Source organism: Enterobacter sp. SES19, from assembly GCF_011765665.1.
In the GTDB taxonomy this organism is placed as follows: Bacteria; Pseudomonadota; Gammaproteobacteria; order Enterobacterales; family Enterobacteriaceae; genus Enterobacter; species Enterobacter pseudoroggenkampii.
The window spans coordinates 2,459,194-2,516,864 of sequence record NZ_CP050320.1 but is presented as its reverse complement, the minus strand read 5'-3'; the positions used below and the strand labels follow the sequence as shown (position 1 = coordinate 2,516,864).

The 57,671-nt window shown below is 58.1% G+C and carries 52 protein-coding genes (2 of these 52 only partly in view); 24 read left to right on the top strand and 28 right to left on the bottom strand.

What is annotated here, in order from left to right:
* Positions 1–487, bottom strand: the 5' portion of a protein-coding gene (locus GXP72_RS11935) for a branched-chain amino acid ABC transporter permease (protein WP_208762913.1). The gene continues 464 nt to the left of window position 1, outside the view; the window shows 487 of its 951 coding nt (coding positions 1–487); the start codon lies at positions 485–487; its stop codon lies beyond the left edge, outside the window.
* A 170-nt stretch (positions 488–657) separates the two neighbouring features.
* Here GXP72_RS11935 and GXP72_RS11930 point away from each other — a divergent pair, with 170 nt between their 5' ends.
* Positions 658–1,602: a LysR substrate-binding domain-containing protein gene (locus GXP72_RS11930; protein WP_208762912.1), complete on the top strand. Its 945-nt coding sequence runs from the start codon at positions 658–660 to the stop codon at positions 1,600–1,602.
* A 49-nt stretch (positions 1,603–1,651) separates the two neighbouring features.
* Here GXP72_RS11930 and GXP72_RS11925 read toward each other — a convergent pair whose 3' ends face one another.
* Positions 1,652–2,761, bottom strand: coding sequence for a porin OmpC (locus GXP72_RS11925; protein WP_024909569.1), 1,110 nt, complete (start codon positions 2,759–2,761; stop codon positions 1,652–1,654).
* 630 nt (positions 2,762–3,391) lie between these two features.
* Positions 3,392–4,270, bottom strand: coding sequence for an aromatic amino acid DMT transporter YddG (gene yddG, locus GXP72_RS11920; RefSeq protein WP_048989386.1), 879 nt, complete (start codon positions 4,268–4,270; stop codon positions 3,392–3,394).
* Between the two features lie 221 nt (positions 4,271–4,491).
* On the opposite strand from yddG, the gene fdnG reads away from it, so the two are divergent.
* From fdnG to fdnI, 3 genes are read left to right on the top strand one after another with little or no spacing between them, the layout of a single operon-like run.
* A complete protein-coding gene (gene fdnG, locus GXP72_RS11915) occupies positions 4,492–7,539 on the top strand; it encodes a formate dehydrogenase-N subunit alpha (protein WP_208762911.1) in 3,048 nt (1,015 codons plus the stop codon).
* Positions 7,540–7,550: 11 nt separating this feature from the next.
* Positions 7,551–8,435, top strand: coding sequence for a formate dehydrogenase subunit beta (fdxH, locus tag GXP72_RS11910; RefSeq protein ID WP_208762910.1), 885 nt, complete (start codon positions 7,551–7,553; stop codon positions 8,433–8,435).
* Entirely contained in the window at positions 8,428–9,084 is a 657-nt protein-coding gene (gene fdnI, locus GXP72_RS11905; RefSeq protein ID WP_136194917.1) for a formate dehydrogenase-N subunit gamma, read from the top strand. Before fdxH ends, fdnI begins: the two co-directional genes overlap by 8 nt.
* Before the next feature lie 58 nt (positions 9,085–9,142).
* On the opposite strand, the gene ppk2 is transcribed toward fdnI, so the two are convergent.
* Positions 9,143–9,985 (bottom strand): polyphosphate kinase 2, encoded by an 843-nt coding sequence (gene ppk2 / locus GXP72_RS11900; RefSeq protein WP_032647376.1) that lies wholly within the window; start codon positions 9,983–9,985, stop codon positions 9,143–9,145.
* Positions 9,986–10,152: 167 nt separating this feature from the next.
* Here ppk2 and GXP72_RS11895 point away from each other — a divergent pair, with 167 nt between their 5' ends.
* Together GXP72_RS11895 and araJ are read left to right on the top strand one after the other, a co-directional pair.
* Complete coding sequence (locus tag GXP72_RS11895; protein WP_208762909.1) at positions 10,153–10,797, top strand: Qnr family pentapeptide repeat protein; 645 nt, start codon at positions 10,153–10,155, stop codon at positions 10,795–10,797.
* A gap of 120 nt (positions 10,798–10,917) precedes the next feature.
* Positions 10,918–12,093, top strand: a complete 1,176-nt coding sequence (araJ, locus tag GXP72_RS11890) for an MFS transporter AraJ (protein ID WP_208762908.1) — start codon at positions 10,918–10,920, stop codon at positions 12,091–12,093.
* A gap of 6 nt (positions 12,094–12,099) precedes the next feature.
* Here the strand turns inward: araJ and GXP72_RS11885 are convergent, their stop codons facing one another.
* The 12 genes from GXP72_RS11885 to GXP72_RS11830 form a co-directional block, all read right to left on the bottom strand.
* Positions 12,100–13,191, bottom strand: a complete 1,092-nt coding sequence (locus GXP72_RS11885) for an alkylhydroperoxidase domain protein (protein WP_208762907.1) — start codon at positions 13,189–13,191, stop codon at positions 12,100–12,102.
* A gap of 10 nt (positions 13,192–13,201) precedes the next feature.
* Complete coding sequence (locus GXP72_RS11880; protein ID WP_208762906.1) at positions 13,202–14,191, bottom strand: putative FMN-dependent luciferase-like monooxygenase; 990 nt, start codon at positions 14,189–14,191, stop codon at positions 13,202–13,204.
* Positions 14,188–15,795, bottom strand: a complete 1,608-nt coding sequence (locus tag GXP72_RS11875; protein ID WP_208762905.1) for an ABC transporter ATP-binding protein — start codon at positions 15,793–15,795, stop codon at positions 14,188–14,190. The genes GXP72_RS11880 and GXP72_RS11875 overlap by 4 nt, the downstream gene beginning before the upstream one ends.
* Positions 15,795–16,643 (bottom strand): ABC transporter permease, encoded by an 849-nt coding sequence (locus GXP72_RS11870; RefSeq protein WP_208762904.1) that lies wholly within the window; start codon positions 16,641–16,643, stop codon positions 15,795–15,797. Before GXP72_RS11870 ends, GXP72_RS11875 begins: the two co-directional genes overlap by 1 nt.
* Complete coding sequence (locus GXP72_RS11865) at positions 16,640–17,584, bottom strand: ABC transporter permease (protein WP_208762903.1); 945 nt, start codon at positions 17,582–17,584, stop codon at positions 16,640–16,642. Before GXP72_RS11865 ends, GXP72_RS11870 begins: the two co-directional genes overlap by 4 nt.
* A 10-nt stretch (positions 17,585–17,594) precedes the next feature.
* Positions 17,595–19,214: a TIGR04028 family ABC transporter substrate-binding protein gene (locus GXP72_RS11860; RefSeq protein ID WP_208762902.1), complete on the bottom strand. Its 1,620-nt coding sequence runs from the start codon at positions 19,212–19,214 to the stop codon at positions 17,595–17,597.
* Positions 19,215–19,364: 150 nt separating this feature from the next.
* Positions 19,365–20,375 (bottom strand): alcohol dehydrogenase AdhP, encoded by a 1,011-nt coding sequence (gene adhP / locus GXP72_RS11855; protein WP_032647362.1) that lies wholly within the window; start codon positions 20,373–20,375, stop codon positions 19,365–19,367.
* A gap of 196 nt (positions 20,376–20,571) precedes the next feature.
* Positions 20,572–22,281, bottom strand: a complete 1,710-nt coding sequence (locus tag GXP72_RS11850; RefSeq protein WP_208762901.1) for an ATP-binding cassette domain-containing protein — start codon at positions 22,279–22,281, stop codon at positions 20,572–20,574.
* 382 nt (positions 22,282–22,663) lie between these two features.
* Positions 22,664–24,361 (bottom strand): NAD-dependent malic enzyme, encoded by a 1,698-nt coding sequence (locus GXP72_RS11845; protein ID WP_024909550.1) that lies wholly within the window; start codon positions 24,359–24,361, stop codon positions 22,664–22,666.
* Positions 24,362–24,537: 176 nt separating this feature from the next.
* The gene (sra, locus tag GXP72_RS11840; RefSeq protein ID WP_008501714.1) at positions 24,538–24,675 is read right to left on the bottom strand and encodes a stationary-phase-induced ribosome-associated protein; all 138 of its coding nucleotides are present in this window, start codon (positions 24,673–24,675) and stop codon (positions 24,538–24,540) included.
* 95 nt (positions 24,676–24,770) lie between these two features.
* Positions 24,771–24,986: a biofilm-dependent modulation protein gene (bdm, locus tag GXP72_RS11835; RefSeq protein WP_008501713.1), complete on the bottom strand. Its 216-nt coding sequence runs from the start codon at positions 24,984–24,986 to the stop codon at positions 24,771–24,773.
* A gap of 234 nt (positions 24,987–25,220) precedes the next feature.
* A complete protein-coding gene (locus GXP72_RS11830; RefSeq protein ID WP_061715075.1) occupies positions 25,221–26,072 on the bottom strand; it encodes a Vmh family MBL fold metallo-hydrolase in 852 nt (283 codons plus the stop codon).
* A 110-nt stretch (positions 26,073–26,182) separates the two neighbouring features.
* Between GXP72_RS11830 and GXP72_RS11825 the strand changes: the two genes are divergently transcribed.
* Entirely contained in the window at positions 26,183–27,064 is an 882-nt protein-coding gene (locus tag GXP72_RS11825; RefSeq protein WP_061715076.1) for a LysR family transcriptional regulator, read from the top strand.
* Positions 27,065–27,139: 75 nt separating this feature from the next.
* Positions 27,140–27,568 carry an OsmC family protein gene (locus GXP72_RS11820; protein WP_023311893.1) on the top strand — a complete coding sequence of 143 codons (429 nt, stop codon included), beginning with the start codon at positions 27,140–27,142 and terminating at the stop codon, positions 27,566–27,568.
* Positions 27,569–27,581: 13 nt separating this feature from the next.
* On the opposite strand, the gene GXP72_RS11815 is transcribed toward GXP72_RS11820, so the two are convergent.
* Positions 27,582–28,496, bottom strand: coding sequence for a LysR family transcriptional regulator (locus tag GXP72_RS11815; protein WP_061715077.1), 915 nt, complete (start codon positions 28,494–28,496; stop codon positions 27,582–27,584).
* A 115-nt stretch (positions 28,497–28,611) separates the two neighbouring features.
* On the opposite strand from GXP72_RS11815, the gene GXP72_RS11810 reads away from it, so the two are divergent.
* Positions 28,612–29,361 (top strand): SDR family oxidoreductase, encoded by a 750-nt coding sequence (locus tag GXP72_RS11810; RefSeq protein ID WP_008501706.1) that lies wholly within the window; start codon positions 28,612–28,614, stop codon positions 29,359–29,361.
* Here the strand turns inward: GXP72_RS11810 and GXP72_RS11805 are convergent.
* The 7 genes from GXP72_RS11805 to GXP72_RS11775 are packed head-to-tail and all read right to left on the bottom strand — an operon-like array spanning position 29,358 to position 36,192.
* The gene (locus GXP72_RS11805) at positions 29,358–30,287 is read right to left on the bottom strand and encodes an ABC transporter ATP-binding protein (protein WP_061715078.1); all 930 of its coding nucleotides are present in this window, start codon (positions 30,285–30,287) and stop codon (positions 29,358–29,360) included. The genes GXP72_RS11810 and GXP72_RS11805 overlap by 4 nt on opposite strands.
* Positions 30,280–31,266: an ABC transporter ATP-binding protein gene (locus GXP72_RS11800; protein ID WP_061715079.1), complete on the bottom strand. Its 987-nt coding sequence runs from the start codon at positions 31,264–31,266 to the stop codon at positions 30,280–30,282. Before GXP72_RS11800 ends, GXP72_RS11805 begins: the two co-directional genes overlap by 8 nt.
* Positions 31,266–32,159, bottom strand: a complete 894-nt coding sequence (gene ddpC, locus GXP72_RS11795; protein WP_061715080.1) for a D,D-dipeptide ABC transporter permease — start codon at positions 32,157–32,159, stop codon at positions 31,266–31,268. Before ddpC ends, GXP72_RS11800 begins: the two co-directional genes overlap by 1 nt.
* Positions 32,156–33,178: an ABC transporter permease gene (locus GXP72_RS11790; protein WP_024909542.1), complete on the bottom strand. Its 1,023-nt coding sequence runs from the start codon at positions 33,176–33,178 to the stop codon at positions 32,156–32,158. The genes ddpC and GXP72_RS11790 overlap by 4 nt, the downstream gene beginning before the upstream one ends.
* Positions 33,179–33,201: 23 nt before the next feature.
* Entirely contained in the window at positions 33,202–34,734 is a 1,533-nt protein-coding gene (locus GXP72_RS11785; protein WP_024909541.1) for an ABC transporter substrate-binding protein, read from the bottom strand.
* 15 nt (positions 34,735–34,749) lie between these two features.
* The gene (gene ddpX / locus GXP72_RS11780; RefSeq protein WP_024909540.1) at positions 34,750–35,325 is read right to left on the bottom strand and encodes a D-alanyl-D-alanine dipeptidase; all 576 of its coding nucleotides are present in this window, start codon (positions 35,323–35,325) and stop codon (positions 34,750–34,752) included.
* Between the two features lie 12 nt (positions 35,326–35,337).
* Complete coding sequence (locus tag GXP72_RS11775; protein ID WP_024909539.1) at positions 35,338–36,192, bottom strand: MurR/RpiR family transcriptional regulator; 855 nt, start codon at positions 36,190–36,192, stop codon at positions 35,338–35,340.
* A gap of 265 nt (positions 36,193–36,457) precedes the next feature.
* Here GXP72_RS11775 and GXP72_RS11770 point away from each other — a divergent pair, with 265 nt between their 5' ends.
* The 15 genes from GXP72_RS11770 (at position 36,458) to dsbG (ending at position 53,598) form a co-directional block, all read left to right on the top strand.
* On the top strand, positions 36,458–37,939 hold the full coding sequence (locus GXP72_RS11770; protein ID WP_090416853.1) for an alpha/beta hydrolase: 1,482 nt from the start codon (positions 36,458–36,460) through the stop codon (positions 37,937–37,939).
* A gap of 93 nt (positions 37,940–38,032) precedes the next feature.
* The gene (locus GXP72_RS11765) at positions 38,033–39,244 is read left to right on the top strand and encodes a diguanylate phosphodiesterase (protein WP_090416855.1); all 1,212 of its coding nucleotides are present in this window, start codon (positions 38,033–38,035) and stop codon (positions 39,242–39,244) included.
* Positions 39,245–39,332: 88 nt separating this feature from the next.
* Positions 39,333–40,223, top strand: coding sequence for an aminoimidazole riboside kinase (locus GXP72_RS11760; RefSeq protein WP_208762900.1), 891 nt, complete (start codon positions 39,333–39,335; stop codon positions 40,221–40,223).
* Between the two features lie 172 nt (positions 40,224–40,395).
* A complete protein-coding gene (locus tag GXP72_RS11755; RefSeq protein ID WP_208762899.1) occupies positions 40,396–41,913 on the top strand; it encodes a carbohydrate porin in 1,518 nt (505 codons plus the stop codon).
* A gap of 67 nt (positions 41,914–41,980) precedes the next feature.
* Positions 41,981–43,351, top strand: coding sequence for a sucrose-specific PTS transporter subunit IIBC (locus GXP72_RS11750; RefSeq protein WP_024909534.1), 1,371 nt, complete (start codon positions 41,981–41,983; stop codon positions 43,349–43,351).
* Positions 43,351–44,757: a sucrose-6-phosphate hydrolase gene (locus tag GXP72_RS11745; protein ID WP_208762898.1), complete on the top strand. Its 1,407-nt coding sequence runs from the start codon at positions 43,351–43,353 to the stop codon at positions 44,755–44,757. Before GXP72_RS11750 ends, GXP72_RS11745 begins: the two co-directional genes overlap by 1 nt.
* Before the next feature lie 28 nt (positions 44,758–44,785).
* Positions 44,786–45,793: a LacI family DNA-binding transcriptional regulator gene (locus GXP72_RS11740; protein WP_048992344.1), complete on the top strand. Its 1,008-nt coding sequence runs from the start codon at positions 44,786–44,788 to the stop codon at positions 45,791–45,793.
* Positions 45,794–45,891: 98 nt separating this feature from the next.
* Entirely contained in the window at positions 45,892–47,442 is a 1,551-nt protein-coding gene (locus tag GXP72_RS11735; RefSeq protein ID WP_024909531.1) for a methyl-accepting chemotaxis protein, read from the top strand.
* Between the two features lie 118 nt (positions 47,443–47,560).
* Positions 47,561–48,079, top strand: coding sequence for an AAA family ATPase (locus tag GXP72_RS11730; protein ID WP_061715086.1), 519 nt, complete (start codon positions 47,561–47,563; stop codon positions 48,077–48,079).
* A 582-nt stretch (positions 48,080–48,661) separates the two neighbouring features.
* On the top strand, positions 48,662–49,081 hold the full coding sequence (locus GXP72_RS11725; protein WP_061715087.1) for a hypothetical protein: 420 nt from the start codon (positions 48,662–48,664) through the stop codon (positions 49,079–49,081).
* Between the two features lie 5 nt (positions 49,082–49,086).
* Positions 49,087–49,647 carry an RNA polymerase sigma factor gene (locus GXP72_RS11720; protein WP_023327516.1) on the top strand — a complete coding sequence of 187 codons (561 nt, stop codon included), beginning with the start codon at positions 49,087–49,089 and terminating at the stop codon, positions 49,645–49,647.
* 87 nt (positions 49,648–49,734) lie between these two features.
* Positions 49,735–50,106, top strand: coding sequence for a hypothetical protein (locus tag GXP72_RS11715; RefSeq protein ID WP_048992352.1), 372 nt, complete (start codon positions 49,735–49,737; stop codon positions 50,104–50,106).
* Positions 50,107–50,154: 48 nt separating this feature from the next.
* Complete coding sequence (locus tag GXP72_RS11710) at positions 50,155–52,179, top strand: protein-disulfide reductase DsbD domain-containing protein (protein ID WP_208762897.1); 2,025 nt, start codon at positions 50,155–50,157, stop codon at positions 52,177–52,179.
* Positions 52,180–52,186: 7 nt separating this feature from the next.
* Positions 52,187–52,798: a DsbA family protein gene (locus GXP72_RS11705; protein WP_208763916.1), complete on the top strand. Its 612-nt coding sequence runs from the start codon at positions 52,187–52,189 to the stop codon at positions 52,796–52,798.
* A gap of 41 nt (positions 52,799–52,839) precedes the next feature.
* Complete coding sequence (dsbG, locus tag GXP72_RS11700; RefSeq protein WP_048992356.1) at positions 52,840–53,598, top strand: thiol:disulfide interchange protein DsbG; 759 nt, start codon at positions 52,840–52,842, stop codon at positions 53,596–53,598.
* A gap of 41 nt (positions 53,599–53,639) precedes the next feature.
* Here dsbG and GXP72_RS11695 read toward each other — a convergent pair whose 3' ends face one another.
* The 4 genes from GXP72_RS11695 to GXP72_RS11680 all read right to left on the bottom strand — a co-directional run.
* On the bottom strand, positions 53,640–54,932 hold the full coding sequence (locus tag GXP72_RS11695) for a glycoside hydrolase family 10 protein (protein WP_208762896.1): 1,293 nt from the start codon (positions 54,930–54,932) through the stop codon (positions 53,640–53,642).
* A 7-nt stretch (positions 54,933–54,939) separates the two neighbouring features.
* A complete protein-coding gene (locus GXP72_RS11690) occupies positions 54,940–55,227 on the bottom strand; it encodes a VF530 family protein (protein WP_024909521.1) in 288 nt (95 codons plus the stop codon).
* Positions 55,228–55,321: 94 nt separating this feature from the next.
* Positions 55,322–57,496 carry a glycoside hydrolase family 2 TIM barrel-domain containing protein gene (locus GXP72_RS11685; RefSeq protein ID WP_208762895.1) on the bottom strand — a complete coding sequence of 725 codons (2,175 nt, stop codon included), beginning with the start codon at positions 57,494–57,496 and terminating at the stop codon, positions 55,322–55,324.
* On the bottom strand, positions 57,493–57,671 hold the end of the coding sequence (locus GXP72_RS11680; protein ID WP_208762894.1) for a PAS domain-containing hybrid sensor histidine kinase/response regulator. The gene runs 2,488 nt beyond the window's last position; only the last 179 of its 2,667 coding nucleotides appear in the window; the start codon falls outside the window, past its right edge; its stop codon occupies positions 57,493–57,495. Before GXP72_RS11680 ends, GXP72_RS11685 begins: the two co-directional genes overlap by 4 nt.

Sequence of the window (57,671 nt, the reverse complement as noted above, 5' to 3'; positions counted from 1 at the left end):
GCGCCACGGTAACAATGCCGGTGACGGTCACAATCGCAGGGGGATGCAGTTCACTTCCTGCCGTCACGGCGATCGGATCCATGGGCAGGATCTGCGGGAACATCAGCGGGTTGCGCGTCCAGATAATCATCGCCACGGTTTGCAGCAGGACCGAGACGCCGATACCCGAGATCAGCGGAGCCAGGCGTGGGGCGTTACGCAGTCGACGGTAGGCAAACCGCTCCACGGCCATTGCCAGCAGGGCGCAAACGGCCATGGCAATCACCAGGGCAACACCAAGCTGCAGCAGCAGCGGCATGTGAGGAACGGTGGTATTCAGGGCGTTAATGGCGGAAAGCGTGGTGAGCGCACCGACCATCAGAATATCGCCGTGAGCAAAGTTAATAATGCGCAAGATGCCATACACCATGGTATAGCCCAGCGCGATCAGCGCGTAGATGCTTCCCAGCATCACACCGTTGATCAGTTGTTGTATGAGTGTATCCAACGTCTGTACCCGCAAAGTGCTGTTTCTGCGGCTACCATCCGATAATTGAATTAAATTGTAAAATACACATATATTATTTCTTATGATAAACCGGAATTGCTTTATCTTAATGATTTGTATAAAGATAATGTAATCGAGTTCCCGGCTAAAAAGCCTAAAGAAATCAACATATGAATAAAACAGAACAATCGGCAGATTTGTCCGCGTATGCAGACAGTCGCCTGGCAAACGATCCGCCGCTTCGGGCTGTCCGTGCCTTTGAGGCCATCGCCCGGCTGGGCAGCGTCACGCTGGCCGCGCAGGAGCTGGATATCTCACCGTCGGCGGTAAGCCATCAGCTCAAGGTGCTTGAAGGGTATCTGCAAATTCCGCTCACGGAGCGTCAGGGGCGCAGGCTGGTGCTGAGCCAGCACGGACGTGAATATTACCGCTCGATTCGCGCGGCGTTTAACGTGCTGCGCCAGGCAACGGAGCACCTGGCGGAGCAGGCGCAAACGCGTCAGGTCACCATCAGCCTGATCCCGCTTTTTGGCATGGGGTGGTTCATTCCACGTTTACCTGCGTTCATGCGCGCCAATCCCCAAACCGAGATCAACGTGGTGTATGCCAACCATCGTAACTATCTGAGCGACGCGTCGGATATGTCGATTCGTTTTGGTAACGGGCAGTGGGCGGGCTATCAGAGCGAAAAGCTGATTTCCGGTCAGATGGTGCCGGTGTGCAGCCGTGCGTTTTTGCGCGTTCATGGCCACATCGACACGCCTGAACAGCTGCTGCAAATGCCGCTGTTGCATGATGAAGAGCGTACGAGCTGGACGCAGTGGTTTTTGTTGCAGGGGGTAAAACGTCCTCTCCGGCGCAGCGGCCCGCTGTTTGAAGACGGACTGTTGACGCTGGCGGGCGTACAGGCTGGTCTGGGCTGTGCGCTAATGCGTGAGCCGCTGATTGCGCCGTATCTTGAGAGCGGCGAGCTGGTGAAGATATTTGACTTACCGATTGATGACGGGCGCGATTATTACCTCTGCGTGCGTACAGACTCAGAGATGACCGAGGACGGCAAGCTGCTGCAAAACTGGCTTCGTTGGGCGGCGAACGGAGAGTCGTCAGCCGGATAGGAAGATAAAAAAAGCCAGCTTGTTCAGCTGGCTTTTGTATTGACAACATTTAGAACTGGTAGGTCAGACCCAGCGCCACGATGTTGTCTGTACCGATGCCTGCCTGGCGAGTGAACTTGTTGTCGTCGAGCAGATTGATTTTGTAATCCACGTAGGTAGACATGTTTTTGTTAAAATAATAGGTCGTGCCAACATCGATGTATTTAACCAGATCCTGGTCGCCGAAGTTTTCGATGTCTTTGCCTTTAGACTGCAGGTAAGCGATGGATGGACGCAGGCCAAAGTCGAACTGATACTGAGCCACAACTTCGAAGTTTTGCGCCTTGTTTGCAAAGCCGTAGATGTCGGTACGCTTGTTGTTAGAAGTACCGAAGCGGGTTGCGTTATAGGTCTGAGAGTACTGCGCCGCGAGGTAAACGTTGTTCGCGTCGTATTTCACACCACCGCTGTATACTTCAGCGCGGTCGCCTTCACCGTATACGCCAGCCGCATTCTGGTCAGCGGTACGACGGGAAGAGGACATTGCACCACCTACGCTGAAGCCTTCGCCCAGATCGTAAGTCAGGGATGCGCCATAGCCGTCACCGTTCTGGTTCAGCAGGCTGCGACCGCTGGTGTTTTCACCCTCTACGCTGCCGTTTTTGCCCTGATACTGCAGAGCAAAGTTCAGGCCGTCCACCAGACCAAAGAAGTCCTGGTTACGGTAGGTCGCGACGCCGTTAGCACGTTGCTGCAGGAAGTTGTCAGCGCCGTAGGTATCGCCGCCAAATTCTGGCAGAACGTCTGTCCAGGAAGTTACGTCGTAGATTACGCCGTAGTTACGACCGTAATCAAAGGAGCCTGCTTCAGCAAACTTCAGACCTGCAAACGCAACACGGGTCCAGGACTTGTTGTCGCCTTCTTCCTGGTTGCCCTGAATCTGGTATTCCCACTGGCCGTAGCCGGACAGCTGATCGTTAACCTGGGTTTCACCCTTGAAGCCGATACGCATGTAGGTTTTATCGCCATCTGCGCCTGCGTCATCAGAGAAATAGTGCAGACCTGTTACTTTGCCGTACAGATCCAGCTTGTTACCGTCTTTGTTGTAAATTTCGGCAGCGTTAACAACGCCTGCTGCCAGCATGGAAGTGACTGCCACTGCAACTAATTTAAGTTTCATCTTAAATGTTCCTTATAATTTTTTTTCAGTATTTCCTGAACCACTGTGAACGATTTCTAAACGAGGCTGCTCGTCAATGGCATGCTATTTTTAAAAATCTCGTAGTCTTATTTCAATAATAAGTTTCAAATTATTAGAGATAATTTCAATTAGTGTGATCTCGATCGTGTGAAAAGGCGATTATTCAAACAAAGCGCCCGAATTTTATACGATTAATAATTATTTTGTTTGCGGGACTATTGCCATCGCTATAATTTCTGTGAGTTTTAGTATATTAAGTTAGATTTCGGTATTCCCGATGTGTTGAGGGGGTGTTATTAGTTTTTTGGCTTAATAACAGTGAGTTAGGGGAGGGTTTAAACGTATATTGCGAATATTTGCATGGATGTGTCAGAATTGAATTATTACATTCAATGCTATCCATAGTGTTAATATTCATGGTTGACTAGTTTCATGTCGTTGTCAGTTTGTGTCAATTATCTTGTTGAGCGTTTACAGAAGGTGCCAAATATAAACCGAAATTAAACAGACATCCTATTATTAGGATAAATATTCTGAGGTGCGATCACACTTTAAATTTATGTTAATTATGTTGCCGGGTTGAAATTTCCCCGGCCGTGCGAGAAAGCATTATTTTCTTGTTGCGTACCAGCAGAGTAACGACCCGGCGCAGACCATCAGGGCGCCTTGCCAGAACGAGAATGAGAGGGGGGAACTCAGCACTGCGGCGGCAAGCGCGGCTGAAAGGACCGGGGTAAAATAGGATACGGCAGCCAGAACCGTGACGTTACCGTGCAGGATGCCAATATTCCATGCGGCGTACCCAAACCCAAGGGCAATGCCGCACATGACGAGTTTCACCACCACCGGAAGCGTGAACATCATCTCTGGCTGATCGCTCAGGGCATATTTCACCCACAGACTCAGCGCGGTCAGTAAAACAAACAGGGTGATGCCGTTTTGTCCTTTCGCAAATTTGCTGGTGACCGTGCAGTAGGCGGCCCAGATAAAGGCCCCGGCAAACGCCAGCGCGTAGCTCAGCGGGCTGGAAACGATATTGCGGGTTATTTCATCAAGATGTAAACCCTGTTCACCGCCCAATACCCAGCAGACGCCCAGCAGCGATATGACCAGGCCGGGGATCACCCACAGGGTGGATTTCTGTCCGTTGAACAAAATGGCAAACACAATGGTCAGGCTTGGCCAAAGGTAATTCACCATACCGACTTCAATCGCCTGCGATCGCGTTGCGGCATAGCCCAGCGACAGCGCCAGGCATATTTCGTAGCTGACAAATAAAACGCTGCCCGCAATAAGATATCGCGGCGAGAACCGTCTGATATCAGGAAATCCTACCGTCACCAGACACAGTAATCCGCTGAGGGTGTAGATCATCGCCGCACCGCCTACCGGCCCCAGTCCCTCACTCACGCTGCGAATTAGGCCGACCATGGTGCTCCATAACAGTATTGCCGCCAGCCCAATAAGCGTTGCCTTTTTTCTGTCCATTACTTCGCCATTGCAATAAAAATCAAAGGAAAAATGTATCGCATTACGCCTGTCGCTGTCGTGAATTATTCTCTTAAGCCGTTAATCAAAAAGGGGTAATGAAATGTTCCGGGGGTGACTATTAAGGGGGTGAAGACAGATGACCTTGATTTGACGCAAAAAAATCAGGGACTTTACTGCTAGTTTGCGGCGCGAAGTCTTATACGAACACGAGGACAACGATGGACGTCAGCCGCAGACAATTTTTTAAAATCTGCGCGGGCGGTATGGCCGGAACAACGGCAGCCATGCTGGGATTTGCTCCCAAAATGGCGCTGGCTCAGGCACGCAACTATAAGCTGCTGCGCGCGAAAGAGATCCGTAACACCTGCACATACTGCTCCGTAGGTTGTGGGCTTTTGATGTATAGCCTGGGCGATGGCGCAAAGAACGCCAGAGAAGCGATTTACCATATTGAAGGGGATCCGGATCATCCGGTGAGCCGCGGGGCGCTTTGCCCGAAAGGGGCGGGGCTGCTGGACTATGTTCACAGCGAAAATCGCCTGCGCTACCCGGAATACCGCGCGCCGGGTTCTGATAAATGGCAGCGTATCTCCTGGGATGAGGCCTTCTCCCGTATTGCCAAATTAATGAAAGCCGACCGCGACGCCAACTTTATTGAAAAGAACGCGCAGGGCGTAACGGTTAACCGCTGGCTCTCCACCGGGATGCTGTGCGCGTCTGCGGCGAGTAATGAAACCGGCATGCTGACGCAAAAATTTGTGCGCTCTCTCGGCATGCTGGCGGTAGACAACCAGGCGCGCGTCTGACACGGACCAACGGTAGCAAGTCTTGCTCCAACATTTGGTCGCGGTGCGATGACCAACCACTGGGTTGATATCAAAAACGCGAACGTCGTGGTGGTGATGGGCGGTAACGCCGCAGAAGCCCATCCGGTAGGATTCCGCTGGGCGATGGAGGCGAAAAACAACAACGATGCGACGCTTATCGTCGTCGATCCGCGCTTTACGCGCACGGCATCGGTGGCCGATATCTATGCGCCAATCCGCTCCGGTACGGACATTACGTTCCTGTCCGGCGTGCTGCTGTACCTGATCGAAAACAACAAAATTAACGCGGAATACGTTAAGCACTACACCAACGCGAACCTGCTGGTGCGGGATGACTTTGCCTTCGATGACGGGCTGTTTAGCGGCTATGACGCCGAAAAACGCCAGTACGACAAAGCGTCCTGGAACTATCAGTTCGATGAAAACGGCTATGCGATGCGGGATGAAACCCTGACGCATCCGCGCTGCGTATGGAACCTGCTGAAGCAGCACGTTTCCCGCTATACGCCGGACGTGGTGGAAAACATCTGTGGCACGCCGAAAGCGGACTTCCTGAAGGTGTGTGAAGTGCTGGCCTCCACCAGCGCCGCCGACAGAACCACCACGTTCCTGTACGCGCTGGGCTGGACGCAGCACACCGTTGGCGCGCAGAACATCCGCACCATGGCGATGATCCAGCTGCTGCTCGGCAACATGGGCATGGCGGGGGGCGGCGTAAACGCGCTGCGGGGTCACTCCAACATTCAGGGGCTCACCGACCTCGGCCTGCTGTCGACCAGCCTGCCGGGCTACCTGACGCTGCCGTCTGAAAAGCAGGTCGATCTACAAAGCTATTTGGCGGCGAATACGCCAAAAGCGACGCTGCCGGACCAGGTGAACTACTGGAGCAACTATCCGAAGTTCTACGTCAGCCTGATGAAATCCTTCTACGGCGACGCGGCGCAGAAAGAAAACGACTGGGGCTTTGAGTGGCTGCCGAAGTGGGACCAGGCTTACGACGTCATCAAGTATTTCAACATGATGGATAAGGGCGACGTCACGGGATATATCTGCCAGGGCTTCAACCCGGTGGCCTCCTTCCCGGACAAGAACAAAGTCGTTCGCAGCCTGAGCAAGCTGAAGTACATGGTCGTTATCGATCCGCTGGTGACCGAGACCTCCACCTTCTGGCAGAACCATGGGGAATCAAACGATGTCGATCCGGCCTTGATTCAGACCGAAGTGTTCCGCCTGCCGTCCACCTGCTTTGCGGAAGAGGATGGCTCCATTGCCAACTCCGGCCGCTGGCTGCAGTGGCACTGGAAAGGCCAGGACGCCCCGGGTGAAGCGCGCAACGACGGCGAGATCCTGGCCGGGATCTACCACCGCCTGCGCGAAATGTATCGCACCGAAGGCGGCAAAGGCGCGGAGCCGCTGCTGAAGATGAGTTGGCGCTACAAGCAGCCGGATCGTCCCGAGTCTGAAGAAGTCGCGAAAGAGAACAACGGCGTGGCGCTGGCGGATCTGTATGACGCGAGCGGCAATCTGGTGGCGAAGAAAGGTCAGCTGCTGAACAGCTTCGCGCTGCTGCGCGACGACGGCACGACGGCGTCGTCCTGCTGGATCTACACCGGCAGCTGGACGGAGCAGGGTAACCAGATGGCCAACCGTGAAAACGCTGACCCTTCCGGGCTGGGCAATACGCTGGGCTGGGCATGGGCGTGGCCGCTGAACCGTCGCGTGCTGTACAACCGTGCGTCTGCAGACGTAAACGGCAAGCCGTGGGATCCGAAGCGCATGCTGATCCAGTGGAACGGGGCGAAATGGACGGGGAACGATATCCCGGACTACAACACCGCCGCGCCGGGCAGTAACACCGGGCCGTTTATCATGCAGCCGGAAGGGCTGGGGCGCCTGTTTGCGCTCGACAAGCTGGCGGAAGGGCCGTTCCCGGAGCATTACGAGCCGATGGAAACGCCACTGGGGACCAACCCGCTGCACCCGAACGTGGTCTCCAGCCCGGTGGTGCGTATCTACGAAGACGACGTCCTGCGCTTAGGCAAAAAGGACAAATTCCCGTACGTGGGAACGACCTACCGCCTGACCGAGCATTTCCACACCTGGACCAAGCACGCGCGGCTGAACGCCATCGCGCAGCCGGAGCAGTTTGTGGAGATCAGCGAGACGCTGGCGAAGGCGAAAGGTATTGCCAACGGCGACCGCGTGAAGGTGAGCAGCAAGCGCGGCTTTATTCGCGCGGTGGCGGTGGTGACCCGTCGTTTGCAAAGTCTGAACGTGCATGGTCAGCAGGTGGAAACCGTCGGTATCCCGCTTCACTGGGGCTTTGAAGGCGTGGCGCAGAAAGGCTACATCGCCAATACCCTGACGCCAAACGTCGGCGATTCCAACTCGCAAACGCCGGAATACAAAGCGTTTCTGGTCAACATCGAGAAAGCGTAAGGAGCGATTCAATGGCAATGGAAACACAAGACATTATCAAACGCTCCGCGACTAACCCGATAACGCCCGCGCCTCGCGCGCGGGACTACAAGGCAGAAGTCGCCAAGCTTATCGACGTCTCCTCCTGCGTGGGCTGCAAGGCCTGCCAGGTGGCGTGCTCAGAGTGGAACGATATCCGCGACAAGATCGGGCACTGCGTAGGGGTTTACGATAATCCGGCGGATCTGAGCGCCAAATCCTGGACGGTGATGCGTTTTAGCGAAACCGACCAGAACGGCAGGCTGGAGTGGCTGATCCGCAAAGACGGCTGCATGCACTGCGAAGATCCGGGCTGCCTGAAGGCGTGCCCTTCAGCGGGCGCGATTATTCAGTACGCCAACGGGATCGTCGACTTCCAGCAGGACAACTGCATCGGCTGTGGGTACTGCATCGCGGGCTGTCCGTTCAATATCCCGCGCCTCAATAAAGAGGATAACCGGGTATACAAATGCACCCTGTGCGTGGACCGCGTCAGCGTCGGGCAGGAGCCTGCGTGCGTGAAGACATGTCCCACCGGGGCGATCCACTTCGGCACCAAAAAAGAGATGCTGGAGGTGGCGCAGCAGCGCGTCGATAAGCTCAAAGCACGGGGCTACAACAAAGCGGGCATTTACAACCCGCAGGGCGTGGGCGGTACGCACGTGATGTATGTGCTGCACCATAGCGACCAGCCGGAGCTGTACCACAACCTGCCGAAGGATCCGGCGATCGATACCTCCATCAACCTGTGGAAAGGGGCGCTTAAACCGCTCTCCGCGGCGGGCTTTATCGCCACCTTTGCCGGGTTGATCTATCACTACATTGGTATCGGGCCAAACAAAGAGGTGGATGACGACGAGGAGGAGCATCATGAGTAAGTCGAAAATGATAGTGCGCACCAAATTTGTCGATCGCGCCTGTCACTGGACGGTGGTGATCTGCTTCTTCCTGGTGGCGGTATCGGGAATTTCGTTCTTCTTCCCGACGCTGCAGTGGCTGACCGAAACCTTCGGTACGCCGCAAATGGGGCGCATTCTGCACCCATTCTTCGGCGTGCTGATCTTTGTGGTGCTGATGTTTATGTTCGTGCGTTTTGTTCATCACAACATCCCGGACAAGCAGGATATCCCGTGGGTGAAAGGGATTGTTGAAGTCCTGAAAGGTAACGAGCATAAAGTGGCGAAGGTGGGGAAATACAACGCCGGCCAGAAGATGATGTTCTGGACCATCATGAGCATGATTTTTGTGCTGCTGGTGACCGGGGTGATTATCTGGCGTCCGTATTTTGCGCACTATTTCCCGATTCAGGTGATCCGCTACGCGCTGCTTATCCACGCCACGTCGGCCATCATCCTGATTCATGCCATCCTGATCCATATGTATATGGCGTTCTGGGTGAAAGGCTCGATTAAAGGGATGATTGAAGGGAAGGTGAGCCGCCGCTGGGCGCAGAAACACCACCCGCGCTGGTATCGCGATGTGGAGCGTCTTGAAGCGAAACAGGAAAGTACGGAAGGATTGAAGTAAACCCTGCGCCGTCGGCTCTGCCCGGCGGCGCTGCGCTTGCGCGGGCCTACTCTTCAAATCAAAACCGCTCCTCCACATACCGGAACGGGTATTTTGTGGGTTTGACTTTGCCGATTTTGCGTTTCGGTAAATCCACCTTGTCGACGTGTATTTCTTTATACGGGATCTGCGAAAGCAGGTGCGAAATAATATTCAGTCGCACGCGTTTTTTATCTTCTGAACGTGCCACAAACCACGGCGCCCATGCGGTATCGGTGGCTTCAAACATGGCGTCGCGCGCGAGGGTATACTCGTCCCACAGGTTAAAGGATTTAATATCCATCGGCGATAGCTTCCAGATCTTACGACCATCGTTAATACGGTCGCGCAGGCGACGCTCCTGCTCTTTAGGCGTCACCTCCAGCCAGTACTTCAGCAGGATAATTCCGGCATCGACCATCGCTTTTTCCATCACTGGTGCGCCATCCAAAAATTTCTCCACCTGTTCCTCCGTGCAGAATCCCATTACCCGTTCAACACCCGCGCGGTTATACCAGCTGCGATCGAATATCACGATCTCGCCTGCTGAAGGCAGGTGCGGCACATAGCGCTGGAAGTAGAGCTGGCTTTTTTCTTTTTCAGTTGGGGCAGGGAGCGCAACAACGCGAAACACGCGAGGGCTGACGCGCTCGGTGATCGCTTTGATGGTGCCGCCTTTACCGGCACCGTCGCGTCCTTCAAAAACAATACACACTTTGAGTCCTTTGGCGACGACCCACTGCTGGAGCTTAACCAGTTCAACGTGCAGGCGACGAAGTTCTTTTTCGTACTCTTTGGTCTTCAGCACGGGTTTAACCACGCTATCTACACTCGCTTTGGTCACGGTCACTGCTTTGGTTTTATTCTGTTTTGCGTTTCCCATGATAATCCTCATCTCCGGAACGTGTGATGTGCTTAGAAGGAACTAACACTCTGAAGTGTAATGCTGAGTGGAAATCTCAGCGGACTTTTTTCGCAGTCAAGACTTTCTCTTTCGCGAATCGCTGGTTAAAATGATTAAAAATAACTGTATAAATAAACAGGATTGTTATGACATTGATTGTTGAAGGCGAAAAAATTGGACGTAACCGTTTTACCGGTGAAAAGATTGAAAATGCTGTTTTTCGTCATTGCGATTTCTCTGGCACAGATTTGACCGGCACAGCATTTATCGGTTGTCAGTTTTACGATCGTGAACGCCAGATCGGCGGAAATTTTAGCCGGGCGCAACTTAAGGACGCGATCTTCAAAAGTTGCGATTTATCCATGGCTGATTTCAGAAATGCGAATGCCTTAGGCATCGAAATCCGTGAATGCAGGGCGCAAGGGGCTGATTTTCGCGGTGCCAGTTTTATGAACATGATCACCACGCGTACCTGGTTTTGCAGTGCTTATATAACAAAAAGCAACCTGAGCTATGCCAATTTTTCGAAGGTGGTTCTGGAAAAATGCGAGTTGTGGGAAAACCGCTGGAACGGCGCGCAGATCCTGGGGGCAACTTTCAGTGGTTCGGATATGTCAGGCGGCGAGTTTTCTTCATTTGACTGGCGTGCAGCAAATTTCACACACTGCGATTTAACCAATTCGGAACTGGGTGAACTGGACGTGCGTGGCACTGATCTACAGGGTGTTAAGCTGGACAGTTATCAGGTGTCGCAAATTATGGAACGCCTTGGCATCGCGATTATCGGCTGACAATATTCACAGTCTGCGCTGTATAAATGGATTAACGTGTCAGTCTGCCAGTTTGAACTGGCTCACCATACAAGATTATTCAATAATGCCCGCTGCGAGTGATTAACCCGTGGTTGAGGTATGAAAAAGACAATATTTTCGTTGGCGCTTGGCACATTTGGCCTGGGCATGGCCGAGTTTGGCATTATGGGCGTGTTAACCGAGCTGGCGCATGACACCGGTATTTCGATTCCCTCCGCCGGGAATATGATCTCGTTTTATGCTTTCGGCGTGGTGATTGGCGCCCCGATTATGGCGCTGTTCTCAGGCAAGTTCTCGTTAAAAACGACGCTGCTGTTTCTGGTTGCCCTGTGCGCGGTGGGGAACGCCCTGTTTACCTTTTCGTCATCATATTTCTGGCTGGCGACGGGACGCTTAATTTCCGGTTTTCCGCACGGCGCGATTTTCGGCGTCGGGGCGATTATCCTCTCTAAAATTGCGCCACCGGGGAAGGTGACGGTCGCAGTGGCGGGAATGATCGCCGGGATGACCGTGGCCAACCTGGTAGGCGTCCCGCTCGGCACCTGGCTGGGGCACCAGTTCAGCTGGCGTTATACCTTTTTCCTGATTGCGGTGTTCGACGCGCTGGTGATCCTCTCGGTTCTGCTCTGGGTGCCGGACATCCACGACACATCAGAAATCAAATTGACCGAGCAGTTCCACTTTCTGAAAAAACCAGAACCCTGGCTGATTTTTGCCGCCACCATGTTTGGCAACGCCGGGGTGTTCGCGTGGTTCAGCTTCGTTAAACCGTTTATGGTCAACGTTTCAGGCTTCACCGAAGGCCTGATGACGATCATCATGATGCTGATGGGGCTTGGCATGGTGCTGGGCAACCTGTTGAGCGGCAAACTCTCGGGGCGTTTTAGCCCGCTGCGCATTGCGGCGACCACCGACATGGTGATTGTCGCCTCGCTGCTGCTGCTTTTCGCCTGTGGTGAACTCAAAACGGCCTCGCTGATCATGGGCTTTATCTGCTGTGCCGGGCTGTTCGCGCTCTCTGCGCCGCTGCAGATCCTGCTTCTGCAAAATGCGAAGGGCGGCGAGATGCTGGGGGCGGCCGGGGGGCAGATGGCGTTTAATCTCGGCAGCGCGATCGGGGCGTACTTTGGCGGGATGATGATTACCCTCGGCTTTAGCTGGCGCTACGTCACGCTGCCTGCGGCGATACTCTCGTTCTCTGCCATGAGCGCGCTGTTGATCTACGGTTACCTGCGGGCCAGACGGGCTCAGGCTAACGCTCGCGCGCTAGCCTGATTGAAGTCAGGCAAGCCAGGGCTCGCCCAGGGTCAGCATCAGGCGGTTGGCCCAGGCGAAGAACGCGGCGGACTGCACCAGATCAAGCTGGGCTAAGGTGTCCAGCCCCTCTTTTTCCAGCGCGGCAAGGTGCAGCGGCGTGGCCGCAGGCGGGGTAACCGACAGCGCTGCCGCAAAATTAATCTCCGCCTGCCAGCGCGCAGATTGTCCCTCGCTCAGGGGTTGTCCTGGACGCACGGCCAGCAGGGCCTCTACCGCCGCGTCATCCTTTGACAGCTGGCTGGCTTTCCGCGCATGGACAGATGCGCAGTAGATGCAGCCGTTAATTTTACTGGCGACCGTTGCGGCCAGCTCGCGCTCGGCGCGCGGCAATCCCCCCGGCGTATAAAAAATCCCTTTATCCGTTAGCGTGCGCTGTTCAAGCACCGGCAGGTTGCGCCCCAGCAGGCGGAAATAGTCGGAATCGGTGTGGCCAAACTTCGCCAGTATAGCAACCTCGTCATCACGAAAATCCGCCAGCGGTTTGGCGGCGATCCACGGCTCCCAGCCCAGTTCCTGCTGGGTAAACGCGACGGGAGCCGCCTTCCCGGTGGCCGTGGTTGCGGTCGTGTGCCAGACGCCTGCCGCCACCGGCGCTTCGCTTTTGGCGACGGGTTTGTCGTTCAGCAGCCGCAGCCCGGCAATCAGTCGGCTCTGGAAGCTGACAAACGCGATAAGCTGCGCCAGGGTCACGATACCTTCCTTGCTCCATCCCGCCTGGGTCAGCGCCCTTAACGATGTCGGCGTGGCTTCGACGGGGGAGAAGGTCAGCAGGCGCGCGAAATTGAGCGCCGGGGTCAGGCGTTCAGAGGTGGGGTCGGCCAGACCAAACCCCGCATAGTGCGCGGCCAGCGCCTCCGCGTTGTGCCACCTGGCGACTTTTGCCGCGACGGCGAAGCGCTCGTCCAGCGCAAAATCGCTATCCTGCTGGGTAAATAAGATTTCGTAGCTGCCCTGTGCGTGGCGCGTGGCGGCGTCCCGCGTGGCGCGCGCCTCTGCCAGAGGGGAACCGGGTTTAATTTCCGCCAGCTCGGCGAGAATGTCGTGACTTAATGACATAGGTATCTCCTCAACGTATATGGGGGGCAATATGTTCAGCGATCAGTTCGATGGAGCGCAAGGTGTCGCGATGGGTGGGCTCGACCGAATGGACCTGGAATGAGATGTCCGTGGCGCGCCGGAGAACGGAATCGGCCTGCAGCGAGCGCAGCACCGTCTCGGGCGAACCGATATGGGCGTCGAACTGGTGACGAAAATCGGTGACGGTGTCACCTTTAACCGCGTGCCCGGCGGCTCGATGCTGCTGGGCTTGTTTCGTCAGACCCGGTGTGGCGACCTTGAGCGCATAGTCGTCGCTGTCGGCGACGAATGCCGTACGGGAAGCCAGAATGCGCGGTGCGATGCCCGCGGGCAGCGCCTCAAGGTAGGCATCCACAATAGGGTTCTGGATCGCGTCGAGCGTTAAATCCAACTGGTCTGCCGGGCGCGGCTGCGTGCGGGAGAGCATTAAACCGTGTCCGGCCCGCGCGGCGCGAACGGCACCGTCGACCGAAAAGGTGGCAATCCAGATACGGTCGGCAAGCTGTGGCGCAGGCGGGTAAAGGTGGTTATCCGGATGGGTGAGCGAATCCCCGCGCCAGGCGCTCTGGATCACATGCAGATGGTCGGCAAAGGCCGCGCCGCGCTGTTCAAACATCAGTCCGAACGGCAGGAAAGAGGTCGGCGTGCCGCCCGAACCAAAGCCGACTTCGAGACGTCCATCGGCGAGTAAATCCAGAACCGCGGCGTCTTCCGCCACGCGCAGCGGGTTTTCCATCGGCAGAGTAATGATGGCCGTACCCAGCCGAATGGTTTCGGTATGCGCCGCTACGTGCGCCAGAAACAGCAGCGGCGAAGGCAGTCCGCCTTCAGTTTCGTGAAAGTGGTGCTGCGCAATCCAGGCGCTGTCAAAACCGTGGCGTTCGGCGTGGCGGATCTGTTCAGTTGCCAGACGATAGCGCTCCTTCGGCGTGGCATCGTCAAGCAGGCGGGTGAAAAATCCCAGGCGTTTTCGCGTCATGCGAACTCCTCCGTAGCGGGTGAAAAATGGGGAATGGCGTCAATCAGCTCGCGGGTATAATCGTTCTGCGGCGATGCAAATAAGGTTCCGACGTCGCCCTGTTCGACTACCTGACCGCTGCGCAGCACCGTGACGCTGTGGGCGATCCGGCGGACGGTAGACAGATCGTGCGTGATGAACAGGTAGGTTAATCCCAGCTGCTGCTGCAGCTGCTGAAGCAGAGCCAGAATCTGCGCCTGCACGGTGACGTCCAGCGCCGAGGTGGCTTCGTCCAGCACCAGAATGGTCGGCTCCAGGATCAGCGCCCGGGCGATGGCCACGCGCTGACGCTGTCCGCCTGAAAGTTCCCGGGCGGTGCGGCCCAGGAGTTCGACGGGCAGGGCAACCCGCTGGGCCACGGTCTCCACCCGAACCTTTCGCTCCGCCTTACCGAGGCGAGAAAAGTTCTTCAGGGGCTCTTCGATGATGTCAAACAGCGTCTGACGCGGGTCGAGAGAGGCAAACGGGTTCTGGTAGACAAACTGGATCTTCTGGCGCAGCTGACGACGGGCCTCGCGGCTGAGCGTGGTGGCATCAATATCATCAATAATGACCTGTCCGCTGTCGGCCTGTTCAAAACCCAGCAAAATACGGGCGAGGGTGGTCTTCCCGGAGCCGGATTCACCGACCAACGCATGCGTGCTGCCGCGCCTGACGTCAAACGTCACCCGATCCAGCGCCTGAAGCTGATGACCTTTGCCCAACGAGAATCGTTTGCTGATGGTGCGGGCGCGAATGGCCGGTGACGCGAGCGGAAGACCTGATACCGGGGCAATGGTCAGGCGCTGGCCCTGGAGATCGCTCAGCAGCTGACGGGTATAGGCGTGCTGCGGCGTGCGGACGATGTCGACGGTGTTGCCTTGCTCCTGAATTTCGCCATCGCGAAAAACCAGCAGCCTGTCCGCGCGCTGGGCGGCCAGGGCCAGATCGTGGGTGACAAACAGAACGGCAGTGCCCGATTCCCGCCGCAGGATATCCAGCAGATCGAGAATGCGTTTTTGCACCGTCACATCCAGTGCGCTGGTGGGCTCATCGGCAACGATCACGTCCGGGCGCAGGGCAATGGCGATGGCAATCAACACGCGCTGTTTCATCCCGCCGGAGAGCTGATGGGGATACTGCGTCATGCGCTGTTCGGGGTGGCTCAGGCCGACCTTTGTCAGCAGGGTGAGCACCTGCTCGTCGCGCTCGGCGCGGGTCACTTTCTGGTGTAGCTGAATAATCTCTCCGACCTGCGCGGCGATGGTCTTCACCGGGTTGAGTGAATTACCCGGATCCTGCGGAACCAGGCTAATTCGCGCCCCGCGAAGGGTATCGAGACGCTTAGCGGCCCACCGGCTAATCTCCTCGCCGTTGAGCACGATTTTTCCCGCATCATGCCGGGCGTTATCGGCCAGCAGACCAATGATCGCCTGTGCCGTGGTCGTCTTACCGGATCCGGATTCACCGACAAACGCCAGCATTTCCCCTCGCCCGAGCGTGAAGCTGACGTTATGCACCACCTCTCTCCACCGGCGTGCGGTGCGGTAGCTGATCGTCAAATTTTCCACTGAGAGAACGGTCATTAGCGACCTCCGCTGAACTGTTGGCTGATACGGTTGGTGGCCAGCACCACGGCGATGACGATGACGCCGGGGAAGGTGGTTAACCACCAGGCGGTAGAGAGATAGTTACGGCCTTCGGCAATCAATAAGCCCCATTCCGGCACGGGCGGCGGGGTGCCGTAACCGAGAAAACTCAGCGTGGAGAGCGCCAGGATGGCCTGACCAAACTGCAGCGTGGCAAAGGCGAGGACGGCGGTTAACGCGTTGGGCAGGATGTGTCGCCACAGCACCGCCAGGAACGTCCCACCGCTGCCAAACGCCGCCTCGACATAATCCGTGTGGCGGATGCGCACCACTTCACCGCGCGCGAGGCGGGCGAAGCTGGCAATGGAGGCAACGCCGACGGCAATGGCGGCATTAACGGTGCCAAACCCGAGCAGAATAATGACCGTCAACGAGAGCAGCAGAGACGGAATGGACAATAGCACGTCGACAAAACGCATCAGGAAAGACTCGACGCGTCCGGCGAACGCCCCGGCGATGACCCCCAGACCGGTGCCCACCACCAGCCCCATCGTGACGGCAGCGAGCGCCGCGCTCAGGGAGTGGGACGCACCGTAGACAATACGGGTATAAACATCGCGGCCAAGCTGATCGGTGCCGAGCCAGTGGCCCGCCTGAGGCGCCAGGCGCTGTGCGCCGGCGATGCCCTCAATCGGGCTGTAGTGGGTTAACAGGCCGGGCGCCACGGCGGCAAAAAGAGCGATAATAATCACCGCCCATGCCAGCCACAGTCCGGGCTGCCATTCCACTCCCTGCCACGCTGGAACGCGTTTTCGCGCGGCGGCAGCGTAATCGACCAGACTCATGATGCACCTCCGGTAACGGTTTGCAGGCGGGGATCCAGCAGAGGCATCAGCAGATCCACCAGCAGATTGATCAGGACAAAACCGAGGGCGGAAATCATCACGACCGCCTGAAGCACGGCGATATCCTGGTTATTTACCGCCTGCTGGGTCAGCTGCCCGAGCCCGCTGCGGCCAAAAACGGTTTCCGTGATCAGCGCCCCGGCAATCAGCTCGCCCAGCAGCAATCCGGCAATATTCAGGACCGGCAGCAGGGCGTTGCCGGTAACGTGACGCCACAGGACAGCGGTTTCACTCAGCCCTTTGGCCCGGGCGACGGCGACAAACGGCTGCGTCGCCACCTGGTCCAGGCTGCGCATCAGAATTTGCGCCAGCGGGGCGGAAATCGGGATCGCGACGGTCACAATCGGCAGGATCAGCCCCTGCAGCGGCGTCGGGTTAATCACCGGGATTAGCCGCAGCTGGAAAGAAAAGAGCTGGATGAGGGCAATCCCCAGCCAGAACGTCGGTAAAGAGATAAACAGGACCGGCAGCGACTGCAGGGTATTACTCAGCCAGCGCAAACCCGGCAGGCGCGATGCAAAGGCCAGCGCAAACGCCAGCAGGACTGCGAGTACAAACGCGGGCAGGGCGAGGCTCAGGGTTTCCGGCAGATTGCTGGCAATCAGCTCGCTGACCGGCACCCCTGCCTGTAACGAATAGCCGAAATCCCCGCGCAGCATCGCCAGCAGCGTATGGCCGTATTGCTGCCACAGCGGGCTGTCCGCGCCATAGGCCACGCGCATCTCCTCGATTTGCGCCGGGCTCAAGCCCAGGTCCGGGTTCTGAAATTTAATCAGCACCGCGTCGCCCGGCAGCACCTGGAGCAACACGAACGAGAGGGTAAAGGCGGCCCACAGTACCAGCAGCCCGTGCCCAAAGCGTTGAAGAAGTGCGTGGCGCATCGTCAGCTCCTCAGTGTTTCTCAATCCACGCGCCGTAGAACGACGGGCGACCGACCGCTTCAAAATTGACGCCTTTCAGCCACGGCGCACCGGCAAAGACCTGCGGCTCTTCGAAAATTGGAATGACGTAGGCGTTATCCAGCAGGTAGCGCTGGGCATCGCCGGTCAGCTGCAGGCGTTTTTTCGGATCGACTTCAGCAGAAATGTTCACCAGCAGTTCATTCAGCTTGTCGTCACGGAAGCTTTTGACCTTGTCGCTGGAGCCGCCTTTTTGCAGCAGCGCGTCGCGGTTAGCGGGGTAGAACATGCTTTTCACCACGTCCGGATCGGCGCGGCCAACTTCGGAGACGGTTAACGGGGTTTTCAGCGGATCAAGGTTATCCAGCGTGCGGCTGCCTGCGTCACCGGCTTTAACGCTCAGCGCCGCGCCCACCTGTCGCCACTGCTGGGCAACCAGCTGCAGCACCTCTTTATTTTGTGGCTGCGGCAGGGATTCATACACCGTCAGCGCCAGCCGCTGGCCGTCTTTGGCGCGGATCCCGTCGCCGCCCGCTTTCCAGCCCGCTTCGTCCAGCAGCTGGTTGGCTTTTGCCGGGTCAAAGGTCAATTTATCGCTGAAATCGACAAAGCCTGCGGCGGAATCGGCAATCACCGACTTCGCCTGCGGATAGTTGGCCGAGAAGAGGGTCTCGACCACCTGTTTTGCATTGGTGGCATGCAGCAGCGCCTGGCGTACGCGAATATCAGAGACCAGCGGGTTATCCGGGCGGAAGCTGATGCTGTCATTCACCCCGCGCGTCGGGGCGGCGTAGATTTTATAGCCCTGGTCTGTCGCCTGCTTTTCGTCATACGCCTGCACCTGACGAATAAAATCCGCCTGACCGGCCAGCAGGGCGCCGACGCGCACGCTGTCCTCCTGGGTCACAATAAACTTGATGCCGTCAAGATTGGCTGGCCCCTGCTGCGCCAGGTTTTTCGGCCCCCACTGGTAGTCCTTACGCGCTTCCAGCGTCACTTCGCGACCCAGCTTCTCGTCCTTCACCACAAACGGGCCGGAGCCAATAATATGCCGGGCATCACCCAGCTCTTCAAAGTTGCGCTTCAGCGTGCTGAGCGAGACCAGGCCCGACCCGATTGTGGCGGTGCCCTGCAGGAACCCAGGCGACGGTTTTTTGAAGTAGAACTTTACGGTCAGCGGGTCGACTACTTCGCTGCGATCGTAGTTATTGATCACTTCTGACACCGGCAGGCGCTGCGCCTTGTTACCTAAGCCGTAGGTATCAAAGTTTTTCGCCACGGCGTTGGCGTCCAGCGGCGTGCCGTCGGAGAAGGTGATCCCAGGGCGAATTTTAAAGGTGTATTCGGTTTTATCGGCGTTGGTGGTCCAGCTTTCGGCTACCCACGGTTCCACCTGCAGCGTCTTTGGGTTCTGCCAGGTCAGTTTGTCGGTGATTTGGTTCAGGATGCCGCCGTTCGGGTAAAAGCCACCGGCAGGCGGATAGAGGTTGGTGTGCGCCTGTTGCTCCAGATAAATCAGCGTGCCGCCTTTGACGGGCGCATCCGCGGACCAGGCTGCGGTTGTCGTCAGAATGAGCGCCGTCAGCAGCGGCAGACAAAATGGGGTTTGCATGGTGAATTCCTTTGTTATCTTCTTGTTAGCGTCGGATTCATCATCGGGCGCGGGGGAAAACAAGGGAACAAAGGAATTAAGATAAGTATTGCCGGAAAATGGCTATAAAAAAACCGCCCCTGTCAGGAGCGGTAATTGAACGGTGGGTGATTATGAACGCAGGTCAATCACCATACGGCCGCGGATTTGGCCCTGTTCCATCTCTTTAAAGATGGCGTTGATATCCTCGATCGGGCGCATCGTGACTTTCGGCACGACCTTGCCTTCAGCGGCGAACTGGAAGGCTTCCTGCAGATCCTGACGGGTACCGACGAGCGAACCCACCACCTGAATGCCGTCCAGCACCAGGCGCGGAATGTCGAGGCTCATGGCTTCCGGCGGCAGACCAACGGCGACCACGCGGCCACCGGCACGCACGGCATCAACGGCTGAGTTGAAGGCGGCTTTTGCGACGGCAGTGACGACTGCGGCATGCGCGCCTCCGGTTTTCTCCTGCACAATTTTAGCGGCATCTTCGCTGCGGGAGTTGATGGTGAGATCCGCACCCATGCTGGCCGCCAGCTTCAGCTGTTCGTCGTTAACGTCAAGGGCGATGACTTTGGCGTTAAAGACGTTTTTGGCGTACTGCAGCGCGAGGTTGCCCAGCCCGCCCAGACCGTAAATCGCAATCCACTGGCCCGGTTTAATACCCGACACCTTCACTGCTTTATAGGTGGTGACGCCAGCGCAGGTGATGCTGCTGGCCGCCGCCGAATCCAGACCGTCCGGCACTTTTACCGCGTAATCTGCGGTGACGATGCACTCTTCCGCCATCCCGCCGTCAACGGAGTAACCGGCGTTTTTCACGTCACGGCACAGGGTTTCGTTGCCGGTATTACAGTATTCGCAGTGGCCACAGCCTTCAAAGAACCAGGCCACGCTTGCGCGGTCGCCGACTTTCAGCGACTTCACGCCAGGGCCGACTTCTTTTACGATACCAATCCCTTCATGGCCCAGGATAACCCCGGTTTTATCGCCGAAATCACCGTTCTTCACGTGGAGGTCGGTATGGCATACGCCACAGCACTCCATCTTCAGCAGGGCTTCCCCATGCTTTAGCGGGCGTAAGGTTTTTTCGGTAACGTTGACCTGGTGATCCTGAGTGACAACAGCAGCCTTCATGTGTATCTCCTTGTTCATGATAAGAATCTGCATAGCAGGTGTAGTACCTCTTAAGGATTAATACATTAGCCTGGTAATGCAAGGCTGCGGCAACATAATGTCATCATTTGATTCGATTTCAGATTAAGAATACGGCGTTCCTCTAATAATTAAGGGGGAAAATTCTGGCCCGGCGAAATGCTCGCCGGGCGCAGACTTACAGCTGTGCTTCTATCTCCTCTATCTCTTTACGCCATTGCGCCTGTAGCTGCGGCTTTTGATGCTTCGGCTTACGCGCCAGATCGTCTTCCAGCAGCGTTTCCAGCGCGACCAGCCGCTCCAGCAGATCGTCATACGGCGAGAATTGAATCATCGCGGCGACAGCGGGCGCAGTGGATGTCATAAGCCCCGCGCTTTCACGCAGACGCTCAAACACCGCTTCTGCATCGTGCCACTCGCTCAGCTTTCCCTCTTCAATCAGCCAGAAACGGTTGCAGCTTTGGCTAATTAACTGACGATCGTGGCTGACCAGCAGGACGCCGCCTTCGAACTGCTGAAGGGTTTGCGCCAGCGCCTCTTTGCCTTCCATGTCGAGGTGGTTGGTCGGCTCATCCAGCATCAGCAGGCTATAGCGGGCGAGCGTCAGGCCAACGAACAGCAGGCGCGAACGTTCACCACCGCTGAGCGTGCTGACCGTTTGCCCGTGACGCGCCCACGGGAAACCCGCGCTTATCAGCGCCATTTTGCGGTTCTGCGGATCCGGCGCGAAAGGCTCCAGCGCGTCGAGCAGCGTGGCGTCATCCGGCAGCTGATGAAGCGTCTGGTCGTAATAGCCTGGCGACACGCGCGGGTGGATTTTCAACCCGCTGTCTGCGTGCTCATCGGCAAACTGTTGCCAGATAAGCCTCATCAGCGACGATTTTCCGCAGCCGTTACGACCGACAATCGCCACGCGATCGCCGCTTTTCAGCCGCGCCATATCGATGTTAAACAGCGGCGGTAGCCCGGGCGCAGGCGGGACGCTAAGGTTTTCCATCTCCAGCAGACGGTCAGCCCGCAGCGCGTCGCCGCGAAGGGTTAACGTCCACGGGCTGCCTGCCGTGAGCGCCGTCTGGCTCTCCTTCAGCCGTTCGACCTGTTTTTCCATCTGTTTGGCTTTGCGGGCCAGGTCTTCGTTGTCGTAAACCTTGCCCCAGGTCGCCAGCCGCTTCGCGCTGGCGGTCACGCGGTCGATCTCCTTTTGCTCGGCCTTGTGGCGCTGGGCATCGCTTTCATCCTTTGCTTCAAGCGCCTTGCGGGCGGCCGTGCAGGGAAGGGCGAAGTAGTGCAGCGTTTTATCGCGCAGGATCCAGCTGCCGTTGGTGACGGCATCCAGCAGCTGTCTGTCATGCGAGACCAGCACAAAGCTGCCCGACCAGTTCTGTAGGAAGTGTTCCAGCCAGAGCATTGTCGGGAGGTCCAGGTGGTTGCTGGGTTCATCCAGCAGGAGCAGATCCGGCTCGTGAATCAGCGCCCGCGCCAGCAGCAGGCGGGTGTGTTGCCCGCCGCTCAGCGTGGCGGATTGCAGCATCATATCCTGCGGCGTGAAGCCCATGCTCGCCAGCAGCGTTTCGGCTTTCCAGCGCAGGCTATCGCGCTCAGCTAAAGGCAGCTGCGCGAGTACGGCATCCAGCATGGTCAGCGGAAAAATAGCGTCCGGAAGATGTTGCTCCACGCGCGCCATCAGGCAGTGCCCGGCCAGTGCTACCGTTCCGGCGGCAGGGGAATCCGTGCCGTCCAGCACCTTCAGCAGCGTACTTTTGCCGCAGCCGTTGTCGCCCAGCAGGCCAATGCGGTCGCCTTTTTTCAGCGTAAAGGAGAGTGAGTCGAAGAGCGTGCCAAACGCCGTATCAACGCGTAAAGATTGTGCAGTGAGTAAAGTGCTCATTGTTGCTTACCCAAGAGTTACAGGCATGTTTATGCCTCGTCAAACATCGCTGACGATAACTCAGTAAGCCCGAGAGAAGGGATTTCAGGGGTTGGTGTCTTCGCTCAAGCAGAAGTTATCGCAGCACGATACCGATAACGCTTGAGCTGGTGCGATCACCAAATGTATGTGAAACATTGAAAATTTCACAGTACAGCATAATTGGCCTCCTTATATATTCAGTGGGTTAATGGATAAAGGGAGTGTAGCGGGGGAAAAGGGGTTTGGCTAGTGGGTATTCGATGGTGCGGTCTGGTGCCCTCACCCTGACCCTCTCCCACAGGGAGAGGGAAAACAGCCAGCCCGTAGGCCCGGTAAGCGAAGCGCCACCGGGCAGAGCGGATTAAATCGACGTACGGCGATAGCTGCGGTATTCAGGCTTCCAGAAGTTGTCGTCGATGGCCTGCTGCAGCGCGTCGGCAGAGGTTTTCACCGCCACGCCCTGCTGCTGCGCCATTTTACCTACCGCAAACGCGATGGCGCGCGACACCTTGTGAATGTCTTTCAGTTCCGGCAGCACCAGCCCTTCTCCGTCATTGACCAGCGGAGAGTAACCCGCAAGGGTTTCGCTCGCCGACATCAGCATTTCGTCGGTAATGCGAGACGCGCCGGAGGCGATCACCCCCAGACCAATGCCCGGGAAGATGTACGAGTTGTTGCACTGGGCAATCGGATAGGTTTTATCCTTCCACACCACCGGATCGAACGGACTGCCGGTCGCGACCAGCGCGTTACCTTCGGTCCACGCGATGATGTCCTGCGGCGTCGCTTCCACGCGGGAGGTCGGGTTGGAAAGCGGCATCACGATAGGGCGCTCGCAGTGCTTGTGCATCTCGCGAATGATCTCTTCGGTAAAGAGACCGGTTTGCCCGGAAACGCCGATCAGAATATCCGGCTTCACGTTGCGCACTACGTCCAGCAGGGAAAGGACTTCGTTGTCGGTATCCCAGTTTTTCAGGTTTTCGCGTTTCTGCACCAGCTTGGTCTGGAACGGCAGCAGGTTTGGCATACCGTCGGTCAGCAGGCCGAAACGGTCAACCATAAAGACGCGGGAGCGGGCCAGCTCTTCGCTTAACCCTTCGCGCTGCGTCTGGGCGATAATCTGCTCGGCAATACCGCAGCCCGCAGAGCCTGCGCCCAGGAAGACGATTTTCTGGTAGCTCAGTTGGCTGCCGGCTGCGCGGCTGGCGGCGATAAGCGTACCCACGGTCACGGATGCGGTGCCCTGGATGTCATCGTTAAAAGAGCAGATCTCATCGCGATAGCGGTTCAGCAGCGGCATCGCGTTTTTCTGCGCGAAGTCTTCAAACTGCAGCAGAACGTCCGGCCAGCGGTGCTTCACGGCCTGAATGAAATCGTCGACAAACTGATAGTACTCATCGTCGGTAATGCGCGGGTGGCGCCAGCCCATATAGAGCGGATCGTTGAGCAACTGCTGGTTGTTGGTGCCAACGTCCAGCACCACCGGCAGGGTATACGCCGGGCTGATGCCGCCGCAGGCGGTGTAGAGAGAGAGCTTACCGATTGGGATCCCCATCCCGCCAATGCCCTGGTCGCCGAGGCCGAGAATACGTTCGCCGTCGGTCACCACAATCACTTTGATATTGTGGTTCGGCACGTTCTGCAGAATATCGTCCATGTTGTGACGGTTCTGATAAGAGATGAATACCCCGCGTGAACGACGGTAGATCTCTGAGAAACGCTCACAGGCTGCACCCACCGTCGGGGTGTAGATCACCGGCATCATCTCTTCGAGATGGTTCTGCACCAGGCGATAGAAGAGGGTTTCATTGGTGTCCTGAATGTTACGCAGGTAGATGTGTTTGTCGATTTCGGTTTTGAAACCCTGATACTGGATCCACGCGCGCTCCGCCTGTTCTTCAATGGTCTCAACCACTTCCGGCAGCAGGCCAAGCAGGTTAAAGCTGCTGCGCTCTTCCATGCTGAAGGCGCTGCCTTTGTTGAGCAGGGGGAATTCGAGTAAAACCGGTCCGGCGTATGGGATGTATAAGGAACGATGTTTTTTCAGTTTGTTGTCCATGTCACTCACTCTTTTTATGAAGATCCGTCCCTGACACTGCTGTTTGTCATCTTTCTGGCCTGTGCGCTGGGAGGCGGTCAGGCGGTATTATAAAGGAGCTAAATATTAATTACCGCAACACATAAACAAAAACACCATCGGGATTACCGATGGTGTTCTGGATCTCAGTCTGGAACTTACTTGCCCGCGTGGCGTTTTCTGCCGGTGGCGTGAGTGACCTGCGTTTCATGGTCGCCTTCAATCACCACTTTACGCTGATTAGAAAGCTTGTAGTTCAGTCCCAGAATATGGCGTGCCTGACGGTTCGATTTCATGTTAACTCCTCAATCCTGTTGATAGTTTTAAGGACCAGTTTGCTTACGCAAACGAAATGTAACCCCTTAGGTTGCAGATCCAGCTTAGCAGGTTTTTACAAGGGTGCGTTTTGCCCGCTGACTACGTAGTTAATGGTCTGCTGGTAGATGTCACTGAGGATGTCATTATCTGTGGATTCCACCCACCTGGTCAGTTCCATCAAAATGTCATCTTCAGTCACAGCACCGTGCTCGGCGTGAAGACCCTGCGCAATCGCGTTAACGAGTTCAGGTTGTGCTGCTGCGGTATTAGCCGGGTAATAAGTAAACATGCTGCCTCCGTGTCGTTGTCTGTTTAATGGTACGGCTCGCAAAAAATTTAATTCATAAACAGAATGGCAAATATTTTCCCGGTTGTGGCTCAGATTCATCTTAGAAATAAAAATGACATAAGTGTATGCTTTTGTGTGCTTTTGAAATGAGGGGGGGTAAATTGAAGTGGCGTTGAGAGGATATTATAACGGTGCTCCTGCTATCACGAAAATATAGCAGGAGCAGAGTTTACATTACCACTTCATTTCGCCGGTATTCACCTTGGCGCTTAATTCCAGCGAGCTCTCTTCAGCCAGGTTCGGATACTGTTTTTTCAGGGTGCTGATGACGCCTGCAGAATCTTTATGAACGGATAAGGCCTTTTCAAAGCGCTGGAGATAGTCACGGGTAAAATCAATCGCCCCCGTCCCGGCTGGCGGGGTGCCCAGATAGTGACCCGGGATGACGCGCTCGGGTTTGTGCGCCGCCATATTCACCAGCGTTTCCTGCCACTGCTTACGGCTTTCCGCTGTCTGGGTGTCTGCCGTCCAGACGTGAATTCCCCAGGCTACCCCGGTGCCGCCGAGGATGGTTTTCGCTGACGGGATCCACACATAGGCCGCGTAGCTGTCAGGCTCTTCGATATCGATCTTTTCCCCGTCCACCATAAACGTGGTGGAGGCGAGCACCTGCGGGACGACCAGCTCTGTTGGCGCGCCGTCTTTCATCTGCGGACCCCAGAAGGCGAGCTTGGCGTCTTTGGTGGCCTTGATGTGGTCAACCACGTGTTGCGTGGCCACCACTTTGGCGTTCGGGAAGGCTTTGACCAGCGGCTGCAGGCCAAAATAGAAATCCGGATCGCCGGAGGTGATCACAATCTTGTTCAGGGTCTTACCGCTTTGACGAATTTTCTCTACCAGCGCTTCGCCATCCTTCACGCTGAACTGCGCGTCAAACAGCACCGCCTCTTTCGGGCCGGAAACCAGCGTGGAGGAGACCGCGAAAATGCCTTTCTCCTGCGGGTTATAGGTATCAATGCTCAACGGCGCGGCAAAAACAGCCGGAGTGAAAAGCGTGGAAAGCAGGGCAAGGTGAGTGAATTTCATGCTGTTGTCTCTGTTGTTCAGGAATGTCTCTATTGTACGGATATTCGCATTTGCCAGAATTCCTGAAACAGGACATGCTTAGTTTCATAAATCGAGCAAATGGAGCTTATATGGATCGCGTTATCGCCGCTCAGGTCTACAACCGGATATGCGAGCTGGGAAGCTTGAGCGCGGCGGCCCGCGCGCTGGGCATTTCCCGACCGATGGTGAGCCGCTACCTTGAACAAATGGAAAAGTGGGCGGGAACGCGGCTGGTAAACCGCTCCACGCGCAAGCTGACGCTGACCGCGGCAGGGGAAAAGGTGCTGCAAAAAACGCGGACGCTCTCGCAGATTTCGCAGGAAATTGAAGGCCAGTCGGAGAAAGATCTCCCGTCCGGCACGCTGCGGGTGGCCTGCGCGCACTTTACCGCCATGCACCTGATTGCGCCGGTGCTGCCCGGTCTGCTCTCGCGCTATCCGCAGCTGCGCATTGAGCTGGACGTGAATAACCACCCGGTCAGCCTGGTGGGAGAGCGCATCGACGTCGCCGTGCGCATTACGGATAACCCTGAACCCGGCATGATTGCCCGCCGGCTGGGGGAATGTCGCTCGGTTCTTTGCGCCTCTCCGGACTATCTGGCGCAGCACGGTACCCCCGTCAGCCCCGAAGAATTAGCGCAGCACAACTGCCTGCACTACAGCTTTTTCGCCGGGCAGTCCTGGCACTTCCTGACGCCGGAAGGCGAAAGCCTGAGCGTGGCCGTCAGCGGTAACCTGAGCGCCAGCATCTCTTCGCTGCTGATGGACGCGGCGATTAAGCACTGCGGTATCGCCATGCTGCCGGAGCGCGAAGCGTCTGCCGCGCTGGAGCAGGGATTACTGGTGCCGGTACTGGCGGCCCTGGAGCCGAAACCGCTTGCCATCCATGGCATTTATCAGTCCCGTGAATACCAGCCTGCCGCGCTGCGGGTGTTCCTTGACGCGCTGGCGCACCATTTACTCAGTGACTAAGACTCGTCTGTCTTGCCCGCAGAATCCGGACAGCCTTCTATACTTAACCCTTTGTAAGCCAAAAGGAGAGCAAGAATGACTATTCATAAGCACGGTTCGGCACACTGGTCTGGCGACATTAAGCGCGGAAAAGGAACGGTTTCCACCGAGAGCGGCGTTCTCAATCAGCAGCCTTATGGCTTTAACACCCGCTTTGAGGGTGAAAAGGGGACCAACCCGGAAGAGCTGATCGGCGCGGCACATGCGGCCTGTTTTTCGATGGCGCTGTCGCTGATGCTCGGCGAAGCGGGTTATACCGCTGACTCTATTGATACCACTGCGGACGTCTCTCTGGATAAGACCGACGGCGGCTTTGCTATTACGAAGGTTGCCCTGAAAAGCAAGGTGACCGTTCCCGGCATCGCCCCGCAGCAGTTCGACGGTATTATTCAGAAAGCCAAAGCGGGCTGTCCGGTATCGCAGCTCCTGAAGGCTGAGATTACGCTGGACTATAAACTTAACTAAGCCACAGCCGGGTTTACGCCCGGCTACCCTTCAGCGCGGCGGGAAACACCTCCGCCAGCCACGCAATAAACACCTTAAGACGGTGCGTCAGATGCCGGTTCTGAGGGTAAACCACATGAAACGGATAGGCGGCAGGGCGCCAGTCGCTCAGGATCGCCGTCAGCGTACCCGCCTGTAAATACGCGTTTGCCGAATACTCAAATGTCTGCACAATGCCCAGCCCCGCCGCAGCCGCCGCCAGGTGAGCATTACTTTCGTTTACGCCGAGATAATGCGGAATATTGATTTCCAGCGCCTCGCCGTTTTTTCTGAAGCGAAACGGAAATGCCCGCCCGGTGACGGGCGAAAGGTAGCTGATAAGCTTGTGGCCGTTGCACAGCTCCTGCGGATAGGCCGGAACGCCATGGTTTTTCAGGTAACCCGGCGTCGCGCAGGTGACCATTTCGGCGTTGCCAATATGGCGGGCGATGAGGGTCGAGTCGTTCAGCGGGCCGCCGCGGATGACGCAGTCTACGTTACCGCTGATAAGATCCACCGGACGATCGGCTACCCCAAGATCGATGCGGATTTCCGGATAACGCTGCATAAAATCCGGAAGCCGAGGGATAAGAACGTCCCGGGCGGTGGAGCCGCCCACGTCAACCCGCAAATGCCCTTTGGGCGTCGCGCGGGAAACGCGAAACGCGGTGTCGATATCTTCGATATCTATCAAGACCCTGAGCGCTTTTTCATAGTAATCCGCCCCTTCCGGCGTCGCGACCACCCGGCGAGTCGTCCGGTGCAGGAGACGTATTTCAAGATGCGCCTCAAGGGATTTCACCAGCTTGCTCAGGGTGGCGATGGGCATGTTCAGCGAGTCCGCCGCGCGGGTAAAGCTGCCGGTTTCCACCACCCGGGTAAAAGCCCGCATCGCCATGAGCTGGTCCATTAGGCTCTCCTGATTATTTCTGTGTGTGAATAGTCATTTTCATTCTTGCCGGTTTTTCACTAATCCTGCAAGGGCTAAAGTTTGTCCAACGCAAACCCAACAAAAGGTAAATGACATGAACACGACTCTCTCAGGAAAAATCGCACTGGTCACCGGCGGCAGCACCGGCATCGGTCTTGCCACGGCGCAGGAGCTGGCGGCCCAGGGCGCGAAGGTGTACATCACCGGACGACGTCAGGCCGAGCTGGACGCGGCGGTGGCTGAAATCGCTTCAACAGCAGTGGGCATTCGCGCTGACGTGTCAAAACTGGCGGACCTGGACGAGGTCTATGCCCGGATAGCCAAAGAAGAAGGCCGCCTCGATATTCTTTTCGCCAATGCGGGTGGCGGCGATATGCTGCCGCTGGGCGCGATAACCGAAGAGCAGTTTGACCGGATTTTCGGCACCAACGTCCGCGGGGTGCTGTTTACGGTACAGAAGGCGCTGCCGCTGCTGTCCGCCGGATCCTCGATTATTCTGACCGGCTCGACGGTGTCCATTAAGGGGACGGCCAACTTCAGCGTCTACAGTGCCAGCAAAGCCGCCGTGCGCAATTTTGCCCGCTCCTGGGCGCTGGATTTGCAGGGCCGTGGGATCCGCGTCAACGTGGTGAGCCCGGGTCCGATCAAAACCCCTGGTCTCGGCGATCTGGTGCCGGAAGAACATCGTCAGGGGCTGTACGACGCGCTGGCCGCTCAGGTGCCGCTCGGCCGTTTAGGCGCGCCGGGTGAGGTGGGTAAAGCGGTGGCGTTTCTGGCCTCCGACGCGGCCAGCTTTATTAACGCCACCGAGCTGTTTGTGGACGGTGGGATGGCGCAAATTTAACCCACACTGCGCCAGCAGCGGACGTCACGGCCCTCGCGTGAGGGTTGTAACGGCTGGGGACGCTCACACCCCTGCGCGGCCATCGGACAACGGTCGCGGAAGAAACAGCCTTCGGGCAGGCGGCGATTGCCGGGAAGCTCCGTTTTGCGTAAGGCCAGCGTCTCATCCAGCGGTTCACCGGTGCGGGGAACAGAGTCGAGCAGCAGACGGGTGTAAGGATGGCGCGGCTCGCCAAGCACCTGCGCGGCGCTACCCAGCTCCACAATCTGCCCAAGGTACATCACCGCCACGCGGTCGCTCATGTGCCTGACCACCGAGACGTTATGTGAGATCAACACGTAGGTCAGATTACGCTGCTGTTGCAGGGTCACCAGCAGATTGAGGATCTGCGCCTGCACGGAGATATCCAGCGCGCTGGTGGGTTCATCGAGCACGATAATATCCGGATCGGACGAGAGCGCCCGGGCGATGGCAATGCGCTGGCGCTGCCCGCCGGAGAAGGCGTGCGGGAGCCGGTCGAGATATTCCGGGCGAATGCCCACCTGCAGCGCCAGGTTTTCAGCCAGCTGACGGCGCTCGCGCTCGCTGCTGCGCTTTTGTACCCACACCGGCTCGGTGATGATGCGCCAGACCGGCAGGCGCGGGTCGAGCGAGGAGAGCGGATCCTGAAACACCATCTGCATGCCGCCCGCGTGGTGCGTCCGCTGGCAGGCACCGGTGCTGGGCTTAAGCATGCCCATCAGCAGCTGGGCCAGCGTGCTTTTCCCGCAGCCGGACTCCCCGACAATGCCAAGCGTCTCTCCCCGACGGATTTCAAGGTCGAGCCCGTTGAGCGCATGGACCTGTTCCGTCACGCGACCCAGCCAGTTTTTGCGCGCCGCAAAGTTCACGTGCACGCTATCCAGTTCCAGCAGTACATCAGACATGGTGTTTCTCCCGTTGTGGATACCAGCAGGCAGCCTGTTGGCCTTCTGCGCCATGGGGCTGCAGGCGCGGCGTTTCGCTGCATTTCGCCCCGGCGGCAAAGCAGCGTTCGCGGAACGCGCATCCCTGCGGAAGCTGGCTGAGGTTGGGGACCGTGCCGGGGATGGCGGGAAGCGGGGCGCGCGGCTGGCCGTTTTCCGGCGCGCACTGCAGCAGGCCGATGGAATAGGGATGAACAGGCTGATGGATCAGCGTTTGCGTGGCACCGCTCTCGATCACGCTGCCCGCATACATCACGTACACTCTGTCGCAGAGCTGGGACACCACGGCCATATCGTGGCTGATAAACAGCACCGAGGTGCCGCTGGCCCGCGCCTTGTGCTTCAGCAGGCGCAGCACCTGCAGCTGGACGGTGACGTCCAGCGCGGTGGTCGGTTCGTCGGCGATAATCAGCTCCGGCTCGCAGGAGAAGGCAAGGGCGATCATCACCCGCTGGCGCATCCCGCCGGACAGTTCAAACGGATAGCGCGCCATGACCTGTTTCGCGTCCGGGATTTGCATCTCTTCCAGCAGGGTAATCGCCTTCTGCTGTGCCTCATGCCGGGAAAGCGGCTGATGCTGGCGGATCACCTCCACCATCTGTTTGCCAATTCGCCGCGTCGGGTTGAGGGCAGTCATCGGCTCCTGAAAAATCATCGCGACCTTTGCGCCGCGCCACTGGCGAAGCTGCTTCTCGGACGCCGTCAGGACGTTTTCGCCGAGTAACTTCACCTGACCATGATGAATGCGGTAGCTGCCCTCCGGCAGCAGGCGCATGGTGAGCATGGCGGTCACCGACTTCCCCGAACCGGATTCGCCCACCACGCCGACAATTTCACCCCTGCCGATTTCCAGCGAGACGTGGTTCAGCGCGTGGACCTCGCCGCGAAAAATCGGGAAGCTCAGGTGCAGGTCTTCAATCTTGAGTACCGGGTCGGTCATCACTGTTTCCCTCCCGATTTCGGATCCAGCAGATCGCGGATACCGTCGCCAAACAGGTTAAAGCCCACGGCGGTAATCAAAATCGCCGCACCGGGAAACGCGCAGTACCACCACTGGTCCAGGACGTAGTTACGGCCAACGGCCACCATCGCCCCCCATTCGGCGGTGGGCTGCTGCGCCCCCAGGCCAATAAACCCCAGCGTGGCGGCCATCAGGATGGCGCTGCCGATGTCCAGCGACGCCTGCACAATCAGCGGCGGCAGGGCGTTGCGCAGGATATGCCAGCGGATCAAATGCCAGCGGGACGCGCCAAAGGTGCGGGCGGCCTGCACGTAGGTAAACTGGCGCACCACCAGGGTTTGCCCGCGCGCCAGCCGGACGTAAAACGGAATGCGGACAATCGCAATCGCCAGCATGGCGTTAAACAGGCTCGGCCCGAGCGCGGCGGCCAGCGCCATGGTCAGCACCAGGGAGGGAATGGAGAGCATAATGTCCATCATCCGCATGATGATGGCGTCGCCGCGCCCGCCGAGCACGCCGGACAGACAGCCCAGCAGCGAGCCAATGCCGCCCGCAATCACCACCACCGCCAGCCCGGCGGTAATCGACTGCTGGCTGCCCGTCAGCACGCGGCTGAACAGATCGCGGCCCACCTCGTCGGTACCAAACCAGTGCTGCGCAGAAGGCGCCTGCAGGCGGGCGGTCAGATCCAGCGCGTTCGGGTCATGCGGGACTATCCAGGGTGAGGTCACCATCAGGAAGAGCATCGCCATCATAATGACGCCGCCAACGATCGTGAGCGGGCTTTGACGCAGCATCCAGAACAGCTTTGCCCAGTTGATGCGTTGTCTGGCGGTTTTAACCGGGACGGGCGTTTCCTGCGTTAACATCATTCGGCACCTCCGCGCCCGATTCGCGGGTCAATCCACAGGTAAAGCAGATCGACCACCAGATTAACCAGCACGTAGGCCAGCGAAACAACGACGGCAAAGCCCATCACGGCAGGGAAATCGAGCGCCTGAATGGAGGTCACCACCCAGGCGCCCATGCCCGGCCAGGCAAAGACGGTTTCGGTCAGCACGGCGCCGTACAGCAGATCGCCCAGCGCCAGCCCGAGCACGGTAATCGATGGGATCATCGCATTCGGCAGGGCGTAGCGCAGGACGATATACCAGCCGGGCAGGCCGCTGGCGCGCGCGGTGCGGATATAGTCCTCGCTAAGCTGCTCCAGCATCGCGGAACGGACCTGACGCGCCACGATGCCCAGGTGAACAAACGCCAGCGTCAGCGAGGGCAAAATCAGGTGCTGCAGCGCATTGAAAAAGACCTCTCCGTTACCTTCCAGCAGTGCGTCCAGCAGATAAAAGCCGGTGACATGGGCAGGCGGGTCGAGCCAGTCGTCCAGCCTGCCGCCGCCCGGCAGGATCTGCAGGTGCCCGTAGAACAGGACAATGACGCCCAGACCGAGCCAGAAGGCCGGGGTGGAGATCCCGGTCATCGCCATTAAACGCACCAGATGATCCAGCCAGCGGTTGCGGTAAACCGCCGACAAAATCCCCAGCGGCACGCCGATGACCAGCGCCAGTACCAGAGAACAAAAGGCCAGCTCCAGCGTGGCGGGGAAAAAGGCCTTCAGGTCTTCAGCGACCGGACGCCCGGTACGGATGGAGGTGCCTAAATCACCGTGGGCCAGAGCGTCCACATAGCGGCCAAACTGTATATACAGCGGCTGATCCAGCCCTAACTGCTGGCGGATGTTCTGCACGATTTCGTCGCTGGCGCGATCGCCGGCCAGCAGACGGGCCGGATCGCCGGGGATCAGGTGTGAAATAATAAAAGTGATAATACAGACACCGGCCACCACCAGGAGTAACCCCCAGCAGCGCTGGCGCACGATGCTCCAGAACGTCATACACTTTCCCCCGGCGAGAACCGTTATTTACTCATGGTGGCGATGTTGAACACCTGCTCGAGCATTGGATTAAAGGTGAAGCCTTTGACCTCTTTGTTCATCGCCAGCTGGTAGTTCTTCTGGAACAGATAAACGTAGGCCGCCTCGTCGATGACCACCTTTTGCGCCTGCTGGTAATCTTTGGTGCGTTCCGCCTGGTCGGTGGTTTTCAGCGCCGCCTGCAGCAGGGAATCGACCTCTTTGTTCTCATAGAACGACCGGTTGCCCGGCAGCCCTTTTTTGTCCGATTCGAACCAGTAGTTCATGAACATGTACGGGTCGGCAAAGTCCGGGCTCCAGTTGCCGATGGCAATGTCGTAATCGCCTTTTCCGACGCGGTCGCGCATGGTGGCGTTGGCCAGTTTTTCCAGCTTGACGTTAATGCCGATCTTGCCAAGGCTGGCCTGCGTCGAGAGGGCGATAGGCTCCCAGTTCGGATCGTTGTCCGAGTAGAGGAAGGTCAGGCTGGCGGGCTTATCTTTGACCTTCTCCAGCGCCGCTTTAGCTTTGGCCTCATCGAAGCTGTACTGCATTGCCGTGGCGTCAAAGCCCCACATGCCTTCCGGGATCGGGCCGCGCATCTGCTTGCCGTTGCCGCTCAGAATGCCTTTCACCATCCCCTGATAGTCCGTCGCCCAGGAGACCGCGCGGCGTAAATCGACCTGGTTGAGCGGCGCTTTGCTGTTGTTGAGATAGAGGTAAGTCACGCGCAGGGACGGGTATTCGGCGACGGCCACTTTCCCTTCCTGCTTCAGGGCCGCAAGCTGATCGACCGGAAGTGAGTCGGCAATGTCCAGGTCACCGCGGGAAAGCTGCAGACGACGCGATGCGCTCTCACCGATAATTTTTACCGAGACGCGCTTGAAGTGTGGCTTCTCACCCTGCCAGTGGGGGTTTGGCACCAGCACCAGCTGCTGGCCTTTCTGCCAGCTCTTCAGCATAAACGGTCCGGAGCCGGCGGTGTTTTGCGCCAGATAGCCGCGCGCATCGTCCGCGGCATTGGCCTTCAGCACCGTCGGGTTAATGATGGAGGCGCCGTCGTTCGCCAGGGTGTAGAGGAAAGGCGCGAACGGCTGGCTGAGGGTGAACTTCACCGTATGCTCATCAACGGCATCAATTTTCAGATCTTTCGGGAAGGCTTCGGACGGCCCCTGGCTGAGCTTCAGCAGGCGCTCAAAGGAGAGTTTGACCGCCTCGGCGGTGACCGGTGTGCCGTCGGAGAATTTGGCGTTATCCGCCAGGGTGAAGGTCCACTCTTTCTGGTCGTCGGAGGCTTTCCAGCCCGTCGACAGATCGCCTTCCACCTCGGTAGAGCCTGGCTTGTACTTGACCAGACGCTGGTAGGACGGATAGGTGACGGTCCAGTCGTTGTTATCAATGGTGATGGCCGGATCGAGCGTTTGTGGGTCAGCGGCTTTGCCGATCGCCAGCATGTCTTTCGGGACGGCAGCCAGCGCCAGCGGGGCACTCAGGGCCAGCGTGGCGGCGATCAGCGTCGAGATAAGCGATGTTTTCATGGCAGTGCTCCAGGTTTAAAGAGGGGTGTGCGTCAGTGGAAAACAGGCAAAACGGTCGTCAAGCAGCGGGTAGCTGGCGGCATTCGGCAGTTCAAAGTGCCACCATTCGCTGCTGATACCCACAAAACCGCCGCCAAACATGATGGCGTTCAACAGCAGACGGTTGCGCTGGGCGTGCGGCGGCACGGAGGGGTGATACGGATGCGATCGGTCATGCATTTCATCAAAACCGGCCCCCATATCCAGCACGGCGTTATGTTCATCCATCAGGGTCACGTCGATGGCCGTGCCGCGGCTGTGATTGGAGCCAATCGCCACGTCGACCACGTATTCCGGGTTCGGACAGGCATCCCACAGCTGGGCCTGCGCCTGCTGCGGCCGATAGGCGTCGTAGACCACCAGCTTCAGACCGGCCAGCGAGGCAATGCTGATGGCTTTTGCCAGGGCGGTGGCCGCGTCGGTATGCAGCAGGCACAGCGCCTCCTGATAGATCGGGCGGCCGGTGATGTTGTCGGCGGTGGCGTACTTCAGATCGATATGCAGCGTGGGAAACGTCTTCGCCACATCAATCAGTTCACTCTCTTCGGGCATAGCTCCGCTCCTTTAGCGTTCGAATTGACCAAACTCTTGTTGTAATTGTCGGTTTACCGCCAGACGCGCCGGGAGCGCCTCACCCAGCGCTTCCACCACGCCCGACAGCAGCAGGTTGAACAGACAGCTCACGGGGGCAAGTGAATCCCAGAAATGACCGGTATCGGTTTTCACCTGCAGTAAATCAATCGGGTAATCCCGCGCCCACGGGCACCAGATGTCGGTGATTAAGGCCAGCGGAATGCCTTTCTCGCTCGCGACACGGCAGTACTGGCGGGCCATCGTGGAGTAGGTGCGCGTGTCGGTCAGCACGACATAAGGGTGTGAAAACCCCGAGTTCAGCGATTCAACCCAGCTGCCGGAAGCGCCCTCCGAATAGCTCACGCGCGGACGGAGGTACTCAAGGTGGCTGAAGAAGGCATTGGCAATCCCGCGCGTGGACTGGATCCCCAGCACAAAAACCGCGTCCGCGTGGGCGAGGTTGTGCACCACCTGACGAAAGGCATCCGTTTGTGCCAGCTGGTACACCTGCGTGATGGCATCCACCTCCAGCGACAGAGCATGCTGAAGGCGGTTGGGCAGGGGGCGCTGCTGCTGCCAGGAGTCGAGGCGCTCGTTCATGCCCCAGGGCTGGTACGGATCGCGCAGGCTCTTTTTGGCATCCTCCAGGTTGCGATACCCCAGCTTGCGCAGGAAGCGTCCGACGGTAATTCCGCTGGTCCCGCTTGCCAGCCCGACGCTCTCCGCCGTTTCAAACGGGATTTGCGCGGCGTGCGCCAGCAGCCAGCTCCCGACCCGCTTTTCGCTGGGTGTCAGCTGGCTGAAGGTCGCTTCGATACGGCTCAACATCTCAGGTTTCGTCGTCATACCGCCTCGCTGTTAACAGGCTGTCAATGGCCGAAATTGTGTTACCTGGTTAACAATGCATGACGCGTGCCATGTTCACAGGAGGGCGAAAACCCGCTGCGCAGTAAACTTCATGCAATATTTGGTTAACCAATGATCAACATTTGTGCAGCGTAGTTCACTTTTGGTGCACTGGCTGACCGGACAGGTATGAATTTGGTGAATACGTCAGCCTGTTCACATTTTTGATAAGATAGAAGCACTGAGAACATAAAAGGGATCCCTCATGGCGAATTTGCCCTGGCGAGTCAGCGTGCGCCTGATCGCGCTTGCAAAGAAAACAGGAATGGTCGTGGGGATCGTTCTGGTCGTTCTGCTGGCGGTGCGGGTGTATCTCTCGCAGCAGGGGCCGGAACTGCATCTCTGGCATACCTGGCGGGCCGATGAGATGTCCGTGCGCGAGCTGGATAACGCCGACTTTGCCGGGTACCTCGCGCGGGAAAAGGCGATTTTCACCGATCTGGATAACGCGGTGACGGCGAAAACAGCGGGCGAGGAACAAACCCCGTTAAACCGCTATTACCGTCATAGCCTGGTGTGGCCCGGTCAGTTTGCCCCCGATGCCAACCGCTCCTTTGTGCTGATGCCAGCCGGCAAGCCCCGCGGCGCGGTGGTGCTACTGCACGGGTTGACGGATTCGCCATACAGCGTCAGGCGCCTTGCCGTGAACTATCAGCAGCACGGCTTTGTGGCCGTTGTCCCGCGTCTTCCCGGACACGGCACCGCGCCCGGCGCGCTGACGGATGTTGACTGGGAAATGTGGCTGGCGGCCACGCGCCTTGCCGTACGGGAAGCCACGCGCCTGGCGGGTGATGCTGTGCCTCTGCATCTGGTGGGCTACTCCAACGGCGGGGCGCTGGCGATGAAATATGCCCTCGATGCGCTGGACGCGCCAGCGCTGCGTAAACCGCAGCAGGTGATCCTGCTCTCACCGATGATTGGCGTGACGGCCTTTGCGCGGTTCGCCGGTTTTGCCGGGCTACCGGCGCTGCTGCCGCCGTTTGCCAAAGCGGCCTGGCTGAATATCTCCCCGGAATATAATCCGTATAAATACAACTCTTTCCCGGTGAACGCCGCCCGCCAGTCGTGGCTGCTGACGAAGGCCCTGCAGGAGCAAATTGGCCGCGCGGCGCGGGAGCAACGGCTGGCGCAGCTCCCGCCGGTTCTGGCGTTCCAGTCGGTGATGGATTCTACGGTCAGCACTCGCGCGGTGGTCAGCGGCCTGTTTGACCAGCTTCCGGCAAACGGCAGCGAGCTGGTGATGTTCGATATCAACCAGGCGGCGAGCTTCCGTCCGCTCTTTAAACCGTCATCATGGACGGCCACCACGGCGCTGCTGCCGGTTGCGCAGAGACGTTACGGTGTCACGGTTATCACCAATGCGGACGAGCACAGTTTCTCGGCGGTAGCGAAAACAACTCCGGCAGGCAGCACCCGCGAGACGGTCGTGCCGCTTACGCAGGCCTGGCCGCAGGATGTCTATTCCCTGTCGCACGTTGCCGTGCCGTTCCCGCCGGATGACGATCTCTATGGTCGCGAGCCTGGGGTGAAAAACCGCTATGGCATCAGCCTGGGGACGATTGCGCTCTGGGGCGAAACGTCCGTATTGAGCGTTGGAAAAGAGGCGCTGATGCGGGTCACCTCGAACCCGTTTTACGACTACATGCAGGAGAGGATTAACAGCCGGATCGGGGACGCGAAAAAGTAACGTTCCCCTGTAGCGTGAATATGTTAGGTCGCATTGATTAAGTATGTTACATAGTAGCTTCAAGGCACCTCTCTCTCATCGGAACCCACTTTTGTGCTGACGACTCTGATCTACCGAAGCCAGTTGAATTTATCCCGCCCGTCCACCGAACTGCGGGAGCTGGTGGATCGCGCCAGGGGCCGCAACACAAAACTGGATATCACCGGCGTCCTCCTGGCAAAAGGGAATGACGTTCTGCAAATCCTCGAAGGGTCGGAAGAGAGTGTGGTCAAACTGTTCCACACCATCCGTGAGGACAAGCGGCACAGCGGGGTGGTTGAACTGATGCGGGATTATGGCCCGCGCAGACGATTCGAAAACGTCGGGATGCTGCTGTTCGATCTGCAGACGCAGTCGCCGAAAGAGGTGCTGCAGTCGGTCCTGCATTACAGCAAGCTGGACAGCTATCTCACCTCTGACGATCGGGTGTTCAAATTTATTCAGACGTTTATCATGGGCAAACGTCCGGCCCCATCGGGCGCGCGCTACACCCCTGAAAAATGGACGCTTTCACCCGAGGCGTTACCCTTTGGCGAACATCTGGGCCTGTTTACCGGACAAGCCTGCCAGTTTGCGCTGCAGCCTATTGTCGAGCCCTCGGAAGGGAAGATCAGCTCCCTTGAGGCGCTTATCCGCGGCAACGACGGCGGCAGCCCGGAGCATTTCTTCAGCAGTGTCGATCCGGACAACATTTACGAAGTCGATCTCCAGACAAAAGCCTATGCCTTTGCGCTGGCGGAAAAGCTGGGCATTGGCAGCCATAAAATCGCGGTAAACCTGCTGCCCATGTCGCTGGTGAATGTCCCTGGCGCAGTGGAATTTCTGGTCGATCAGATTAAAAAACATGGCCTTCAGCCGGAGCAGGTGGTCATTGAAGTCACTGAAAACGAGATGATCTCCGGGTTCAACCAGTTTAACAGTGCCATCAAGCAGCTTCGCGGTGAGGGGATTGGCCTGGCGATCGATGATTTTGGCTCGGGCTATGCCGGACTTTCGCTGCTGACCCGGTTCCAGCCGGATAAAATTAAAATCGACCGGGAAATTGTCAGCAACATTCACCTCAGCGGCCCGAAGCAGGCGATTGTGCGCTCCATCATCAGCTGCTGCTCCGATCTTGAAATTACCCTGGTGGCGGAAGGTATCGAGAAAATTGAGGAATGGTGCTGGCTCGAATCTGCCGGGATCCGCCGCTTTCAGGGATTCCTGTTTGCCCGGCCGCAGCTGAATGGCGTCGGCGATATCCACTGGCCGCATCTGGCGCGTTAAGTCAAATTTCCCTCCCGTTATTTCCCCTTAGCCCGGCCTGTGCTTAAATAGCTAAAACGGTTTAACATAGTTTAGCTGCGAGGATCACATGAAGAAAATCTGGGTACTTGGCGATGCGGTAGTGGATTTGCTGCCCGATGGAGAAGGTCGATTACTGCAGTGTCCCGGCGGCGCGCCGGCGAACGTCGCGGTCGGTATTGCCCGGCTGGGCGGCCAGAGCGCCTTTATCGGCAGGGTTGGCGACGATCCTTTCGGGCGCTTTATGGCGAAAACGCTCGCTGACGAGCGGGTTGACGTGACGTGGATGCGCCTTGACCCGGCGCACCGCACCTCAACGGTGGTGGTCGATTTGGACGACCACGGCGAGCGATCGTTTACCTTCATGGTGCGCCCGAGCGCCGATCTGTTTCTGGAATCTGCCGATCTGCCGACGTTCAGCGCCGGGGAGTGGCTGCACGTCTGCTCCATCGCCTTAAGCTCCGAGCCGAGCCGTTCTGCGACCTTTCAGGCGATGGCCGCCATCCGGGAGGCGGGCGGTTACGTCAGTTTCGACCCCAATATTCGCCCGGACCTCTGGCAGGATGAGAACGAACTGCGTCGCTGCCTGGATCAGGCCCTGCAGAGTGCAGACGTGGTGAAACTCTCTGTCGAAGAGCTGGCGTTTTTAACCGGAGATGTGCAGGTAAACGTCGGTCTGGACACGCTGATGGCGCGCTGCCCGGCGCGTCTGGTGCTGGTCACCCAGGGTAAAGAGGGGGTGATCGCCTGGCATGAGGGCACTGTGAAACATTATCCGGCCACCCCCGTTCAGTGTGTCGATACAACCGGCGCGGGCGACGCCTTCGTCGCGGGGCTGCTCTACGGCCTGGCCGACGGTCAGGCACTGCCTCCGGTTATCGAGCTCGCCCAGCGCTGCGGCGCGCTGGCCACCACGGCCAAAGGGGCGATGACCGCGTTGCCCTGGCAGCACGACCTGTAATTTCTCCTCTCCTGGCCGCCATCCGGCGGCCTGAATTGTCGCCTCGATCACACTTACTAAATCGGTTTAGCAAAAAAGATTGCCGATCCAAAATCCAGAGGTTTAGTATCAGCAACCTAAACCGGTTTAGCAATTTAGCACGTTTAATGACTTCTTTTAGGGATGCGACAAAATGTATAAAAAACGCAGACTTGCCGTGATGATAGGCATGCTGGCCGGAAGTACCTCTGTTTTTGCCCAAACGGATATGACAAGTATCGAAGCGCGTCTTGCCGCAATGGAGCAGCGCCTCCAGGCGGCGGAAACGCGTGCGCAGGTGGCTGAGAAGCGCGCCACCGATGCAGAACAAAAAACGCAGCAGTTGGTTGCAGCCCAGCAGCAGGCGCAAACGACGACCCAGGAGGTGGCGCAGCGCACCACCGCGCTGGAGAAGAAGGCGGATCAGACCGGCGGGTTTGAGTTCCACGGCTATGCTCGTTCTGGCCTCCTGATGAACGATGCGGCTTCCAGCAGCAAAAGCGGTCCTTATCTGACCCCGGCCGGTGAAACCGGCGGTGCGGTAGGGCGTCTGGGTAACGAAGCCGATACCTACGTGGAGCTAAATCTGGAGCACAAGCAAACCCTGGACAACGGGGCGACCACACGCTTTAAAGCGATGCTGGCCGACGGTCAGAGAACCTATAACGACTGGTCAGCTGATACCAGCGATCTCAATATTCGCCAGGCTTTCGCGGAGCTGGGCAACCTGCCTGATTTTACCGGCGCGCTGAAGGGCAGCACCTTCTGGGCGGGTAAACGCTTTGACCGCGACAACTTTGACATTCACTGGCTGGATTCCGACGTGGTGTTCCTCGCCGGTACCGGCGGCGGCGTCTATGACGTGAAGTGGAACGATTCGCTGCGCAGCAACTTCTCGATTTATGGCCGCAACTTCGGCAGCGTGGAGCAGACCGACAACAACGTTCAGAACTATATCCTCAGCATGAACCACTTCGCCGGCCCGTTCCAGCTGATGGTGAGCGGCCTGCGGGCGAAAGATAACGACGACCGTAAAGATACCAATGGCGATCTCATCAAAACGGATGCCGCCAATACCGGCGTTCATGCCCTGGTGGGTTTGCATAATGATAGCTTCTACGGCCTGCGCGAAGGGACCGTCAAAACGGCGCTGCTTTATGGTCACGGGCTGGGTGCGGAGGTGAAAAGCATCGGCTCCGACGGCGCGCTGCTGTCTGAGGCGGATACCTGGCGCTTCGCAAGTTACGGTGTCACGCCGATCGGCGGTGGCTGGAGCGTTGCGCCAGCCGTACTGGCACAGAGCAGTAAAGATCGCTACGTCAAGGGCGATAGCTATGAGTGGGTAACGCTCAACACTCGCCTGATTAAAGAGGTGACGCAGAACTTCGCGCTGGCGTTTGAGGGAAGCTATCAGTACATGGATTTAAATCCTGAAGGTTATAAGGACCGCAACGCCGTGAACGGCAGTTTCTACAAGCTGACCTTTGCGCCAACGTTAAAAGCGAGCAAAATCGGCGATTTCTTCAGCCGTCCGGAGCTGCGCCTGTTTGCCACCTGGATGGACTGGAGCAGCAAACTGGATCATTACGCCAGCGATGATGCCTTTGGCAGCAGCGGCTTCAACGCCGGCGGGGAATGGAACTTTGGGGTCCAGATGGAAACCTGGTTTTAACCCATCACGCTCCCGCCTGGCGGGAGCGTTTCGCACATCATAAAAAAGAAGTCAGGCAGAGGTATCTATGGATTTTAATCAAATCGCCCGCGAGCTTATTCCACTGCTCGGTGGCAAGGAAAATATCGCCAGCGCGGCGCACTGCGCAACGCGTCTTCGTCTGGTGCTGGTCGATGACGCGCTGGCGGATCAGCAGGCTATCGGCAAGGTCGACGGCGTGAAAGGCTGCTTCCGTAACGCCGGGCAGATGCAGGTGATTTTTGGCACGGGCGTGGTTAACAAGGTGTACGCCGCGTTTATTCAGGCGGCGGGGATCAGCGAATCCAGCAAATCGGAAGCCGCGGACCTGGCGGCGCGCAAGCTCAACCCGTTCCAGCGCATTGCCCGTCTGCTCTCCAACATCTTTGTGCCGATCATTCCCGCGATTGTGGCATCCGGTCTGCTGATGGGTCTGCTCGGCATGGTGAAAACCTACGGCTGGGTCAATGCGGATAACGCCATCTACATCATGCTGGACATGTGCAGCTCGGCGGCGTTTATCATTCTGCCTATTCTGATTGGCTTTACCGCCGCGCGCGAATTTGGGGGTAACCCGTACCTCGGCGCGACGCTGGGCGGGATTCTGACCCACCCGGCGCTGACCAACGCCTGGGGCGTGGCCTCTGGTTTCCACACCATGAACTTCTTCGGCCTTGAGATCGCGATGATTGGCTATCAGGGCACGGTATTCCCGGTGTTGCTGGCCGTCTGGTTTATGAGCATCGTGGAGAAAAACCTGCGCCGCGCGATCCCGGATGCGTTAGACCTGATCCTGACGCCGTTCCTCACCGTCGTTATCTCCGGATTTATCGCCTTGCTGATTATCGGTCCGGCGGGGCGCGCCTTAGGGGATGGCATCTCCTTCGTTCTGAGCACGCTGATCGCCCACGCGGGCTGGCTGGCCGGGCTGCTGTTCGGCGGGCTTTACTCGGTGATTGTGATCACCGGTATTCACCACAGTTTCCACGCGATTGAAGCCGGGCTGCTGGGTAACCCGTCGATTGGCGTTAACTTCCTGCTGCCTATCTGGGCCATGGCGAACGTGGCGCAGGGTGGCGCCTGTCTGGCTGTGTGGTTCAAAACCAAAGATGCCAAAATCAAAGCCATTACCTTACCGTCGGCGTTTTCTGCGATGCTGGGCATCACCGAAGCGGCCATTTTTGGTATCAACCTGCGCTTCGTTAAGCCGTTTATCGCCGCGTTGATTGGCGGCGCGGTGGGCGGGGCCTGGGTGGTCTCGGTTCATGTCTACATGACCGCCGTTGGGTTGACCGCCATTCCGGGCATGGCCATCGTGCAGGCCAGCTCGCTGCTCAACTATATTATCGGCATGGTGATTGCCTTCGGCGTGGCGTTTACCGTCTCACTGCTGCTGAAATATAAAACGGACTCTGAATAATGACGTTGCCTTCCCGCTGGCCTGCGATCCTGCAGGCCGTTATGAAAGGTCAGCCACGGGCGCTGGCGGATAGCCACTATCCGCAGTGGCACCCCGCGCCGGTGACGGGGCTGATGAACGACCCGAACGGGTTTATCTGGTTTGCCGGCCGCTACCATCTGTTCTATCAGTGGAACCCGCTGGACTGCGAGCATCGCTTTAAATGCTGGGGGCACTGGAGCTCTGCGGACCTGGTGCACTGGCGGCATGAGCCGCTGGCGCTGATGCCTGACGAAGCGTATGACCGCAACGGCTGCTACTCCGGTAGCGCCGTGGATAACCAGGGTGTTCTGACCCTGTGCTACACCGGAAACGTTAAGTTCGATGACGGCAGCCGCACGGCCTGGCAGTGCCTGGCCGTGGAACAGCCGGACGGAACCTTTACGAAGCTGGGGCCGGTGTTGGCGCTGCCGGAAGGCTACACCGGCCACGTGCGCGACCCGAAGGTGTGGCAACACGACGGGGAGTGGTACATGGTGCTCGGCGCGCAGGATGTGCAAAAGCGCGGCAAGGTGCTGCTGTTTAAATCAGCCGATTTGCACGGCTGGACGTCCTGCGGGGAGATCGCCGGTCACGGGGTTAACGGCCTGACGGACGCGGGGTATATGTGGGAGTGTCCGGACCTGTTTGCCCTCGACGGAACGCACGTCCTGATCAGCTGCCCACAGGGGCTGGCGCGCGAGCCGCATCGCTATCTCAACACCTATCCGGCCACCTGGATGAGCGGGGCGTTTGACTATGCCAGCACCGCATTCGATCACGGCGAGCTGCACGAGCTGGACGCGGGGTTTGAGTTTTACGCGCCGCAAACCACGCTGGCGGAAGATGGACGCCGCATTCTGATCGGCTGGATGGGCGTACCGGACGGGGAAGAGATGCTTCAGCCAACCCGGGCGCACGGCTGGATGCACCAGATGACCTGCCCGCGCGAATTACGCTATCGCGACGGCAGGCTCTGGCAGACCCCGGCGCGCGAGCTGACGGCGCTGCGTGAAGATGAGCAGCTCTGGCAGGGGCACGCCAGCGACGCGCCAGACCTGGACGCGACGCGCCTGGAGTTTGAGCTGGGCGCATCGCATGTGAATGTCGATTTTGGCGGTGCGCTGCGTCTCACGCTCGATGAGCAGGGTATACGCCTGGAACGCGCGAGTCTGAAAACCGGTGAAACGCTGACCCGCTACTGGCAGGGCGACGTCCGTCATTTGCGCGTTCTGTGCGACCGTTCCAGCGTTGAAATTTTCATCAATCACGGTGAAGGGGTGATGAGCAGCCGCTATTTTCCTGACCATCCGACCCGGGTGCGATTCGAAGGTGCGTCCGATATCACATTACGCTACTGGTCGCTGCGCGCCTGCATGATAGAATGAGGGTTTTGGCAGCCGGATCTAAGTCGTTGTGAGAAAAACAAAACGCGTCACCATTAAAGACATCGCGGAGCTGGCGGGTGTGTCAAAAGCCACCGCCAGCCTGGTCCTGAACGGGCGCAGCAAAGAGCTACGCGTGGCGGAAGAGACGCGCGAGCGCGTGCTGGCGATTGCAAAAGAGCACCACTATCAGCCCAGCATTCACGCCCGGTCGCTGCGGGATAACCGCAGCCACACCATTGGTCTGGTGGTCCCGGAGATCACCAACTACGGTTTTGCCGTTTTTTCTCATGAGCTGGAAACGCTGTGCCGCGAGGCGGGCGTTCAGCTGCTGATCTCCTGCAGCGATGAAAACCCGGGGCAGGAGACGGTGGTGGTGAACAACATGGTGGCGCGTCAGGTGGACGGGCTGATTGTAGCCTCCAGCATGCTTAATGATGCGGACTACCACAAGCTGAGCGAGCAGCTGCCCGTTGTCCTGTTTGACCGCCACATCAACGACAGCGCGCTGCCGCTGGTGATCACCGATTCGATTACCCCGACGACCGAACTGGTGGCGGACATTGCGCGCCAGCATCCTGATGAGTTCTACTTTCTCGGCGGCCAGCCCCGCCTGTCGCCCACGCGCGACCGTCTGGAAGGGTTTAAGCAAGGGCTGCGTGAGGCCGGTGTGGAACTGCGCCCCGAGTGGATCATTCACGGCAACTATCACCCGAGCTCCGGGTACGAGATGTTTGCTGAACTCTGCGCACGCCTGGGGCGTCCGCCGAAAGCGCTCTTCGCCGCCGCCTGCGGGCTGCTGGAAGGGGTGCTGCGCTATATGGGCCAGCATAACCTGCTGCAGAGCGATATCAGGTTAGCCAGTTTTGACGATCACTATCTCTACGATTCGCTGACGATCCCGGTGGATACCATCCGCCAGGATAATCGCCAGCTGGCGTGGCACTGCTTTGATTTGATTAGCAAATTGATCGAGGGGGAGACCCCGGAACCGTTGCAACGCAAGCTGTCTGCCACCCTGCAGCGGCGCTATAAGTGAGCAATATAGCCCGGACCGATACATCAATAACTTTAATTAATTTAAGTTTTGGAAGCGCCGATAACCATAAGGAATAATTCTCCTTGAGGTATTGGTTTATGTCGTTGAAAAAGTCGTCCCTGATTGTCCTGTTCTCGCTGCTTTTCTTCTTTGTTGTCAGCACCGTCACCAGCGTTGGCCTCATCATTAAAAGTAATAATTCGCTGGATAACGTCAACAAAGAGATCCAGGTTGTGCTGTCCATTATTGACCCGATCAACCATAGCCGTACGCTGCGCGTGCGGGTGATGGAGTATGTGAAGATGGTGGAAGCGGGCAACGCGGCGGACGGCGCTGCAAAGCTTACCGCCGTGAAAGAGGCGCTGACCAAAGCGGACCACGCCTTTGCGGCCTTTATGGCGTCGCCGCGCCTGAGCGATGAAGCGCCGCTGGTCACTGCCTATCAGGACGCCTGGCAAAACTACCGCAACCAGGGGCTGGCGCCGCTGATCGATGCCGCCGAGGCGCACGATGTCGCCAAATTTAACGCGCTGATCCCGGAAGTCTCCCGCCTCGACCGCCAGTACGAGATCGTTCTCGACCAGGTCCTTTCCGTCCACCAGAAATACGCCAAAAGCCTGAACGAAGATGCGAGCAGTAACTTCGTCTCTGGCCTGGCGATCATTGCCGCTATCGCCAGCCTGTTTGTGGTGGTGATTGTCGCCGTCAGCCTGCTGATGAAGCGCTTTGTCTTTGCGCCGGTCAACCTGGCGCGCGAGCACTGCAGCCAGATTGCGGCAGGCAAGCTGGACATTCCGGTGCCGGTGAAGGGGAGTACAGGCAACGAAATCGACCACCTGATGGGCTCGATGGAGCAGATGCGTCAGGCGCTGCTGGCGACCATCGCCCAGGTGCGCGATGCGAGCCATACCGTAACGCACGCAGCCCAGGAGATTGCCTCCGGTAATATCGACCTGGCGTCACGCACCGAGCAGCAGGCTTCGGCGTTAACCCAGACGGCGGCCAGCATGGAAGAGCTGAGCGCGACGGTGGCGAACAATACCGATAACGTGTATCAGGCCGGTAAGCTGGTGCAGGACGCTGTGAAAAATGCCCACACCGGTGAAGCGGTGACCCGTGAAGTGATCGACACAATGAATACCATCGCGGCGAACTCGAAGCGCATTGAAGACATTACCAGCGTGATTAACAGCATCGCCTTCCAGACCAACATCCTGGCGCTGAACGCGGCGGTTGAAGCGGCGCGCGCCGGTACGCAGGGCCGCGGCTTTGCGGTCGTGGCCAGTGAAGTCCGCACCCTGGCGCAGAAAAGCGCGGTGGCGGCCAAGGACATCGAAAGCCTGATTGCCCAGTCGGTCTCCAGCGTGAAAAACGGTGCGGAGCTGGTGAGCCGCTCGGGCGAGGTGATTGACTCGATCATTTCATCGGTGAATAAAGTGAATACGCTGATGGAGCAGATCTCCGTCGCCTCCGAAGAGCAAAGCCGCGGGATCAGCCAGGTTGGGCAGGCGGTGACCGAGATGGACGGCGTGACGCAGCAGAACGCCGCGCTGGTGCAGCAGTCCGCCGCGGCAGCGGCCTCGCTGGAAGAGCAGGCGCAGCAGCTTTCACGGAGTATTTCGAGTTTTAGTTTGCCGGTGCAGGCTTGATGGTATGAAGGAGGCTCCTGGGGGAGCCTTTTTTGTATCTGGTGTAACCCTTTCTGTATAATTCAGGACGTCTCTACAGGCAGCACGAATCTACTAGTAATTATCGCCAGGGAAAATTATGTTAATTATTTTTAGTGGGCTACCCGGCAGTGGTAAAAGCACTATTGCAAAAATCGTTACTCAAAGGCTGGGGGCTGTTTATCTGCGGGTTGATACCGTTGAGCAGGCCATTCGGTCGGTCTCGGAACCTGGTCAAAAAATTGGACCGGAGGGATATTTTGCCATCTATGGTTTAGCAAGTGAGAATCTTAAGCTGGGCTCCACCGTTGTGACCGATTCCGTTAATGATATTAACCTTGTGCGAGATGCTTTCCGCAATATTGCTCTGTCGTTGAATGTCCCTTTCCTGGAAGTTGAAATTGTCTGCTCAGACGAAAAAGAACATCGTTATCGCGTAGAGAACAGAGTCTCTGATATCCCAGGGCTCATGCCTCCTGACTGGGAACAGGTAAAAAACCGTGAGTACGAACCCTGGGGGAGAGAACATCTCATATTGGACACAGCCGTTTTATCAGCGGCAGAGTGTGCAGATAAAATCCTGGAAATAAGGCATAAGATTGCGCTTAACTGGTCTTAAACGATGGACAAGCGCCTGCAATGGCTTAACTGCTTTGAGGATTCGCCTGAATTCAGCATAATTGGCTTCAGGAAATAAAAAGCTTCGTTTTTTACCGGCAACGTAAACCGCAGCGCAATCAGAAATCGGAACCGCGCATTGGAAGAATTAATTCTCAACATGAATTGAGGGGCAACATCGAAAATGGGAAAGCGCAAGAGTGCTCTTATTTATGTCCTGACCGTAATTATATTTTTGCTTATTATCCCTGAGATCATTCTGCGTGTATGCACGTCCGAGCAACTCGGCCGTATCAGCGACTTCACTAGTTTAGGTGGCTTGTTAAATCCACTATTATCCTTGCTCATCTTCCTGGCATTGTTTTCAATCATACTGGCCGTCATTGCTATCGCATTGGTTAAGCGAATTCTTCATAAGCAGTGATTTGCCTGCAAGCGACGCATAGCATCCGCCAGCCGTTACCGCTATGAGTGCAAATTCGGCAGCACAAAAAAATTTATATTCATCCCAGCAATATTTCCCTTCCTCATCCGTCTACCTCATCACAAGCCATAATCAGTTACTGTAAACGAGGTAAACACCATGAGAGATTTTGAACTGCACGGCAGAGGTCACGGACGCGGATTTGGTCGCCACCGTATGGGCAAGGGGTTAGTCATCGGCGCGGTGATTTTCATCGTGCTCGGCCTGCTGGTGATGACCCTGTGGAACGCCTTGCTCCCGGCCATCCTCGGCGTTAAGGCCATCGGATTCTGGCAGGCGCTGGGCATTCTGGTGCTGAGCCGCATTCTGTTCGGTGGGCTGGGGTTCCGCCCGGGGATGTTTGGCGCGCACCGCCGGATGCACGAACGCTGGATGAACATGACGCCCGAGCAGCGCGAGGCGTTTATTCAGCAGCGCCGCGAAGGGTTCGGTCGCCACGGCCGCGGCCACTGCGGCTGGCATGGTCATCGTGACGAAAAACGCGATGACGCCACGCCAAAAGCGCCGGACGCAGAGTGAGCGAGATGAAAGCCGGGGAGGCGGGCGGATCCATGCTGATGTCGGCGCTCAACGCCTGTCGCGCCCGGCTGAAAGCCTTCATTCGCGGGCGGACGTCCGTCCGCGATGATGCCGACGACATTTTGCAGGAAGTGACGTATCAGCTGATGAAAGTGGAGCAGCCGGTCGAAAACGTCGCCGCCTGGCTGTTCCGCGCGGCGCGTAACGAGATGACCGACCGGGCGCGTAAAAAGCGCGAGGTGTCGCTCTCCGGCTATTTTACGGGCGAAGATGACGACGGTTTTCCGGAAGACGAGCTGGCCGAAACCCTGTTCGGCGTACCGCACACGCCGGAGGAGGAGTACCTCAAGACGCTGCTATGGGAAGAGCTGGGGCAGGCGCTGTCTGAACTTCCTCCGCCGCAGCGGGAGGCGTTTGAAAAGACCGAGCTCCACGGCTACAGCATTAAAATGCTGGCAGAGGAGACCGGCGCCAGCGAACAGGCGCTGTTATCCCGCAAGCACAAGGCGGTGCTGTTTCTGCGCACGCGGCTGCGGGACGTCTATGACGCGCTGACGGGCGAATAGCGGCGACAGACAAAACCTTACACTTCCGGCACTTGTAGATTCATCACTATCGTTTATGATCGGGGCGTCTTGTCACTCTGGAATGTTATGCGCAACCGTCAGCTCCTCGGAAAATGGCTTTTGATTATCACCTGTCTCGCGATGGCGCTTTGCCTCGTGCAGCGTGCGGTGATGCTCAACCATTTTTTACAGGGACTGGATCCGCAGATTTCACTGAGTGCAGATGCCCCGGCTCAAACCAGCAGCACTGAACAACCCGGCCCGTCGCCGTGTCAGCTCGGCGCGCACTCGCTGCTTTGCGCCCAGCCGCTGTTCTTCGACGGTGCATTACCGGCCATTATTATCTTCTTCGCGCTGCTGCAGCTGTTGACGCAAGGGCGGGCATTGGCTCCCGTGGAACAGCCCGTTCAGGCGCCGCCTCCCCGAATACACCTTAAAAACTGCGTTTTCCGTGAATGAAAAACATCGTCATCACACGATAATTTTTCACTGTTCACGGAGTACAACATGGTTAACCTCTTCAGGGGATTCGTCTTCCTGTGGCTGTCCTGCATCGGCATTGTCCATGCGGCGGACACCGGCTGGCTGGTTTCCCCCCAAAACGATCACGCCCGCATCCGCTTTCAGGCGGAGAGGGAACAAACGCATGTTAAAGGCCTGCTCACCGTTGAGCTAAAGCCCGGCTGGAAAACCTACTGGAGATCGCCGGGCGAGGGCGGCGTCGCGCCGAAAATCAGCTGGCCGGAAGGCGTAACGGACAGCTGGTCCTGGCCGGTGCCGTCGCGCTTCGATATCTCCGGCATGACCACGCAGGGCTATCACGATAAGGTGACGATCCCGATTACGCTCGACGGAGCGAAGGGCGACACGCTCGACGGGACGCTGACGCTCTCTACCTGCAGCAACGTCTGTCTGCTGACGGACTACCCGCTGCATCTCAATTTTACCCAGCCGGTGGATGAGGGCTTCCACAGCGCCTTCGAGCAAGCGATGCGCGCCGTGCCGGACTCATCAGGCGTGTCGTCGGATCTTTCCGCCTGGCTCTCCGGCGACAAGCTGGTGATTACCGGCACCACGGAAGGGAAATGGGACAATCCAGGGATCTATTTTGACCCGCTGGAGGGCGATATTCTGCCCGGCGAGCCTGTCATTAAACACGACGGCAATACCCTTCGGGTGACGGTACCCGTGACCGACGAGTGGGGCGATAAACCTGCCTCGCTGGCAGGCAAAAGGCTGTCGTTTGTGCTGACCAACGGCGAACGGGCGCAGCAAACCACCATGACCGTTGGGACAACGCCCGAAGAGACCTCCGTGCCGGACGGGACGGGAAAAATGGTGCTCTTTGCGCTGCTGGGCGGGCTGATCCTGAACCTGATGCCCTGCGTGCTGCCGGTGATGGGCATGAAGCTTAACAGCATCCTGCTGGCGGGATCGGACAGCCGCGCCATCCGGCTGCGCTTTCTGGCCACCAGCGCCGGGATCCTCACCTCCTTTATGCTGCTGGCCGGGATGGTCACCGCGCTGAAGCTGGCCGGGGCGTCGCTGGGGTGGGGCATCCAGTTCCAGAACCCGTGGTTTATCGGCCTGATGGTCGCCGTGACCTTCCTGTTTGCGCTGAACCTGTTTGGGACGTTTGAAATGCTTCTCCCTTCTTCTGCCGCAGGACGGCTGGCGACGGCAGGGGGATCGGGGATCGGCGGCAGCTTCTGCGAAGGAATGTTCGCCACCCTGCTGGCGACGCCGTGCTCCGCGCCGTTCCTCGGTACCGCGGTCGCCTTTGCCCTTGGCGCGCCGCTGCACGCCCTGTGGCTGATCTTCCTGATGCTCGGCGTGGGCATGAGTCTGCCGTGGCTGTTCGTTGCCCTGGTACCGAAAACGGCCATGCTGCTGCCGAAACCCGGCCGCTGGATGAACACGCTCAAGGTCATCCTCGGCATGATGATGCTGGTCTCAAGCCTCTGGCTGGCGACGCTGTTGAGCGTGCATCTGGGCGAGGCGGTCAGCCAGATCGTGATGCTGGCGCTGACTGCCGCTGCGCTGGTGCTGTTCGCGCTGAAGGGGCAAAAATCTTCGCCGCTGTTCTGGCTGGTGGTCATCGCGCTGTCGGCGTTCGGCGGGTATCAGCTGCGCGGTCTACTTAACGCGCCGCCTGACGCACCGGCACAAAACGTTGCGCAAACCATCCCGTGGCAGCCGCTCAGTGAAGAGGCCATTGAGCAGGCGCTGGCGCAGGGGAAACGGGTGTTTGTAGATATCTCGGCGGACTGGTGCGTGACGTGTAAGGTGAACGAGCACCGCGTACTCGGTCAGCCGGACGTTATTGCCGCGCTGCGCCAGCCGGACGTGGTGGCCCTGCGCGGAGACTGGAGCCAGCCGTCCGCATTTATCGCGGATTTTCTGGTGAAGCGAAACCGTTACGCCATTCCGTTTAACGCGGTGTATGGCCCCGGCCTGCCTGAAGGGGAAATCCTCTCGCCGCTGCTGGACAAGCGCACCCTGGTCACCACCCTGAACAATGCAAAAGGCTAACGGTATGATGAATAAACTCTTTATTACGCTTCTGCTCCTGCTTGCCCCGCTTCAGGCGTTTGCTGCCCAGCCGCTGACGCCGGACCAGGAGCAGCGCGCGCAGAAGATGATCGCTGACTTCCTGTTTAACGATCCGAACTCCCCGCGCATCGGCGCGAAAAACCCAAAGCTCACCCTGGTGGTGTTTACCTACTACAACTGCCCGTACTGTAAAAAATTCGATCCGTACCTGGAGAAGATTGTCGAAAAACACCCGGACGTGGCGGTGGTCTTTAAGTTTTTACCTTTCCGCTCGGAAAGTTCGCTGACCGCCGCGCGAGACGCCTTAACGCTCTGGCGAAAAGATCCCGGGCAGTTTATGAAGCTGAACCACACTCTGATGGCGAAAAAGGGGTACCACGATGACGCCAGCATTCAGGAGGCGCAGAGGCGGGCGGGCGTGAGCGTGACGACGCCGGACGAGGAGAGTTTTCTGACGATCAGGCGCAGCCTCATTGTGGCGGAAAAAATGGGGATCCAGGGCACGCCCGCCACGCTTATTGGCGAGGGGCTGCTGCCCGGCTGGGTGCCGTACGAACAGTTCGACGAAATGGTCAGTGAAGCACTGAAAAACCGCTAACCTGAAGGGGGCGTGATGCCCCCGACAAACCGGAGAGGGAAATGAAAAAATTACTGTTACTTTCAGCGCTGGCGGCGTCAGGGCTGGTACAGGCGGCTGAAGCCATACCGGATGTGGTGAAGCACTTCAGCGAGCAGCAGAACATCAAAATCATCAAGAAGCTGGATGCGCCTGGCGGCGTACCGGCATGGCTGGGGCAGTATCAGGATATGGGCGTGACGCTTTTTCTTACGCCGGACGGCAAGCACGTGATCTCGGGATATCTTTATGATGACAAAGGGAAGAACCTCAGCGAAGGCTATTTCCAGAAAGAGATCTACGCCCCGATGGGCCGCGAGATGTGGAAGAACCTCAACGCGGCGCATCCCCTGAAGGAAGGGGCGGATAACGCCCCGCGTAAAGTCTTTGTTTTCGCCGATCCGTTCTGTCCGTACTGCAAGCAGTTCTGGGCCGAAGCACAGCCGTGGGTGAAGGCGGGCAAGGTACAGCTCAACACGCTGCTGGTGGCGTTTCTCAACCCCAACAGCGGACGTAACGCCTCGGCGATTCTGAATGCGAAAGATCCGGTTGCGGCCTGGCGCGAATATGAGCTCTCCGGCGGCAAAAAACTGCCCAAGCCTGAAGGCGAGGCTTCCCGCGAAACGGTTGAGATCCTACAGAAACATCAGGCGCTGATGGACAGCCTGGGCGCTAACGCCACGCCGGCCATTTACTATCTGAATGCGGAAAATGAGCTGCAGCAGGTGGTGGGAATGCCGGATGCGCAGCAGCTCGAGGCGATGTTCGGGCCGAAGCCGTAAAAAAATACAGGCAGAAACGGGCGTTTCTGCCTGGTAATCACTTAGCTACCCCAGCGTCCACGGAGGTAGTTTACCGCCTGCTGGGTCTGCGGCTGGTTCAGGTAATCTTCCCGGAAAAGGATGGTGCCGTTGACGTTGGGCAGCGAATCGTTGAGATCGAGCTGCTTTTTCAACTCCGGCACGCCGCCCTGAACCGTCCAGTCCGGCTCGTTTCTCGACGGTTCGCCCACCTTGTAGAACGCAATGCCGATATACAGGCGCGTGTGGGTCGGCTTCACGACGTCGGCCCACCATCTGGTCAGCACGTCGTAGCGCGCGGCATCCCGGGAGAAGGGCCAGTAAATCTGCGGCGCGATGTAGTCCAGCAGGCCCTGCTGCACCCACTGACGGGTATCGGCGAAGGATTCATCATAGGCCGCGGCGCCCCGTGTGTCGGAGCCTGCCGGGTCAAAGGAGCGGTTACGCCATACCCCCGCCGGGCTGACGCCAAACTCAACGTCGGGCTTTGTCTGCTTGATTGCGCGGGAGACCTGGACGATCAGCTGCTGCGTATTGTGCCTTCGCCAGTCGGCTTTTGAGGCAAAACCCTGGCCGTACTGCCGCCAGGTCTGCGAATCATTCAGCGCGGAGCCCGGCGATTCGGCATAGAAGTAATCATCAAACTGCACGCCGTCTACGGGGTAGTTCGCCACCACTTCGGTCACCACTTTGGTTATCCAGTCCCGCACCTCGGGAATGCCCGGGTCGAGCACAAAGCGGTCGCCTGAGATGCGCACCCACTCCGGATGCTGAACATAGACGCTGGACGGGGTCTGATAGGCGGTCCGGTTTAGCGCGGCGATGGTGGACGGCTTCGTGTTGGTCGACACGCGATAGGGGTTGAACCAGGCATGGACCTTCATGCCGCGCTTGTGCGCTTCATCGAGCATAAACTGCAGCGGGTCGTATCCCGGATATTCGCCGACGTTGCCCGTCAGCATATCCGACCACGGGAGAATCTTTGATGACCAGAGAGCCGTGCTGTCCGGCTTCACCTGGAAAAAGACCGTGTTAATGCCGAGATGCTTAAGGTTGTCGAGCTTTGCGATCAGCGCCTGCTTTTGCATCGCGATGCGCTGGTCCGCGCTGCGGCCATTCACCGACGCGACCGGCGGCCAGTCGAGACGCGAGACGGTCGCCAGCCAGATGCCGCGCATCGGCTCGTTTGCCTGTGGCGTCGGTTTGCTGACGGTGGGGAGAGGGGTAACCAGCGATTTCGGTGGTTTTGAGGAGCAGCTCACAAGTAAAAGCGCGCAGGCAGCCAGCGCACCGATCCGTTTTACGTGTCGCGTCATTTGCGTATTAGCTCTTGATAATCCGACTGTTGGCCCAGGGATTAAAGGCGGGCGCCGCCTGCTCTGTATTTCCCTCATCGTTGAGAGAGTCCAGATACAGGGCTTCCACTTCCGCGCGCGCCCACGGGGTGCGGCGCAGAAATTTCAGGCTCGATTTAACGCTGGGGTCTTTTCTGAAACAGTTAATTTTGATGCGGTCGCCCAACTCGCTCCAGCCATATTTCGCCACCAGAGCGTTGATCATCATCTCCAGCGTTACGCCATGCAAAGGATCTTTGGAAATATGTGCAGTCATAGGCGTCCGGATGTCTCGATTTTTAGGGGATTGGGGTAAACGCTGAAAGGGTACAAGAAAGCAGGGGAAGCGGCAATTTTCCTTTTCCCCTCGCTCACTTTATGACGGACTCCGTGCGCTGATTTTCGCCGACAATTTTTCCCGCACTGTTTTTTATCGTAAACCGAATCGACACGTCATCCTGGCCCGCGGGCGTGGTCGTCAGCGTTTTAATCATCGTTCCCGAGTCTGCTGCGATCGTCATCGTCGTCGTGCCTTTTGCCAGCATCTTATCGCGCTGGGTGATGTGCCAGGTCAGACGGCATTCGCGGCACGGTTTCCAGGTGTCGTTGATGGCCCACAGACGCACGGTCGCCGCCGTGCCGGATTTCCACTGCGCAGTGACCGGTTCAATGGACGGCAGAACAGGCTGGTACGCACGTTGTAGCGCGTAAAACCCGGCTTTAGGTTTACGCAGGTAGTCCACCACGCCCCAGTTGATGGAGGGCCAGGTCTCCACAAACATGAAGTGGAACAGGGCCGTCACCGGCTGGTAGCGCTGTCGGCGATAACTCTCGGCCGCCGTGGCCACCAGCCGCGCCTGATACGCCTGGGTATTGCGGATCATCTCTTGAATATTCTTCCCGCGCGGAATACCGGCAAACTTAAAGGTCTGGAAGGGTTGAAAATTATGGTATTTCCAGACGGTCCAGCCGGGATCGTCAGCGGCGGTCGTTTTTGGCCAGAGCGACGCCGCCGGGATGATGGTTTTTAGCGTCGATAAGCGGGGAAGCGCCTGCGCGCCAAACTCGGTGATGATCCCCGTTTTGGCCGGCGTCAGCAGGTCGCTCACGGTGCCGAAGTACCAGCCCGCCCAGTAATGCTCCTCAACGGCGGAAAAGCGATGCACGATGCGGGAAGTATCTTCGGCGAGCGTGTCCGCCACCCGCTGCGTGAGCTCGCGATTCAGATCTTTATTCCAGTCCGGGAAGCGTTTTTCCATCCACGGCGAATTCCAGGGCGGTTCGTTATGCCCGCCCCAGACGATGATGGCGGGGGAATTGCCAAACTGTTCGATCATCTCCCGCGTCTGGCGAACCGCGTTTTTCGTAAAGGCGTCACGGCTGTCGTAGCCCCACTGCAGCGGGACGTCCTGCCAGATCATCATCCCCATCTCATCGGCAACGTCATACAGCGCGCGCCCGGCAACGTGTCCGTGCACGCGTATGGCGTTAGCGTTCATGGTCTCCACCAGACGAAGATCGCGACGGTATTTTTCTCGCGTCATGGTGCTGAGCCAGGGGGAACCGATGTAATTGCTGCCCTTAATAAAAAGGCGTCTGTCGTTAATGAGCCAGCCTTTATTGTCGGGCTGCTCAACGATTTTGCGCAGGCCGGTGCGGGTCACCGCAGTATCCATCAGGCCGTTTTCATCGCGCAATGCCACGCGAATGGTATACAGGTGCGGTTTCCCCGTACCGACCGGCCACCACAGTTTTGCCTTCGGCATGGGTAGCGTCACCTGCACGGAATGGGCGCCGCTTTCGAGGGTAACCGGAAAGACAGCCTGATAGCGCTTGCCGCTGAAATTGGCGGGCGTGGCGGTGAGCCGCACGGTCGCCGGGCCCTGACCGAGCGCGCGATAGCGTATCTCCGCCTTTAGCGCCGGGCGAGTCAGCCCCTGCGTCCAGTCGGGCCGCAGGATGGTCTCATCAAGGGTAGCGCCCCGGCTAAGATGCAGCCTGACCGGTGCCCAGATGCCGCCTGAGTTAGCGTCCTGTCCTTGCGGCGACCAGGCCCCACCGGGACGCGTGTCATGCTGGTTAAGGATCCCCTTCATGAGCGTTTTATGCAGCGGCCAGACATTAGTGGGATCTTCGTAAGGGCTGTCGACCCTGACCACGAGCTGGTTGTGACGTTGTAACGCGGAACGGGCATCCAGCGAAAAGCGCTGAAAATAGCCCTCATGCTTGCCCAGCGGCTGGTCGTTTAGCGTCACCTCTGCTAGATAATCGACGCCGTCAAACACCAGGGTACTCATCACGTCGGGGGGCTGCACGGGCAGGGAAAACGCGTGCTTGTACCACAGCGCGCCCTGGTGATCGTACCCGGCGCTGTACCAGTTGGCAGGAACCTGAAGCGGGCGCCAGCCTGATGCAGCAGGATGCGCACTGTCATTGGCGTCCTGAACCTGCCATTCTCCAGCCAGAGACCAGCTGACCGGCGCAGAGTTCGCCACCGTGTGGGGGGCCAACAGGGCAAAAAGCAGCGCGCAGTTGCGAGTCATCATGCGTTTACCCCGCGCGCGGTGAGCCATGCCGTCAGGCGCCGTGATTCCTGGCGAAGGTTTTCATTCAGGGCCGCAAGCTGTTGCCCATCCAGCGCATGCGCGTCGCTTTCCAGCACCTGTAGCTGCTGTGCGAGCGTGCTGAAGTCCAGGGTGACGGCTTCTCCCCGCAGCTTGT

Excerpts from the sequence above, each read along its gene's own strand:
- GXP72_RS11930 (WP_208762912.1), top strand. The coding sequence starts at position 658 with ATGAATAAAACAGAACAATCGGCAGATTTGTCCGCGTATGCAGACAGT.
- GXP72_RS11925 (WP_024909569.1), bottom strand. The coding sequence starts at position 2,761 with ATGAAACTTAAATTAGTTGCAGTGGCAGTCACTTCCATGCTGGCAGCA.
- yddG (WP_048989386.1), bottom strand. The coding sequence starts at position 4,270 with ATGGACAGAAAAAAGGCAACGCTTATTGGGCTGGCGGCAATACTGTTA.
- fdxH (WP_208762910.1), top strand. The coding sequence starts at position 7,551 with ATGGCAATGGAAACACAAGACATTATCAAACGCTCCGCGACTAACCCG.
- fdnI (WP_136194917.1), top strand. The coding sequence starts at position 8,428 with ATGAGTAAGTCGAAAATGATAGTGCGCACCAAATTTGTCGATCGCGCC.
- ppk2 (WP_032647376.1), bottom strand. The coding sequence starts at position 9,985 with ATGGGAAACGCAAAACAGAATAAAACCAAAGCAGTGACCGTGACCAAA.
- GXP72_RS11895 (WP_208762909.1), top strand. The coding sequence starts at position 10,153 with ATGACATTGATTGTTGAAGGCGAAAAAATTGGACGTAACCGTTTTACC.
- araJ (WP_208762908.1), top strand. The coding sequence starts at position 10,918 with ATGAAAAAGACAATATTTTCGTTGGCGCTTGGCACATTTGGCCTGGGC.
- GXP72_RS11885 (WP_208762907.1), bottom strand. The coding sequence starts at position 13,191 with ATGTCATTAAGTCACGACATTCTCGCCGAGCTGGCGGAAATTAAACCC.
- GXP72_RS11880 (WP_208762906.1), bottom strand. The coding sequence starts at position 14,191 with ATGACGCGAAAACGCCTGGGATTTTTCACCCGCCTGCTTGACGATGCC.
- GXP72_RS11875 (WP_208762905.1), bottom strand. The coding sequence starts at position 15,795 with ATGACCGTTCTCTCAGTGGAAAATTTGACGATCAGCTACCGCACCGCA.
- GXP72_RS11870 (WP_208762904.1), bottom strand. The coding sequence starts at position 16,643 with ATGAGTCTGGTCGATTACGCTGCCGCCGCGCGAAAACGCGTTCCAGCG.
- GXP72_RS11865 (WP_208762903.1), bottom strand. The coding sequence starts at position 17,584 with ATGCGCCACGCACTTCTTCAACGCTTTGGGCACGGGCTGCTGGTACTG.
- GXP72_RS11860 (WP_208762902.1), bottom strand. The coding sequence starts at position 19,214 with ATGCAAACCCCATTTTGTCTGCCGCTGCTGACGGCGCTCATTCTGACG.
- adhP (WP_032647362.1), bottom strand. The coding sequence starts at position 20,375 with ATGAAGGCTGCTGTTGTCACTCAGGATCACCAGGTCAACGTTACCGAA.
- GXP72_RS11850 (WP_208762901.1), bottom strand. The coding sequence starts at position 22,281 with ATGAGCACTTTACTCACTGCACAATCTTTACGCGTTGATACGGCGTTT.
- GXP72_RS11845 (WP_024909550.1), bottom strand. The coding sequence starts at position 24,361 with ATGGACAACAAACTGAAAAAACATCGTTCCTTATACATCCCATACGCC.
- sra (WP_008501714.1), bottom strand. The coding sequence starts at position 24,675 with ATGAAATCGAACCGTCAGGCACGCCATATTCTGGGACTGAACTACAAG.
- bdm (WP_008501713.1), bottom strand. The coding sequence starts at position 24,986 with ATGTTTACTTATTACCCGGCTAATACCGCAGCAGCACAACCTGAACTC.
- GXP72_RS11830 (WP_061715075.1), bottom strand. The coding sequence starts at position 26,072 with ATGAAATTCACTCACCTTGCCCTGCTTTCCACGCTTTTCACTCCGGCT.
- GXP72_RS11825 (WP_061715076.1), top strand. The coding sequence starts at position 26,183 with ATGGATCGCGTTATCGCCGCTCAGGTCTACAACCGGATATGCGAGCTG.
- GXP72_RS11820 (WP_023311893.1), top strand. The coding sequence starts at position 27,140 with ATGACTATTCATAAGCACGGTTCGGCACACTGGTCTGGCGACATTAAG.
- GXP72_RS11815 (WP_061715077.1), bottom strand. The coding sequence starts at position 28,496 with ATGGACCAGCTCATGGCGATGCGGGCTTTTACCCGGGTGGTGGAAACC.
- GXP72_RS11810 (WP_008501706.1), top strand. The coding sequence starts at position 28,612 with ATGAACACGACTCTCTCAGGAAAAATCGCACTGGTCACCGGCGGCAGC.
- GXP72_RS11805 (WP_061715078.1), bottom strand. The coding sequence starts at position 30,287 with ATGTCTGATGTACTGCTGGAACTGGATAGCGTGCACGTGAACTTTGCG.
- GXP72_RS11800 (WP_061715079.1), bottom strand. The coding sequence starts at position 31,266 with ATGACCGACCCGGTACTCAAGATTGAAGACCTGCACCTGAGCTTCCCG.
- ddpC (WP_061715080.1), bottom strand. The coding sequence starts at position 32,159 with ATGATGTTAACGCAGGAAACGCCCGTCCCGGTTAAAACCGCCAGACAA.
- GXP72_RS11790 (WP_024909542.1), bottom strand. The coding sequence starts at position 33,178 with ATGACGTTCTGGAGCATCGTGCGCCAGCGCTGCTGGGGGTTACTCCTG.
- GXP72_RS11785 (WP_024909541.1), bottom strand. The coding sequence starts at position 34,734 with ATGAAAACATCGCTTATCTCGACGCTGATCGCCGCCACGCTGGCCCTG.
- ddpX (WP_024909540.1), bottom strand. The coding sequence starts at position 35,325 with ATGCCCGAAGAGAGTGAACTGATTGATGTGGCGAAGACGTTTCCCACG.
- GXP72_RS11775 (WP_024909539.1), bottom strand. The coding sequence starts at position 36,192 with ATGACGACGAAACCTGAGATGTTGAGCCGTATCGAAGCGACCTTCAGC.
- GXP72_RS11770 (WP_090416853.1), top strand. The coding sequence starts at position 36,458 with ATGGCGAATTTGCCCTGGCGAGTCAGCGTGCGCCTGATCGCGCTTGCA.
- GXP72_RS11760 (WP_208762900.1), top strand. The coding sequence starts at position 39,333 with ATGAAGAAAATCTGGGTACTTGGCGATGCGGTAGTGGATTTGCTGCCC.
- GXP72_RS11755 (WP_208762899.1), top strand. The coding sequence starts at position 40,396 with ATGTATAAAAAACGCAGACTTGCCGTGATGATAGGCATGCTGGCCGGA.
- GXP72_RS11750 (WP_024909534.1), top strand. The coding sequence starts at position 41,981 with ATGGATTTTAATCAAATCGCCCGCGAGCTTATTCCACTGCTCGGTGGC.
- GXP72_RS11745 (WP_208762898.1), top strand. The coding sequence starts at position 43,351 with ATGACGTTGCCTTCCCGCTGGCCTGCGATCCTGCAGGCCGTTATGAAA.
- GXP72_RS11735 (WP_024909531.1), top strand. The coding sequence starts at position 45,892 with ATGTCGTTGAAAAAGTCGTCCCTGATTGTCCTGTTCTCGCTGCTTTTC.
- GXP72_RS11730 (WP_061715086.1), top strand. The coding sequence starts at position 47,561 with ATGTTAATTATTTTTAGTGGGCTACCCGGCAGTGGTAAAAGCACTATT.
- GXP72_RS11725 (WP_061715087.1), top strand. The coding sequence starts at position 48,662 with ATGAGAGATTTTGAACTGCACGGCAGAGGTCACGGACGCGGATTTGGT.
- GXP72_RS11720 (WP_023327516.1), top strand. The coding sequence starts at position 49,087 with ATGAAAGCCGGGGAGGCGGGCGGATCCATGCTGATGTCGGCGCTCAAC.
- GXP72_RS11715 (WP_048992352.1), top strand. The coding sequence starts at position 49,735 with ATGCGCAACCGTCAGCTCCTCGGAAAATGGCTTTTGATTATCACCTGT.
- GXP72_RS11710 (WP_208762897.1), top strand. The coding sequence starts at position 50,155 with ATGGTTAACCTCTTCAGGGGATTCGTCTTCCTGTGGCTGTCCTGCATC.
- GXP72_RS11705 (WP_208763916.1), top strand. The coding sequence starts at position 52,187 with ATGAATAAACTCTTTATTACGCTTCTGCTCCTGCTTGCCCCGCTTCAG.
- dsbG (WP_048992356.1), top strand. The coding sequence starts at position 52,840 with ATGAAAAAATTACTGTTACTTTCAGCGCTGGCGGCGTCAGGGCTGGTA.
- GXP72_RS11695 (WP_208762896.1), bottom strand. The coding sequence starts at position 54,932 with ATGACGCGACACGTAAAACGGATCGGTGCGCTGGCTGCCTGCGCGCTT.
- GXP72_RS11690 (WP_024909521.1), bottom strand. The coding sequence starts at position 55,227 with ATGACTGCACATATTTCCAAAGATCCTTTGCATGGCGTAACGCTGGAG.
- GXP72_RS11685 (WP_208762895.1), bottom strand. The coding sequence starts at position 57,496 with ATGATGACTCGCAACTGCGCGCTGCTTTTTGCCCTGTTGGCCCCCCAC.